The organism is Mesorhizobium sp. WSM3873 (assembly GCF_001672445.1).
Classification (GTDB): domain Bacteria; phylum Pseudomonadota; class Alphaproteobacteria; order Rhizobiales; family Rhizobiaceae; genus Mesorhizobium.
Genome location: NZ_LYTM01000027.1, coordinates 1 through 50,402, shown reverse-complemented (window position 1 = coordinate 50,402; position 50,402 = coordinate 1). Strand labels below are relative to the sequence as shown.

The following is a 50,402-nucleotide window of genomic DNA, read 5'->3' as shown; positions in this document are numbered from 1 at the left end:
GCCAAACGGACGGCCGAGACCGTCTGCCAGGCGATCGGCGAAATCCTCAACCGGACGACACCCGCCGAGTGCTCAAACTACTTCGCCAATGCAGGATACGACCGGAGATGACTTCATCCCGCTCTAGTGACAAACACCGTCACCAGCGGCTTCTTGCCCCAGGCTTCGTTGGCGGCGCCGCGGACGGCGCGGCGCACGGCCTCCTGCACAAGGTCGAGGTCTTTTCTGCGCTGGCGGGGGATCGAGTCCACCGCGCCGATTGCCGCATCGAGCATCAGGTCCTCTAGCGTCTCGCCGCTGGCATCGGCCTCGGCGACGCCGATCGCCACCAGATCGGGATCGCCGGCTAGCTCGTATTTCTCGTCGAGCACGACGTTGACCGCGACATGTCCGGCATAGGACAGCTTGCGCCGGTCGCGTATGCCCATCGCCTGATCGGTGCCGATCAAGTATCCATCCTTGTAGAGGCGGCCGAACGGCACCTGGTCGATGATCGTGGCCGGACCGGGCCAGAGCCTCAACATATCGCCGTCGCGCACCTGCGCCACCTGGCCGATGCCCGACATCGACATCAGCGAGCCCTGCGCCACCAGATGCGCCGCCTCGCCGTGCACCGGCACGCCGATCTGCGGCCGCACCCATTCATACATCTTGCGCAACTCGCTGCGGCGCGGATGGCCGGAGACATGCACCAGCGCGTCGCCGTCCTCGATGATCTTCATGCCGAGGTCGATCAGCCGGTTCTTGATTTCTAGGATCGCCTTCTCGTTGCCGGGAATGGTGCGCGACGAAAACACCACCGTGTCGCCGGCCGTCAGCGCCACCGACTTCATCTCGTCGCGCGAAAGCTTCGCAAGTGCGGCCAGCGGCTCGCCCTGGCTGCCGGTGCAGATGACCACCAGATTCTCGCGCGGGATATAGCCGTAATCCTCCTCGGCAATGAATTCCGGCAGGCCGTCCATGTAGCCGAGTTCGGTCGCGACATCGATCACGCGCTTCAGCGAGCGGCCGAGCACAAGGCACTGCCGGCCTGCATCCCGCGCAGCCTTGGCGATCGAAACGATGCGCCCGACATTGGAGGAAAAGGTGGTGACCGCGACGCGGCCCTTGGCGTTTTCGATGACGCCTTTCAGGCCCTCGCCGACCGCCACTTCCGACGGCGACTCCCCTTCCCTCAGCGCATTGGTGGAATCGCAGATCAGCGCCAGCACGCCCTTGTCGCCGTAAGCGCGGAAGCGCGCCTCGTCCGTCTTGGGGCCGATCGTCGGCGCCGGATCGATCTTCCAGTCGCCGGTGTGGATTACCGTGCCGGCGGGCGTGGAGATCGCCAGCGACATCGGCTCGGGAATGGAATGCGCAACCGGGATGGCTTCGATCTCGAACGGCCCGATGGTGAACGTGTCGCCGGCCCTGTAGATCATTGCCGGGATTTTTGGCGCGTTCTGCTCGCCCTGCCGTTTGGCCTCCAGCAGGCCGGCGGTGAACGGCGTCATCCAGACCGGCACTTTGAGCTTCGGCCAGATATCGAGCAGCGCGCCGTAATGGTCCTCATGCGCATGGGTTATGACCACGCCGCGCAAGCCGTCGAGGTTCTCCTCGATGAAGCGTGTGTCGGGCAGGATCAGATCGACGCCCGGATGCGCGCTGTCCGGAAATGTGACTCCGACATCGACGACGATCCATTCGCGCGCGTTCGCGGGCCCGTAGCCATAGAGGGCGAAGTTCATGCCGATCTCGCCGACGCCGCCGAGCGGCGCGAAGACGAGTTCGGCGTTCTCAGTATTCGCCATAAATCCTTTCCTTCCTGGCCAATCAGGCCAAGCCAATCAAATCAAGTCGTCAAAGACGGGCCGACGCGACCGCGCCGAAATGCACGTCGCCGGCCGCTATCGTCAAAGCAGTTCCGTCATCGTCGCGGATCACGAAACGGCAGTCCTCGTCAATGGTTTCGAAGACGCCGCGCACCACATTGCCGTCAATTCTGACAGCAACCTCGCCGCCGAGCCCCGCGGCGCGAGCCAACCAGCGTTTCCTAATCGCGCTAAGTCCCCGCCCGTCATCCCACAATCTGAAATTCTCGCTCCAGGCATCCGAGAGCGCCAGGAACAGCATCTCGGCATCGCAATTGGCGCCAAGTGCCTGCAGCGACGTCGCCGGATAAGGCAGATCCTCGGGGTATGCCACGACGTTGACGCCGATGCCGACGGCAACCGCGAAACGGCCGCCTTCGAGCAGGGTCGATTCCAGCAGGATGCCGGCAAGCTTGGCGCCGGTGGCGAGCACGTCGTTCGGCCATTTCAGCTCGAAGCGGTTGCGTCCTTCGCTGGCTCCGTCCAGGCCAACGGCGATCCGCCCTTGCGGGACGACGGCATCGAGCGCGTCAGCCAATGCAAGCCCGGCGACGAAGCCAAGCGTCGCGGCGAGCCGCAGCTCGCCATTCGAAACCAGAAGCAGCGTCGCCGCCAGATTGCCTTCAGGCGTCGCCCAGGCGCGGCCGCGCCGACCGCGTCCGCTTTCCTGCTTCTTCGAGACGATCCAGAGTTTTCCCGGATCGCCCGCGCGTGCATGCTCAAGCGCCAGCGCGTTGGTCGAGCCAACGCTGTCATGGGCCTCGAGCCGGAACCCCTCCGACGCCGCGGTTGGAGCCAGCCGAAATGCCATCCCGTCAGAAGAAGGTCTTGGCGGCGGCTTCGGCATAGCTGCCGATCGGCCCGCCGATCAGCACATAGAACAGCACGAAGGCGCCGCTGACGCCGAGCACGAGGCGCAATTCGCTGGCCATCGGCACGAAGCCGCCGACAGGCTCGTCGAACCACATGATCTTGATGATGCGCAGGTAATAGTAGGCACCCACCACCGAAGCCAGCACGCCGATGATCGCCAGGGCATAGAGATGCGCGTTGATGGCGGCGAGGAACACGTACCATTTCCCCCAGAAGCCGGCGAGCGGCGGAATGCCGGCCAGCGAGAACATCAGGATGGTGAGGATGGTGGCCATGATGGGATTGGTCGAGGCGAGGCCCGCCAGATCGCCGATCTGCTCGACATTGCCCTCCTTGCGCCGCATGGCGAGGATGAAGGCGAAGGTGCCGAGCGTCATCACCAGATAGATCAGCATGTAGATCGCCACGCCGCGCACGCCGGCCTGGCTGTTCGCGGCAAGGCCGACCAGCGCGTAGCCCATATGGCCGATCGAGGAATAGGCCATCAGCCGCTTGATGTTGGTCTGGCCGATCGCGGCGAAGGCGCCGAGCGCCATCGAGGCGATCGAGATGAAGACGACGATCTGCTGCCAGTCGGCGGCGATCGGCTTGAAGGCGCCCATGGTGACGCGCACGATCAGCGCCATCGCCGCCATCTTCGGGGCGGCGGCCAGGAAGGCGGTGATCGGCGTCGGTGCGCCCTCATAGACGTCCGGCGTCCACATGTGGAACGGCACCGCCGAGATCTTGAAGGCGAGGCCGGCGAGCACGAAGACAAGGCCGAAGACAAGGCCGAGCTGACGTTCGCCGCTGCCCAGCGCCGTCGCGATCTCGTGAAAGCCGGTGTTGCCGGTATAGCCGTAGACCAGCGAGATGCCGTAGAGCAGCATGCCCGACGACAGCGCGCCGAGAACGAAATATTTAAGGCCGGCCTCGGTCGAGCGGACATTGTCACGGTTGATCGCCGCCAGCACATAGATCGCCAGCGACTGCAGCTCGAGCCCGAGATAAAGGCCGATCATGCCGTTGGCCGAGATCATCAGCATCATGCCGAGCGTGCACAGCACGATCAGCACCGGATATTCGAACTTGTCGAAATGCTCCTGCCTGGCAAACCGCATCGACATGACGAGCGTGACGGCAGAGCCGATCAGCGCCAGCATCTTCATGAAGCGGCCGAAGGAGTCCTGGACGAAAGCGCTGCCATAGGCAGACCCCTCGCCGCCGGAGAAAGCCAGCCACAGGCCGGCGATCACAAGCACCGCGACCGCGAGCCCGGTCACCGTCATGGTGTTGTTGGAGCGCGAATACGCACCCACCATCAGAAGCGCCAGCGCGCCGATGGCGAGGATCAGTTCCGGCGTCGAGAGCGAAAGGCTGGAGAGAAGGTCCGGCGTCATGGTGTTTCCCCGGTCAGTTCGCCGCCGCGGTCTGCGCGGAATTGATGGAAGCGGTGACGTTGGTGACGAGCGCCTTGACCGACTGCGTGGTGGCGTCGAACACAGGCGCCGGATAGACGCCGAAGAAGATCACCAGCACCACAAGCGGGTAGATGATCGCCTTCTCGCGCGTCGACAGATCGAGCAGGTTCTTCAAGCTCTCCTTGGTCAGCGCGCCGAAGATCACGCGGCGGTAGAGCCAGAGCGCGTAGGCCGCCGACAGGATGACGCCGGTAGCGGCGAAGAACGCCACCCAGGTGTTGACCCGAAACACACCGAGCATGGTCAGGAACTCGCCGACGAAGCCGCTGGTGCCCGGCAGGCCGACATTGGCCATGGTGAAGATCATGAACGCGGTCGCGTATTTCGGCATGTTGTTGACCAGCCCGCCATAGGCGTCGATCTCGCGCGTATGCATGCGGTCGTAGATGACGCCGACGCACAGGAACAGCGCGCCGGAGACGAGCCCATGGCTGAGCATCTGGAACATCGCGCCCTGCACGCCCTCCTGGTTCATCGCGAAGATGCCCATGGTGACGAAACCCATATGGGCGACCGACGAATAGGCGATGAGCTTCTTCATGTCCTCCTGCATCAGCGCCACCAGCGAGGTGTAGATGATGGCGACGACCGAGAGCGTGAAGATCAGCGGCGCGAACATCTCCGACGCCAGCGGGAACATCGGCAGCGAGAAGCGCAGGAAGCCGTATCCGCCCATCTTCAACAGGATGCCGGCCAGGATGACCGAACCCGCCGTCGGCGCCTCGACATGCGCGTCGGGCAGCCAGGTGTGCACCGGCCACATCGGCATCTTCACCGCGAAGGAGGCAAAGAAGGCGAGCCACAGCCAGGTCTGCATGTTGGCCGGGAAGCTATGCGTCAGCAGCGTGGTGATGTCGGTCGTGCCGGACTGGAAGAACATCGCCATGATGGCGAGCAGCATCAGCACCGAGCCGGCAAGCGTATAAAGGAAGAACTTGAACGAGGCATAGACGCGCCGCTTGCCGCCCCAGACACCGATGATGATGAACATCGGGATCAGGCCGCCCTCGAAGAAGACGTAGAAGAGCACGATGTCGAGCGCGCAGAACACGCCGATCATCAGCGTCTCGAGGATCAGGAAGGCGATCATGTAGGCCTTGACGCGCTTCTCGATCGCATCCCACGAGGCCAGGATGCAGAGCGGCATCAGGAAGGTGGTCAGGATGACGAACAGCATCGAGATGCCGTCGACGCCCATATGATAGGAGATGCCCGAATCCAGCCAGGCGTGCTTCTCGACGAACTGGAAGCCGGCCTGCGAATTGTCGAAACCCTTCCAGATGAACAGCGACACCACGAAGGTGAACGCCGTCGTGATGAAGGCGATCGAGCGGATGTTACGGCGCGCGTTTTCGCTGTCGTCGCTGATCGGCAGAATGAGCAGAACACCAACCAGCGGCAGGAAGGTGACCAGCGAGAGGATTGGCCAGTCGGTCATCAGAGCATCATCCAGGTGACGAGAGCGGCCACGCCGATCAGCATGGTGAAGGCATAGTGGTAGAGGTAGCCGGTCTGCAATTTGACGACGCGGTTGGTGACGTCGACGACGCGCGCCGAGATGCCGTCCGGGCCGAGCCCGTCGATGATGGCGCCGTCACCAGTCTTCCATAGGAACCGGCCGAGGCGCTTCGCCGGCCGCACGAAAAGGAAGTCGTAGAGCTCGTCGAAATACCATTTGTTGAGCAGGAAGCCGTAGAGCAGGCGATGGTTGGCGGCGACGCTCCGGGGCAGTTCCGGCGAGCGGATGTAGAACTTCCACGCGACCGCAAAGCCGATGACCATGGCGATGAACGGAGCCAGTTCCACCCACAACGGCAATTCGTGGATCTCGTGCAGGATGTGGTTGTCCGGCAGCGTGAACAGCGAGGCCTTCCAGAACTCGGCATAGCCCTCGCCGATGAAGGCGCCGTGGAAAATGACACCGGCAAACAGCGCGCCGGCAGCCAGCACGTAGAGCGGCACCAGCATCACCGGCGGCGATTCATGCACGTGATGCATGACCTCGTGGCTGGCGCGCGGCTCGCCGTGGAAGGTCATGAAGATCAGTCGCCAGGAATAGAAGCTTGTGAAGGCGGCGGCGATCACGAGCAGCACGAAGGCAAAGCCCGCGACCGCGTTGTGGCTGGCAAAGGACGCTTCGATGATGGCGTCCTTGGAGAAGAAGCCGGCGGTGCCGATCACCGTCGCCGGGATGCCGACGCCGGTCAGCGCCAGCGTGCCGATCACCATCATCCAGTAGGTCTTGGGGATAAGCGTCCTCAACCCGCCCATCAGGCGCATGTCCTGCTCGTCGGAGACGGCATGGATGACCGAGCCAGAGCCGAGGAAGAGCAGCGCCTTGAAGAAGGCATGCGTGAACAGATGGAAGATCGCCGCGCCATAGGCGCCGACGCCGAGCGCCACGAACATGTAGCCGAGCTGCGAGCAGGTCGAATAGGCGATGACGCGCTTGATGTCGTTCTGGACAAGGCCGACGGTGGCCGCGAAGAAGGCGGTGAAGGCGCCGATGAAGGTGACGACGGTCAGCGCCGAATGCGACAACTCGAACAGCGGCGACAGCCTCGCCAGCATGAACACGCCGGCCGTCACCATGGTCGCGGCATGGATCAGCGCCGAGACGGGCGTCGGGCCTTCCATGGCATCGGGCAGCCAGGTGTGCAGCGGCACCTGCGCCGACTTGCCCATGGCGCCCATGAACAGCAGCAGGCAGACCACCGTCAGCGCCGTGTGCTTGTCGAGCGCATGGCCTAAGAAGGTGAGCACCGCGGCTCCCTCCGGCGCGCCTTCGGCCGGAAGGAAGGAGGCTGCGTTGGCGAAGACTGTGCCGAGATTGACCGAGCCGAACAGCACGAAGACGCCGAAGATGCCGAGCGCGAAGCCGAAGTCGCCGACGCGGTTGACGACGAAGGCCTTGATCGCCGCGGCGTTGGCGGAGGGCTTCTTGTACCAGAAGCCGATCAGCAGATAGGAGGCGAGGCCGACGCCTTCCCAGCCGAAGAACATCTGCACCAGATTGTCAGCCGTCACCAGCATCAGCATCGCGAAGGTGAACAGCGACAGATAGGCGAAGAAGCGCGGCCGGTTCGGATCGTGGTGCATGTAGCCGATCGAATAGATATGGACCAGCGCCGACACGGTGTTGACGACGACCAGCATCACCACCGTCAGTGTGTCGATCCTGAGCGCCCAGGCGACGTCGAGCCCGCCCGCCTGGATCCAGCGCAGCACCGGCATGGTGAACACTTCGCCATGGCCGAAGCCGACGGTGAAGAAGGCGATCCACGACAGCACCGCCGCGATCACCAGGAAGCCGGAAGTGATGTATTCGGATGCCTTGGCGCCGAGCGAATTGCCGAACAGGCCGACAATCAGGAAGCCGAGCAGCGGAAGGAAGACGATGGCCTGGTACATTGTTGTTCCCGTCAACCCTTCATCTGGTTCACGTCTTCGACCGCTATCGAGCCGCGGTTGCGGAAGAAGACGACAAGAATGGCAAGTCCGATCGCGGCCTCCGCCGCGGCGACCGTCAGCACGAACAGGGCGAATACCTGCCCTACGAGGTCATGCAGCGCCGCCGAGAAGGCGACGAAGTTGATGTTGACCGCGAGCAGGATCAGCTCGATCGACATCAGGATGACGATGATGTTGCGGCGGTTCAAAAAGATGCCGAACACGCCGAGCGTGAACAGGATAGCCGATACGGTCAGATAATGCGCGATGCCGACGACCATCTCAGATACCCTCGCCCGACTTGACCTTGCGGATTTCCATGCCCGTTGCCGGCGTGCGGCCGACCTGGGCGGCGATCGACTGCCGCTTGACGCCTTCCTTGTGGCGCAGCGTCAGCACGATGGCACCGATCATGGCGACCAGAAGCACGAGGCCGGCGATCTGGAAATAATAGAGATAGTCCGTGTAGAGGATGTCGCCGAGCGCCGCCGTGTTGGAGCGCGCGGCGAGGTCCGGCGTTGCCTTCGCCACCGTCGAGGCAAGCTGCGGCGCGAAGCTGTAGCCGCCGAGCACGACGATCAGTTCCGCCGCCAGGATCAGTCCGACCAGCGCGCCGATCGGCGCATATTGCAGCGCGCCCTGCTTCATCTCCGCGAAGTCGACGTCGAGCATCATGACGACGAAAAGGAACAGCACCATCACAGCGCCGACATAGACGACGAGCAGGATCATCGCCAGGAACTCGGCGCCGGTCAGCATGAACAGGCCAGCGGCATTGAAGAAGGTGAGGATCAGGAACAGCACCGAATGCACGGGGTTGCGCGACGAAATGACCATGAAGGCCGACGCCACGGCGATAAAGGCGAAGAGATAGAAAAAGACCGCCTCTAGTCCACTCAGCATGGGGTTCCCTCGGGTTCCTGTCCGAACACTGGCTCAGCGCCCCTGCTCGATGTCGCCGCCGCCTCCGGCTGGCAAAGTTGCGTGTTCCTATCGCATGTTCCGATCGGGTTGAAAGACCCGATCGAAAGAAACATGCGACACTCTTTTCATTCCGGAGGATGATCTGGTCCGAAAGTCTGCAACTTTTCGGGGACCATCCTTTGGACGAGGCCCTCGCCCCGTCCATGCGTCAAATGTCAGCGATAGGGCGCGTCCAACGCGATGTTGCGCGCCAGCTCACGCTCCCAGCGATCGCCGTTCGCGAGCAGCTTTTCCTTGTTGTAGTAAAGCTCCTCGCGCGTCTCGGTCGCGAATTCGAAATTCGGCCCCTCGACGATGGCGTCGACCGGGCAGGCTTCCTGGCAGAAGCCGCAATAGATGCACTTCACCATGTCGATATCGTAGCGCACGGTGCGCCGCGTACCGTCGTTGCGGCGCGGGCCGGCTTCGATGGTGATCGCCTGTGCCGGACAGATCGCCTCGCAAAGCTTGCAGGCGATGCAGCGCTCCTCCCCATTGGGATAGCGGCGCAGCGCGTGCTCGCCGCGGAAGCGCGGGCTGGTCGGTCCCTTCTCGTGCGGATAGTTGATCGTCTCCTTCGGCGCAACGAACTGGCGCATCGACAGGAAGAAGGCGCTGACGAAATCCTTCAGCAACAGGGCCTTTGCGGCTTGGGCAAGAGCGGACATCACGCAAACCCCGTGATCTTGAGGAAGGCCGCGGTGGCGACGACCATGAACAGCGAGATCGGCAGGAAGACCTTCCAGCCTAGCCGCATCAGCTGATCATAGCGGTAGCGCGGCACAAACGCCTTCACCATCGAGAACATGAAGAACACCAGGCAGACCTTGAGCACGAACCAGATCAGGCCCGGCACCCAGGTGAAGGGCGCGAAGTCGAACGGTGGCAGCCAGCCGCCGAGGAACAGGATGGTGGCCAGCGCGCACATCAGGACGACGGCGACGTACTCGCCCAGGAAGAAGAGCAGGAACGGCGTCGACGAATATTCGACCATGTGTCCGGCGACGAGTTCCGATTCCGCTTCCACCAGATCGAAGGGCGGACGGTTCGTCTCGGCCAGCGCCGAGATGAAGAACACGATGAACATCGGGAACAGCGACAGCCAGTGCCAGTCGAGGAAGGTGTTGGGCAGGCCAAGCTTGGTGCCGAGGCCATCCTGCTGCGAGAGCACGATGTCGGAGAGGTTGAGCGAGCCGACGCAAAGCAGCACGGTGACGATGACGAAGCCGATCGACACCTCGTAGGACACCATCTGCGCGGCTGAGCGCAGCGCGCCCAGGAACGGATATTTCGAGTTCGACGCCCAGCCGCCCATGATCACGCCATAGACCTCGAGCGAGGAGATGGCGAAAACATAAAGGATGCCGACATTGATGTTGGCGATAGCCCAGCCTTGATTGACCGGAATGACCGCCCAGGCCGAGATCGCGAGCACGGCTGAGACCAGTGGCGCCAGCAGGAAGACGCCCTTGTTGGCGCCCGACGGGATCACCGGCTCCTTGAAGACGAATTTCAAAAGGTCGGCGAAGGCCTGCAGCGTGCCCCAGGGACCGACCACGTTCGGGCCGCGGCGCAGCTGCACCGCCGCCCAGATCTTGCGGTCGGCATAAAGCACGTAAGCCACGAAGATCAAAAGAACGACGATCAGCACGACCGACTTCAACAGGATCAGCAGCGCCGGCAGCACGTAGAAGGAAAAGAAGGTGTCCATGCTTATTCCGCCGCCTGCTTGAAGCCGCTCTTGGCCAGCGCCGAGCACTCAGCCATCACGGCCGAGGCCCGCGCGATCGGGTTGGTGAGATAGAAGTCCTTCACCGGCGAGGTGAAGGTGCCCTTGTTCAAGCGCCCGCCGAGCTTCGCCGCCCTGGCAACGCCGTCGGCGCTGCCCGCCGCGACATGATCGACGCGGGCAAGATGCGGGTATTCGCCATAGAGCTTGGCGCGCAGCTGCGCGAGCGAATCGAACGGCAGCTTCTTGCCGAGCACATCCGACAGCGCCCGCAGGATCGCCCAGTCCTCGCGCGCTTCGCCCGGGGCGAAACCGGCGCGGTTGGTCTGCTGCACGCGCCCTTCCGTGTTGACATAGGTGCCGGATTTTTCGGTGTAGGCAGCAGCCGGCAGGATGACATTGGCGCGGTGCGCGCCCGCATCGCCATGCGTGCCGATATAGACGACGAAGGCGCCGCCGGTCTTGGCCATGTCGATCTCGTCGGCGCCAAGCAGGAACAGGAGATCCGTCGCGCCCAGCATGCCCGCGACATTCTTGCCGCCCTCGCCCGGCACGAAGCCGACGTCGAGCCCGCCGACTCTGGCCGCCGCGTTGTGCAGCATCGCGAAGCCGTTCCAGTCGGCCGTGACGGCATTGACGGCCGTCGCCAGCCTTGCCGCCTGGCCGAGCACTGCCGCGCCGTCCGAGCGCGCCAGGGCGCCCTGGCCGACGATGATCAGCGGATGCGCTGCATTCTTCAGCACCTCGAAGAACTTGCCGTTGCCGTCGGCCAAGTCCTTCAAGGACTCTGGGCCGGCGCCGATGAGCTCGTAGTCATAACGCGTGTCGCCGATCTCGCCGATGACGCCGATCGGCAGGTTGCCGACGCGCCAGCGCTTGCGGATGCGGGCGTTGAGCACCGAGGCCTCGAAGCGCGGATTGGCGCCGACGATCAGCACCGCGTCGGCCTGCTCGATGCCTTCGATGGTCGGATTGAAGATGTAGCTCGCGCGGCCGAGCGACGGATCGAGCGCAGCGCCGTCCTGGCGGCAGTCGATGTTCTTGGAGCCGAGCGCTGCCATCAAAAGCTTGAGCGCATAGATTTCCTCGACTGCGGCGAGGTCGCCGGCGATGGCGCCGATGCGCTCGGGCGCGGTCTTCGACACCTCGTTCTTGATCGCCGTGAAGGCTTCCGCCCAGCTTGCCGGAGCAAGCTTGCCGTTCTTGCGAACGTACGGACGATCGAGGCGCTGGGTGCGCAGGCCATCCCAGATGAAGCGCGTCTTGTCCGAGATCCACTCCTCGTTCACGGCCTCGTTGACGCGCGGCAGGATGCGCATCACCTCGCGGCCGCGGCTATCGACGCGGATCGCCGAGCCGACGGCGTCCATGACGTCGATCGACTCCGTCTTGGTCAGCTCCCACGGCCGCGCCTGGAAGGCGAACGGCTTGGAGGTCAGCGCGCCGACCGGGCAAAGGTCGATGACGTTGCCCTGGAGCTCCGAGGTCATCGCCTGTTCGAGATAGGTGGTGATCTCGGCATCCTCGCCGCGGCCGATCAGGCCGAGTTCGGAGATGCCGGCGACCTCGGTCGTGAAGCGGACGCAGCGCGTGCAGTGGATGCAGCGGTTCATCACCGTCTTGACCAGCGGACCGATATACTTGTCTTCGACCGCCCGCTTGTTCTCATGGTAGCGCGAGGAGTCGACGCCGAAGGCCATCGCCTGGTCCTGCAAGTCGCACTCGCCGCCCTGGTCGCAGATCGGGCAATCCAGCGGATGGTTGATCAGCAGGAACTCCATCACGCCTTCGCGGGCCTTCTTGACCATCGGCGTGTTGGTGAAGATTTCCGGCGCTTCGCCATTCGGGCCGGGGCGCAGGTCGCGCACGCCCATGGCGCAGGAGGCCTGCGGCTTGGGCGGGCCACCCTTCACCTCGATCAGGCACATGCGGCAATTGCCGGCGATGGACAACCGCTCATGGAAGCAGAAGCGCGGCACTTCCGCGCCGGCGTCCTCGGCCGCCTGCAGCAGCGTGTAATGGTCGGGTACCGTGATCTCTTTCCCGTCGACCTTGAGCTTTGCCATTCGCCTCAAACCCTCGCGGATTTCCCGCAATCTTTCGTTCCGGGGCGCGACTGCGCCCGGCATTTCATCTCACTATTTGGCGGCCAGCGCCGCCGCTTGGCCAGTCCAGTCGTCGCGGCCGACGCGGCCGGCGAGCGACAGGTAATCCTCGACCCAGGCGATCTCTTCCAAGGTCCAGGCAGCGATCTGGTCGTAGGACCAGATGCCAAGACCATTCAGCACCTTCTCCAGCTTCGGCCCGATGCCCGATATCGCCTTCAGGTCGGACGGCTTTGCCGGCTTGTCGATCGCCTTGGGCTGCCTGAAATCTTCCGGCATCAGACCGGTCGCGGCCGTTCCGGCTACCGTGTCGCCTCTCGCGTCGAGCGCCTTCTCAGCGCTGGCGTTCGCCGCGATGTCGGTCACATCCCTGGCGAAGGTCTGCGCCTCGGCGATCAGCGTCTCGGTCGCTTTGCGCGCTTTGGACGAATTGTTGGCGGCCTCGGTCCGCGCCTCGAGATCGTCGAGGAACGGCTGGAGCATTCGCTGCGAGGCTTCGACGGCGCCGGAGAGCGCGCCCATCCAGACACCCAGGGCATGGTTGGCGAAACCGATGCCTACCGCAGATAGCGCAGCCACGCCCGCGACAGGATGCGCCATCAGGTTGACGGCGCTGGCCATCTCCCGCGGCATCATCTTGGTCAGGTCCGGGTTCATCTTCTCGAGTTCGTCCAAATAAGGCATCAGCGGGTAGGCTATCGAATACGGCGCCATAGACATCTCCTGGTCGTTTCTTCGTACGCCCCGCCCCTGCTTTCCGTCCCGGGCAATGCCCGTCTTTACAAATCTATTCCGCCGCCGCCATCACCGGCTCGACCCGGTGCGCGTTGCGCGAAAACTCGTCGATGCGGCGCTCCACCTCGCCACGGAAATGCCGCATCAGGCCCTGGATCGGCCAGGCCGCGGCATCGCCCAGCGCGCAGATCGTGTGACCTTCCACCTGCTTGGTGACATCGAGCAGCATGTCGATCTCGCGCTTCTGCGCTTCGCCGCGCACCAGCCGTTCCATCACCCGCCACATCCAGCCGGTGCCTTCGCGGCACGGCGTGCACTGGCCGCAGCTCTCATGCTTGTAGAAGTAGGAAAGCCTGGCGATCGCCTTCACGATATCGGTCGACTTGTCCATGACGATGACAGCCGCAGTGCCGAGGCCGGATTTGAGGTCGCGCAATGCATCGAAATCCATCGGCGCGTCGATGATCTGCTCGGCCGGCACCAGCGGCACCGAAGCACCGCCCGGGATGACCGCGAGCAGATTGTCCCAGCCGCCGCGAATGCCGCCGCAATGCGTCTCGATCAGTTCGCGGAACGGGATCGACATCGCCTCTTCGAAGGTGCACGGATTGTTGACGTGCCCGGACACGCAGAAGAGCTTGGTGCCGGCATTGTTCGGCCGGCCGAAGGACGAGAACCAGGCAGCACCCCGGCGCAGGATCGTCGGCGCCACGGCGATGGATTCGACGTTGTTGACCGTGGTCGGGCAGCCATAAAGGCCGACATTGGCCGGGAATGGCGGCTTCAGTCGCGGCTGGCCCTTCTTGCCCTCGAGGCTTTCGAGCAGCGCCGTCTCCTCGCCGCAAATATAGGCGCCGGCGCCGTGGTGCATATAGACGTCGAAGTCGTAGCCGGAGGTGTTGTTCTTGCCGATGAGCTTGGCCGCATAAGCCTCGTCGATGGCGCGCTGCAGCGCCTCGCGCTCGCGGATGAACTCGCCGCGCACATAGATGTAAGCAGCGACCGCGCCCATGGCGAAACCGGCGACCAGCGCGCCCTCGACCAGCGTATGCGGATCGTTGCGCAGAATGTCACGGTCCTTGCAGGTGCCGGGCTCGGATTCGTCGGCATTGATGACGAGATAGCTCGGCCGGCCATCGCTCTGCTTGGGCATGAACGACCATTTCAGGCCGGTCGGGAAGCCGGCGCCGCCACGGCCGCGCAGGCCGCTTGCCTTCATTTCGTTGATGATCCAGTCGCGTCCCTTGGCGATCAGGCCGGGTGTATCGTCCCACATGCCGCGCGCCTGCGCTCCGGCCAGCGACTTGTCGAAGAGGCCGTAGATGTTGGTGAAGATGCGGTCTTTGTCCTGAAGCATTGTTCGTCCCTCAGACCGGCTTCTTGCCGAAGACGCGGATGTACTCGGCGACGCCGCCCTTGGCGAGCGCCTTGGCCTGCTTCGCCCAGTCGTCGCGCTCGATACGGCCGCGGAAATTGAGATAGCCGTCGACCCATTCGCGCTCGGCCTTCCTCCACGCAGAGACCTGCGCGAAAGTATAAATGCCAAGCGAATGCAGGACGCCTTCGATCTTCGGACCGACACCGGAGATCAGCTTCAGATCGTCGACCGTTGCCGGACGCGCGATCCCGGCCGGGCGGTTCTTGTCCTCGAGCGAAGGCTTGGCCGTCTTGGTCGCAGGCTGCTTCGCTTCCGGCGACTTGAAGGCGGACGCCGGCTCGGCCTTGGCCTTCGGCCCGCTGCGCGGCTTCGAAACCGCCTCGACTTCCGGAGAAGCCTGGTTGGCATTGGCTGCGGAGTGGCGCGGCGCCCTGACGCTGGCCGCCTTCTCGGTGGCGGGCGAAACCTTGACCGGCGACGGTGTCCTTAGTGCCGGACTGGTTTCGGGCGCGTCGGTTTTCGGCTTGCCGGATTTCGATGGCCCGACAGGGGCTGAGGGCGGCGCGGCAGGCGCCTGCGAGACGACTGCGGCGGATGCAGCAGCGGGCGCTGCGGCAGCGGCTTGTCTGGCTGCCTTCGCGGCGGCCTTGGCTTCCTTGTCGCGGGTGGATTTCAGGATTGCCTTCTCGCTCTTCAGCGTCGTCAGGCCCGTGGCCGGCTCCGAACCGATGCGGCCGTTCTGCGGACCGGGCTTCACCTCGGCGCCTTTGCCGGCTTCATAGAGATCGATGATCTCGGCAAGGCGCTCCGGCGTCAGGTCTTCGAACGTGTCCTTGAAGATCATGACCATCGGCGCGTTGACGCAGGCGCCGAGGCATTCGACTTCCTCCCACGACAGCGTGCCCTTGTCGTTGGTATTGAACTGGTCGTGATGGATCTTAGACCGGCACACATCCATCAGCGCTTCCGAGCCGCGCAGCATGCAGGGCGTGGTGCCGCAGACCTGGATATGGGCGCGGGTGCCGATCGGATTGAGCTGGTATTGCGTGTAGAAGGTCGCGACCTCGAGGCCGCGGATGCGCGGCATGCCGAGCATATCCGAGATCGTCTCGATCGCCGCCTTCGTCACCCAGCCTTCCTGTTCCTGAGCGATCATGAGCAACGGGATGATGGCCGACTGCTCGCGTCCCTTTGGGTATTTGGCGATCCACTGCTGCGCCGCCGCGGCGTTCACCTCGTTGAAGGCGAAGGACGCTGGCTGGACGCTGGCATCTGCGAGACGGCGGACTGACATTTAGCGATCGACCTCACCAAACACGATGTCGAGGGAGCCAAGCACGGCGGTGACGTCGGCCAGCATGTGGCCGCGGCACAGGAAATCCATGGCCTGCAGATGCGCAAAACCCGGCGCGCGCAGCTTGCAGCGATAGGGCTTATTGGTGCCGTCGGAGACGAGATAGACGCCGAACTCGCCCTTCGGCGCCTCGACAGCCGCATAGACCTCGCCGGCCGGCACGCGATAGCCCTCGGTATAGAGCTTGAAATGATGGATGAGCGCTTCCATCGAGCGCTTCATCGCCGCGCGCTTCGGCGGCACCACCTTGCCGCCGAGGTTCGACACCGGTCCGGCGCTCTCCTTGCCGAGCAGAAGTTCGACGCACTGGAGCATGATCTTGGCCGATTGGCGCATCTCTTCCATGCGCACGAGATACCGGTCGTAGCAGTCGCCGTTCTTGCCGATCGGGATGTCGAAATCCATCTCGGAATAGCATTCATAGGGCTGCGCCTTGCGCAGGTCCCAGGCGGCACCCGAGCCGCGCACCATCACGCCCGAAAAACCCCAGGCCCAGGCGTCGGCGAGCGACACCGTGCCGATGTCGACATTGCGCTGCTTGAAGATGCGGTTGCCGGTGAGCAAGGCGTCAAGGTCGTCGACCGACTTCAGGAACGGATCGATCCACTTGCCGATATCCTCGATCAGCCTCTGCGGCAGGTCCTGATGCACGCCGCCTGGCCGGAAGTAGGCCGCATGCATGCGCGAGCCGGAGGCGCGCTCATAAAACACCATCAGCTTCTCGCGCTCGACGAAGCCCCACAGCGGCGGCGTCAGCGCGCCGACGTCCATCGCCTGCGTCGTCACATTGAGGATGTGCGACATGATGCGGCCCATTTCGGAATAGAGCACGCGGATCAGCTGGCCGCGCTTCGGCACCTCGATGCCGAGCAGGCGCTCGGCCGCGAGCGCGAAGGCATGCTCCTGGTTCATCGGCGCGCAATAGTCGAGCCGATCGAGATAGGGCACCGCCTGCAGATAGGTCTTGGCCTCGATCAGCTTCTCGGTACCGCGATGCAGCAGGCCGATATGCGGATCGACGCGATCGACCACCTCGCCGTCCAGCTCCAGCACGAGACGCAAAACGCCGTGCGCAGCAGGGTGTTGAGGCCCAAAGTTAATGTTAAAATTGCGGACGGAGGTTTCAGCCATTGTGGCGCCTCAATTTGGCTTCGCCTTTTCATCGCCCGGAAGGACGTAATCCGTTCCCTCCCATGGGCTCAAAAAGTCAAAGTTTCTAAATTCCTGCTTCAATTCCACCGGCTCATAGATGACTCGCTTGGCCTCGTCGTCGTAGCGAACCTCGACGAAGCCGGTCAGCGGGAAGTCCTTGCGCAGCGGATGCCCTTCAAAGCCGTAGTCGGTGAGGATGCGGCGCAGGTCCGGATGGCCGGAGAAGAGCACGCCGTAGAGATCATAGGTCTCGCGCTCGAACCAGTCGGCGCCGGGATAGACGCCGGTCAGCGACGGCACCAGCGTCTCCTCGTCGGCCTGGACCTTGAGGCGGATGCGGACGTTCTGCTTCGGCGACAACAGGTGGTAGACGACGTCGAAGCGCTTGGCACGCGACGGATAGTCGGCGCCGCAAATGTCGATGATCGAGACGAACTGGCAGCGCGGGTCGTCGCGCAGGAAGGTCGCGACCTCGGTCAAGTTGCCCGGCTCGACGCAAACCGTCAGTTCGCCATAAGCAAGCACCGTTTCGCCGATGCGGCCGGAGAGCTTCTCGCCGAGATAGGTGGAGAGTTCGTGCAACGCCAAGGCCATTGGTTCACCGTTCGATCGTGCCGGTGCGGCGGATCTTCTTCTGCAACAGGAGAATGCCGTAGAGCAGCGCTTCGGCGCTCGGCGGGCAGCCGGGGACATAGATGTCGACCGGCACGATGCGGTCGCAGCCGCGCACCACCGAATAGGAATAGTGATAATAGCCGCCGCCATTGGCGCACGAACCCATCGAGATGACGTAGCGCGGCTCCGGCATCTGGTCATAGACCTTGCGCAGCGCCGGCGCCATCTTGTTGGTCAGTGTGCCCGCGACGATCATGATATCGGACTGGCGCGGAGACGCGCGCGGCGCGACGCCGAACCTCTCTGAGTCATAGCGCGGCATCGAGGTGTGGATCATCTCGACCGCGCAGCAGGCGAGACCGAAGGTCATGAACATCAGCGAGCCGCTGCGCGCCCAAGTGATCAGCGCCTCGGTCGAGGTGACAAGGAAGCCCTTGTCGGCCAGCTCATTATTGATCTCGAGGAAGAAGGGATCGTCCTCCCCCACCGGCCTGCCGGTGTTGGGATCGATGATGCCCTTGGGCTTCGGCGCGACGAGGGTGCCTGAACTGTCGTTCAATCCCATTCTAGCGCTCCTTTTTTCCATTCATAGGCAAAGCCGATGGTCAGCACCACCAGGAACACCATCATCGACCAGAAGCCGAGCATGCCGAGCTTGGAGAAGGACACCGCCCACGGGAACAGGAAGGCGACCTCGAGATCGAAGATGATGAACAGGATCGACACCAGGTAGAAGCGGATGTCGAACTTCATGCGGGCGTCGTCGAATGAGTTGAACCCGCATTCATAGGCGGAAAGCTTTTCCGGATCGGGATTGCGGTAGGCAACCAGGAACGGCGCAACGATCAGCGCCAGGCCGACGACCATCGCCACTGCGATGAAGAGCACGATGGGCAGATACGAACTTAGGAGTGCGCTCATGCGGCGACTTTCCTTCGGCGGCCAGTTCACTTTGATTACAGCAACGGACTCTAAGGCGGAAGCGTGACAGTTTAACCCGCTGAACCGTTTTAGGTGGCCTATGCTGCGACGCGGCGAGGGTTAGCGCAGCGGTTTCGGCGACGCAAGTCAAACCTTGTTCAAAATCCGGCCCTGGACGCCATATCGGAAGAAACTGGTCCGATCCGCTCCTGTTTGATTTCCTTCATGTTTTACTCCACTTTTCTATCCTGACATATCTCCCGCCATTTGCCTGCTAGCATGGCCGGAATCACCGACTGGAAACCCCGGCAAAGGATCGGTAGGGATGAAGGAAAAGATCTCGCTCGCCGCAGCAAGGCGCATTGCGCTCGGCGCGCAGGGTTTCACCGATGCGCGGCCTGCCGGCACGCCCGATCGTCGCCATCTCGCCCGCGTGCTTTCCCGAACTGGCCTGCTGCAGATCGATTCCGTCAGCGCCGTGGTGCGCGCCCACTATATGCCGCTCTATTCGCGCCTCGGCCCCTACCCGCTTGCGCTGCTCGACAACGCGGCCGTCACCCGCAAGCGAACCGTCTTCGAATACTGGGCCCATGAGGCTTCCTTCCTGCCCGTCGAGACCTATCCGTTGATGCGCTGGCGCATGCAGCGGGCCGAGAAAGGCGAGGAAATGTATCTCGGCCTCGCCAAATGGGGCCGCGAGCGCAAGGCGATGATCGAGGAGATCTACGGGCAAGTCGCGGAACGCGGGCCGATCGCCGCCTCCGACATCGAAGGCCACAAGGGCAATGGCGGATGGTGGGGCTGGAGCGAGGCCAAGCACGCTTTCGAATGGCTGTTCTGGGCCGGGCGCATCACCACCGCCTACCGGCGAGGATTCGAGCGCTATTACGACCTGCCCGAGCGGGTTCTGCCGCAGGCCATCCTCGACCTGCCGGTGCCCTCGGTCGAGGACGCGCATCGCCAATTGCTGCGCATTTCCGCCCGCGCCCATGGCATCGCAACCTATGGCGATCTGCGTGACTATTTCCGCCTGGCGCCTGGCGATACGAGAGCCAGGATCGAGGAACTGGTCGAGATGGGCGAACTGCTGCCGGTGAAGGTCGAAGGCTGGGACAAGCCCGCCTATCTCCACAAGGACGCCCGCTTTCCGCGCCGAATCGAGGCCCGCGCCCTGCTCGCGCCCTTCGATCCGGTGGTATTCGAACGCATCCGGACGGAAAAACTCTTCGGCTTCCGCTACCGCATCGAGATCTACACGCCGGCCGAGAAGCGCCAGTACGGCTACTACGTGCTGCCTTTCCTGCTCGGCGACCGCATCGTTGCCCGGGTCGATCTGAGAGCCGACCGCCCGGCCGGCGTGCTGCGCGTTCATGCGGCTTTTGCCGAAGCCGGCGCTCCCGCCGAAACAGCCGCACAGCTCTTCGATGAGTTGAAACAGATGCAGGCATGGCTCGGCTTGGAAACCATCGAGGTTACGCCGGCCGGCGACCTTGGGCCGGCGTTGGCCGACATTTCGGTGTCGTAGCCGCGCGTTGACATGCCAGCACCTCTAAGCCTAAATCCGCCGCAGACGGTCTCCTCCCGGCAAGGGGAGGAGCCACGAGGGAATGCGGTGCGGGAAAACCCAAATCCGCGGCTGTCCCCGCAACTGTGAGCGACGAGCCTCAGCCGAAAACCACTGGGATGTTCCCGGGAAGGCGGCGCAAGGCGACGACCCGCGAGCCAGGAGACCTGCCGTCTGAGACATGAGAATCCGATCGCTCGGCGGGTTTTCCGGGCAAGGAGCCTGGTTTTGGATCGCAACGTCAGTTTTCCGGCTAGTACCGCGGACATTTCGTCCGAACCCCGCGACGCGCTATCGGAAGTGACCGTCATCGTCTGCTCCTCCTGCCGCGATGAGACCGGTTCGGACGCGCATCCGCGCGCCGGCGCCCTCCTTGCCGAAGACGCGCGCCGCGCCGCGCCGGACGAGAAAATCCGCATCCGCACCGTCGAGTGTCTCGGCAATTGCAAACGCCGCCTGAGCGCGGCGCTGCTGCGCGACGGCTGCTGGAGCTATGTCTTCGGTGACCTGGAAACGACCAGCGGCGCCGACCTCGTCACCGGCGCAAAGCTCTTTGCCACCTCGACCGACGGCCTCATCCCCTGGCGAGGCCGGCCCGATTCCCTCAAGCGCGGCCTGGTTGCCCGCATCCCTCCCCTCGACCTGCTGAAGGACTGACATGACCGCATCCCTCTCCCGTGTTCCCTGCACTGTCGTCACCGGCTTTCTCGGCGCCGGCAAGACCACGCTGATCCGCAACCTGCTCGAAAACGCCAAGGGCAAGCGGCTGGCGATCATCGTCAACGAATTCGGCGATGTCGGCATCGACGGCGAGATCCTGAAAGGCTGCGGCGTCGACACCTGTCCGGAGGAAAACATCGTCGAACTGGCCAATGGCTGCATCTGCTGCACCGTCGCCGACGATTTCGTGCCGGCGCTCGACCAGATCCTGTCGCGCACGCCGAAAGTCGACCACATCCTGATCGAAACCTCCGGCCTCGCTTTGCCGAAGCCGCTCGTCCAGGCCTTCCAGTGGCCGACGGTGAAGAGCCGCGTGACGGTCGATGGCGTCATCGCCGTGGTCGACGGTCCGGCGCTGGCCGACGGCGGCGTCGCCGCCGATATGGACGCCCTGCAGGCGCAGCGCGCCGCCGACGATTCCCTCGACCACGATGATCCGGTCGAAGAGGTGTTCGAGGACCAGATCGCTTGCGCCGACCTGATCATCCTGTCGAAGAGCGATCTGATGGACGCGGCCGGCTCGGAGCGCGCCAACGCCGTCATCGGCGAGCACGTGGCGCGCGCCGTCAAGGTCGTACCGACCGCACAGGGCAAGGTCGACCCGTCGGTGCTGCTCGGTCTTGGCCTCGCCGTCGAAGACGACATCGAGAACCGCAAGACCCATCACGATGACGAGCTCGACCATGAGCATGACGATTTCGACTCCTTCGTCCTCGATATCCCGTCCATCGCCAGTCCGGATGAGCTGGCAAAGCGCGTCGCTCTCGCCGCCGAGCAGGAAAACGTTCTGCGCGTCAAAGGCTTTGTCGAGGTGGGTGGCAAGCCGATGCGGCTGCTGCTCCAGGCCGTCGGCCCGCGCGTCAACCACTATTACGACCGCGCCTGGACGTCGAACGACGACCGCCGATCGCGGCTCGTCGTCATCGGCCTCAAAGGGCTGAACCGCCCGGCGATCGAGCGTATCCTCGCCGGCTGAGGCAAGACCGAACCGCGATGCACATCCTCACCACGACATCCGCCTCGCTCGACGATCTCGCCGAGCCGATCGACCTCAGGCAGACGCCTGCGGATGTCGTGGCCCTGTCCTTCACCGACAGCGATCTCGCCGGCCTCGCCGCTGCGTGGAAGGCCGACGCCGCGCGGCTGCCGTCGATGCGGCTGGCAGCACTTCGCGATCTCCGCCACCCGATGTCGGTGGATCTCTGGATCGACAGCGTCGCGCGCCATGCCAGGGTCGTCCTGGTCCGCATTCTCGGCGGCTACGACTGGTGGCGCTACGGCTGCGACCAGCTCGCAGCGGTTGCGCGCGAGCGAAATATCAAACTGGCGCTGCTGCCGGGCGAAAGCCACGACGAGGATCTGCGGCTGATCGAAGGCTCGACCCTGCCGCGCGCCGAACTCGACGCCCTGCTCGGCTATTTCCGCGAAGGCGGCCCGGCGAACATGAGCGCGCTGGTGCAAAGACTGGCAAGGCTCGCCGGGTCGGATACGGCCGTGGCCGAGCCGGTGAGCGTGCCGAAGGCGGGGTACTATCAACCAGGAATCGGAGTTGTCGCGAAATCAGTCTTCTTGAACGTCGGCGATCCGTCACACCCCCCTCTGTCCTGCCGGACAGAGGGGGGTGTGACGGAGCTCAACATCGACAGCGTCGGTGCCCCCGTCATCCCCATCCTCTTCTACCGTTCGATGCTGCTCGCCGCCGACGTCGCCCCAATCGATGCACTCGCAGATGCCTTTCGCTCGCAGGGCATGACGCCAATGCCGATCTTCGTTTCGAGCCTCAAGGACCCGGTATCGCTGGCTTTCGTCGAAACCGCCATCGCCTCGCTGAACCCGTCCGCCATCGTCACTGCAACCGCCTTCGCCTCCGGTGCCGAGCCGGGTGCCGAAACGCTCTTCGACCGCGCCGGCGTGCCCGTGTTCCAGGTCATCGTCGCCACGACGCGGCGCGAAGTCTGGGAGAAAAACCAGCGCGGCCTGGCGCCCGCCGACCTTGCCATGCATGTCGTGCTGCCCGAGCTCGATGGCCGTATCCTCGCCGGCGCGATCTCCTTCAAGGGCGAGATTGACACCGATCCGGCGCTGGCCTTCCGCGCCTTCGCCAACCGTCCCGAGGCGGATCGCGTCGCGCAGGTCGCCGCCCGCATCGCCGCCTTCCTCCGCCTTCAACGGACGCAGCGGGCGGAACGCAAGCTGGCGATCCTGATTCCGGATTATCCAAGCGCGCCCGGACGCACCGGCTATGCTGTCGGCCTGGATGTGCCGTCGAGCGTGCTCGCCATGCTGCACGACCTCAAGGAACAGGGCTATGCGGTTGATGGGATTCCGCAATCGCCGCGCAGATTGCTGGATGTGTTGGAGGTGGGTGGACTTGGTCTCACCTTACAGGAATATCTCGCCTTTTCGGCAGCGCTTCCCGAAGGTGCACGCGACACGGTTGAGGCAGCATGGGGAAGAGCCAACGGCAAAGCTCACGTCAATGCGCCCCCCTCTGTCCTGCCGGACATCTCCCCCTCTAGGGGGGAGATTGCGCCTGCATCGATGCTTTCGCCAATCATCAACGCTGGAGGAGAAGCGCCGTCAGCGAAACTGCCAATCTCCCCCCTTGAGGGGGAGATGTCCGGCAGGACAGAGGGGGGTGTTCAAGCGCCTCCTTCCGCAAGCTTCCCCTTCCGCGCCGCCACCTTCGGCAACGTTACCGTGGCGCTGGCCCCCGACCGTGGTCGCTCCGCAGACCGCCGCGCCGACTACCACGACCCGACCCTTCCCCCGCGCCACGAACTGATCGCCTTCGGCCTGTGGCTGCAAAAGTCGCTCGGCGTCCACGCCATCGTCCATGTCGGCGCGCATGGCACGCTCGAATGGCTTCCCGGCAAGACGGTCGCGCTCTCCGACAACTGCTTCCCTGAGATCGTCACCGGCTCTCTGCCCGTCATCTATCCTTTCATCGTCTCCAATCCCGGCGAGGCGGCGCAGGCCAAGCGCCGCATCTCGGCCGTCACGCTCGGTCACCTGCCGCCGCCGCTGACCGGCGCCGGGCTCGACGAGGCGCAACAGAGGCTTGAGCGGCTGGTCGACGAATACGCACAAGCCGACGGGCTCGACCGCCGCCGCCGTGACCGACTTGCAAGGCTGATCGTCGAAACGGCGCAGAAGACAGGCCTTGCTTCTGAAGCCGGAGTTGCCGGAACCGATGCGCCGGACGAGGCGCTGCGCCGCATCGACGCGTGGCTGTGCGACCTCAAGGATTTTGCCGTCAAGGACGGGCTGCATGTCTATGGCCGCGCGCCCGATGACGAAGCCGATCCGCTGCGCCGCCAAAGCGTCGAGACCGAAAAAAACGCCCTGCTCGCTGCGCTCGACGGCCGTCACATCAAGGCCGGACCGGCAGGCGCGCCGGCGCGCGGTCGTTCCGATGTCCTGCCCACCGGCCGCAACCTTTTCACCTCAGATCCGCGCACCATGCCGACGTCGACCGCCTGCGATCTCGGGCAGGCGGCGGCGGAAGAAGTCGTGCGCAGCTACATGCAGAGCCATGGCGATTGGCCGCGCTCGCTGGTCATCGACCTCTGGGGCTCGGCGTCGTTGCGCACCGGCGGCGAGGAGATCGCGCAAGGCCTCGCGCTGATGGGCTGCCGGCCGCAATGGGATGCCGCCACGGGTCGCGTCACCGGCATCGAGGTGCTGCCGCCGGCTTCGCTCGGCCGCCCGCGCGTCGACGTCACCTGGCGCATCTCCGGCCTGTTTCGCGATATGTTCCCGATCCAGATCGCGCTGATCGACGCCGCCGCCAGCGCCGTCGCCGGCCGCGACGAGGACGATTCGGAAAATCCGCTTGCCGCCGCGGCCCGTGCCCAAGGCAAGATCGGTCCGCGCATTTTCGGTACCTCGCCCGGCACTTACGGCGCCGGGATCGAGGAATTGCTGTCGCGCGGCGAATGGAGCGCGCGCGAAGAGATCGGCCGCGCCTATCTCGAAGCAACCTCGCATGCCTATGGCGGCGCCGACGGTGAGGCCATCTCCGCGCCCGGCGTGTTCGAGGGCCGCATCGCCGAGGCGGACCTGCTTGTCCACACCGGCGACGAACCGGGCCGCGACATCCTCGAAGGTTCGGCCGATGTCGCCTTCATCGGCGGGTTTTCGGCCGCACTGGCCGCGCTTGGCAGGAATGCCGATGTCATCGTGCTCGACACGACTGACCCTAAGAAGCCGAGGCCGCGATCGGTCGGCGAAGCCGTGTCGCGCGTGGTGCGGGCCCGCGCCGTCAATCCGCGCTTCATTGCCGGGCAGATGCGCCACGGCCCCCGCGGCGCCTCGGAATTCGCCGAGACGGTCGACCGCCTGGTTGGCTTCGCCGAGACCACGCATGCCATATCGGGCGCGCTGATCGAGGCGGTGCACGACGCCTATATCGGCGATGCGGAAGTCCGAGCCTTCCTGCTGCGCGAAAATCCCGCCGCCGCGAAGGTCATCGCTGAGCGATTCCTGGCTGCGCGACGGCGCGGTCTCTGGCATCCGCTCAGGAATTCCATCGACGACGATCTCACGGCCTTGATCGCCGAGGCGCAGGCAAGCGAGGTGGCGGCATGAACGCCTTCTCGCGCCGTGGCGCCTGCCCCGCGTTGAGCGCGCCGATGCAGACCGGCGATGGCCTGCTGGTGCGGCTCAATCCGGTTGCTGGAGGGCTTGCACCCAAGTCGCTGATCGGTCTTTGCGAATCCGCCTTGCGCCACGGCAACGGCATCATGGAAGTGACCGCTCGCGGTAGCCTGCAGATCCGGGGCCTGACCGCAGACAGCGCTGGGCTGCTGGCGGCGGAAGTGGATGCGCTGGGCATTGCGGTGCGGACGGGCGTGCCGGTGGAGACCGGGCCGCTCGCGGGTATCGACCCGCAGGAGATTGCAGATCCGCGCCCGCTGGCGGAACGGATCAGGGCGGCGGTTGAAGAGGCCGGGCTGACTCGACGGTTGGGGCCGAAGGTGTCCGTGGTCGTCGACGGCGGCGGGCAGTTGACGTTGGACGCAGTGACAGCTGATGTGCGGTTGAAGGCAGTGCACACTGCTGCTGGCGTGAAATGGGGCATGTCCGTTGCGGGCGACGCGCACGATGCAAGACCGCTCGCGACAGTCGATGCGGATGCCGCACGCGACATCGCCCTCGCAGCGCTCAGGATGGTCGCCGAGAAAGGTCGCGAGGCGCACACACGGGATTTGTCGGAGCGGCAATTGGCTTCTCTCGCAGGCTGGCATTCCTTCGCGCCCCCCTCTGTCCTGCCGGACATGTCCGGCAGGACAGAGGGGGGCGCCTTAGAGCGCCATCGCTCACCGATCGGCCTCTTTGACCTACGCGAAGGTCAAGCCCTCGGCATCGGCCTGCCCTTCGGAAGCATGCCGGCCCAGAACCTCATCGACCTCGCCGCCCGGGCCTCAGATCTGGACTCGACCGAAATCCGCCTGGCCCCAGGCCGCACCCTGCTTTTCCTCGGCCTCACCGCATCCGCCTGCCCTCCCCTCCAAGCCTCCGCCGCCGCCCTCGGCTTCGTCACCAAGGCCGCCGATCCGCGCACCCGCATTGCCGCCTGCCCCGGAGCGCCCGCCTGCGCTTCCGGCCGCATCGCCACCCGCGCCATCGCCGAAAAAATGGCAACGGAAAGCCCCGACCTCCTCGATGCCTCCCTCACCCTCCACATTTCCGGCTGCGCCAAGGGCTGCGCCCATCCCGGCCCAGCGGGCCTCACCCTGGTCGGCGACGAAAACGGAGCCGGACTTGTCGTGGACGGGACGGCAAAGGCCCTTCCTGCCGGATACAGGCCGGGCTATGACGCCGCGCGCGGGGTCGCCGGCATTGCGGCGGCGATCCGAAACGCACGGCATCCCGGCGAGACTGCCGCCGCTTGCCTCACAAGGCTCGGCGCGACTGAGATCGCCGAACTCTATCGACGGAACTGAAGAATGGCCGCCTACGACTATATCCATGACGGGATGGCGATCTACGAGCGCTCTTTCGCCATCATCCGCGCCGAGGCGGACTTGTCGCGCTTTTCCGAGACAGAGGCCGATGTCGCGATCCGCATGATCCACGCCTGCGGCCAGGTCGAGGCAGCCAGCCAGTTCGTGTTCTCCAGCGGTTTCGTTGAAGCGGCCCGTGCCGCCCTTGCCGCCGGGGCGCCGATCTTCTGCGATGCCGAGATGGTCGCCCACGGCATCACCCGTGCCCGCCTGCCGGCCGGAAACGAGGTGATCTGCACACTGCGCGACCCGCGCACCGTCGATATCGCCAAGGAAATCGGCAACACGCGCTCGGCCGCCGCTATCGACCTTTGGAGCGAGCGCATGGCAGGTTCGGTGGTCGCCATCGGCAACGCACCGACCGCGCTGTTCTATCTGCTCGAAAAACTGCGCGACGGCGCGCCGAAGCCGGCCGCCATCATCGGCATGCCGGTTGGTTTCGTCGGTGCTGCCGAATCCAAGGATGCACTGGCGGAAAACTCCTACGGCGTACCTTGCGCCATCGTGCGCGGCAGGCTGGGCGGCAGCGCCATGACGGCCGCAGCACTCAACGCATTGGCGAGGCCAGGCCTGTGAACGCTTTCCCCAAAGGCCGGCTCGTCGGCGTCGGCACCGGTCCCGGCGATCCGGAGCTGTTGACGCTGAAGGCGGCGCGCGCGCTGGCCGAGGCTGACGTTGTCGCCTATTTCGCCAAGCGCGGCAACAACAGCAACGCGCGCGCCATCGTCGAGGCGCGCTTCCGCCCGGATATGGTCGAGCTGCCGCTGCTCTATCCGGTGACGACCGAGATCGACAAGGATCACGACGACTATCGCTCGCAGATCACCGATTTCTACGAGCAGTCCGCCGAACAGGTCGCCGGGCATCTCGGCGCCGGCAAGATGGTGGCCGTGCTGTCGGAGGGCGATCCGCTTTTCTACGGCTCCTACATGCATCTCCATGTGCGCCTCTCGCACCGATTCCCGACCGAAGTCATTCCCGGTATCACCGCCATGTCCGGCTGTTGGTCGGCGACCGGCCTGCCGATCGTCCAGGGCGACGATGTGCTGACCGTGCTTCCCGGCACGATGAGCGAGTTCGAGCTGACGCGGCGGCTGGCCGATACCGACGCCGCCGTCATCATGAAGGTCGGCCGCAACCTGCCGAAGATCCGCCGCGCGCTGGAAGCGACCGGCAAGCTGGCGAAGGCCGTCTATGTCGAGCGCGGCACTATGCCGGGCAGCGTGTCGATGCGGCTCGCGGAAAAGCAAGACGACAAGGCGCCCTATTTCGCCATCGTGCTGGTCGCCGGCTGGTCGGCGCGTCCCGGAGTTCCCGGAGCAAAGCCATGAGCGGCTGCCTCACCGTGATCGGCCTCGGTCCCGGCAATGCCGATCAGGTCACGCCGGAGGCGATCCGCGCCGTGACAGAAGCTTCCTTCTTCTATGGCTACAAGCCCTATCTCGACCGGCTCGAACTGCGACAGGATCAGACCCGCATCGCCTCCGACAATCGCGAAGAGCTAGCCCGCTCGAACGAGGCGCTGGCCAAGGCAGCCGAAGGTCACAGCGTCGCTGTCGTGTCCGGCGGCGATCCCGGCGTATTCGCCATGGCGGCCGCCGTCTGCGAGGCGATCGAAGCCGGTCCGCCAGAATGGAGGTCGATCGACCTCGCGGTCGTTCCCGGCGTCACAGCCATGCTCGCGGTCGCCGCCCGCATCGGCGCGCCGCTTGGCCATGATTTCTGCGCCATCTCGCTCTCCGACAATCTAAAACCCTGGGAGCTGATCGAGCTGCGTCTGCTGGCGGCGGCCGGCGCCGGCTTCGTCATTGCGCTCTACAATCCGATCAGCAAGGCCCGCCCCTGGCAGCTCGGCCGCGCCTTCGAATGCCTGAAGGCCATTCTGCCGGGCACCACCCCGGTGATCTTCGGTCGCGCCGCCGGCCGGCCCGAAGAGCGCATCGAGGTGTTTCTGCTCGCCGACGCCGATGCGGCAAAGGCCGACATGTCGACCTGCGTCATCATCGGCTCGCGCGAGACCCGCATCATCAAGCGCGGCGACAAGCCCGCGCTGGTCTACACGCCGCGTTCGGCAACTGGGCCGAGAAAATGATCGACCATCGCAGCCAGCTGATCGACGGTCTCGGCCGACGCAATGTCAGGCAGCGGCGGCCTGCGCACCATGATCACCTCGATGCCGAGCGCGCGCGCCGCGGCGATCTTGCCGTAGGTCGCCTCGCCGCCGCTGTTCTTCGAAACGACGGTATCGATGGCGTATTTTTCAAGCAGCGCGCGCTCGTCCGCTTCGGGAAACGGCCCGCGCGCCAGAAGGTAAACTGCGTCAGGCACAGCCAGCTTCGGCTCGATTGGGTCGACGCTGCGAATGAGATAGCGATGCTGCGGAGCGGTCTCGAACGCGCCGGCTTCCTGCCGGCCGATCGCCAGCAAGACTCGTCGCGATGCCGTGCCAAGCGCCTTGGCCGCTTCAGCGACGCTCTCCACCAGCGTCCAGCGATCACCCGCGACAGGCTCCCAGCCGGCACGCCGCAGCGCAACGATCGGCACGCTGGTTTGCCTGGCCGCCTCAGCGGCATTGGCCGACATACGGGCCGCGTAAGGATGCGTGGCGTCGACCACCAGATCGACCTGTTCCCGATGGAGATAGGCGGCCAATCCCTGCATGCCGCCAAAGCCGCCGCTACGCATGGGCACGCCTTGCGCCATGGGGCTTTCGGTGCGGCCGGCGAGCGACAGCGTGATCGAGAAATCCTCCCGGCGAGCCAGCTTGCCCGCCAGCTGCCGGGCCTCCGTGGTTCCGCCGAGAATCAGAATACGGTGGGTCATCATGCCTGCTGAGGGTTCGCGCGCTGCCAAGCCGGTCGCAAGATGGCTGACCATCGTCGGCATCGGCGAGGACGGTGTAGCGGGTCTGGGCGACGAGGCCAAGCGCAGGATCGCCGAGGCCGAAGTCATCTTTGGCGGCAAGCGGCACCTCGCGCTCGTCTCAGACTTGGTCAAGGGCAGGGCGCGACCGTGGCCGACGCCGTTCGATGCCGAGATGCATGACGTGCTGGCGCTCGAAGGCAGAAGCGTCTGCGTGCTGGCTTCCGGCGACCCGTTCTTCCACGGCGTCGGCGTCACGCTGGCGCGCAAAGTGAAACCGGATGAGATGCTCGTCCTGCCGGCGCCGTCATCGCTGTCGCTGGCCGCCTCCCGCCTCGGCTGGGCGCTGCAGGATGTCGAGACCATCTCGTTGCATGGCCACCCGATCGACCTCCTCCGCCCCCTGCTCCACCCCGGCGCACATATCCTTGCGCTCACATCCGACAGCGACGCGCCGGCCGCCATCGCCGCGCTGCTCGACGAACTCGGCTTCGGTCCGTCGCGGTTGACGGTTCTCGAAGCGCTTGGCGGCCAGGACGAAACGCGCCGCGCTGTCCGAGCCGACGCCTTCGATCTCAAGAACATCAATCCGCTCAACGTGCTGGCGCTCGAAATAGAATCGACTCCGGATGCGCGCATCCTGCCTTTGACCGTCGGCCTTGCCGATCATCTGTTCGAGCATGACGGCCAGATCACCAAGCGCGAGATCCGCGCCATGACGCTGTCGGCGCTGGCGCCGCGGCGCGGTGAACTGCTCTGGGACATCGGTGCCGGCTCCGGCTCGATCGGCATCGAATGGATGCGGGCTCACCCTTCGATGCGGGCGATTGCCATCGAAGCCGACAGCGAGCGCGCCGCCCGCATCCATCGCAACGCCGCGCATTGCGGCGTGCCCGGTCTCGTCGTCATCGAAGGCTCGGCGCCGAAAGCGCTGGCAACACTGGCGACACCAGACGCCATCTTCATCGGCGGCGGCGGCAGCGATGCCGGCGTGCTGGAGACAGCGATCAAGTCGCTGCGCGCCGGCGGCCGGTTGATCGCCAATGCTGTGACGCTGGAAATGGAGGCGCTGCTGCTTGACCAGCATACCAGGCGCGGCGGCGACCTTCTGCGCATCGCCCTCTCGCGTGCGGCGCCGGTAGGATCCATGCAGGCCTGGCGTCCGGCCATGCCGGTCATGCAATGGAGCTGGGTAAAGCCATGATGGTCGCGGGTATCGGCTGCCGGAAGGGTGTGACGGCGCGCGACGTGCGGGCCGCGATCGAGACCGCGCTCGAAGCGCATGGGTTGGCAGTAACCGCGCTTTCAGCGCTGGCAACGGGCGAAATGAAACGCGACGAGCAAGCGATCTTTCTTGCCGGTCGCGACCTCGACCTGCCCGTGCTCGTCGTCTCCGACGACGCCTTGCAAACCGTCTCGTCCGGCACGATCAGCCAATCCGAATGGTCGCAGGCTCACGCCGGCACGCCGTCGGTTTCGGAAGCGTCGGCCCTGGCCGCGGCCGGCAAAGAGGCGAAACTGCTTGGACCGCGTACGGTACTTGGTCCTGTTACCTGCGCTATCGCCCTTGGTGGAGGCCCAAAATGACCGTCCATTTCATCGGCGCCGGCCCTGGTGCTGCCGACCTCATCACCTTGCGCGGCAGCCGCCTGCTGGCCTCATGCCCGGTCTGCCTCTATGCCGGCTCGATCGTCGCGCCGGAACTGCTCGAACACTGCGCGCCCGGCACAAAACTGATCGACACCGCGCCGATGTCGCTCGACGAGATCGAGGCCGAATATCTTGCCGCCGACAAAGCCGGCCAGGACGTCGCGCGCCTGCATTCCGGCGACCTTTCGGTGTGGAGCGCAGTGGCCGAGCAGATCCGGCGGCTCGAGAAGCGCGATATCCCCTACACGCTGACGCCGGGCGTGCCTTCCTTCGCGGCGGCGGCGGCGGCGCTACGGCGCGAGCTTACCATTCCCGAGCTCGCGCAGAGCCTCGTGCTGACCCGCGTCTCCGGCCGCGCCTCGAAAATGCCGCCCGGCGAGACGCTTGCCGGCTTCGGCCGCACCGGTGCAACTCTAGCCATCCATCTCGCCATCCATGCCATCGACCGCATCGTTGCCGAACTGACGCCGCTCTACGGCGTAGAATGCCCAGTGGCGGTCGTCTTCCGCGCTTCCTGGCCGGACGAGCGCATTCTGACCGGCACGCTGGGCACGATCGAGGCGCAGCTTGCGCAAAATCCGATGGAGCGCACGGCGATCATCTTCGTCGGCAGCGCATTGGCCACGCAGGATTTCGGCGAAAGCTCACTTTACGACGCCCACTACCAGCGGCGTTTTCGCGGACGGGACGGATTGTGAACGCCAGCACCAACAGAAACGGACGGGCAACAGTGGAGCAGGCGCTGGCGCGGCTGAACTTCAAGCCGCGCGCGCTGGAGCCCGGCCATGTCTGGCTGGCCGGCGCCGGCCCAGGCGATCCCGGCTGCCTGACGCTAGAAGTGCTGGCGGCACTCGGGCAGTGCGATGCGCTGGTCTACGACGCGCTGGTCTCGCCCGATGTCGTCGCGGTTGCTGCAGGCGCCGAGCTCTTCTACGCCGGTAAACGCGGCGGCCAGCCCTCGATGAAGCAGGACGACATCAACGCCCTGCTCGTGCGGCTGGCACGCGAGGGCCGCCGCGTCGTGCGGCTCAAGGGCGGCGATCCCTATATTTTCGGCCGCGGCGGCGAAGAGGCGTTGTCGCTGGCACGGGAAAACATACCATTTCGGGTGCTCTCCGGCCTCACCTCCGGTCTCAGCGCATTGGCCGCCACCGCCATCCCCGCCACCATGCGTGGCATCAACAAGGCGGTCATCCTTGCCACGGGCCATGCCGCGGGCACCGATGAGGACATCGACTGGGCCGCAATCGCGCGCACCGGCCAGCCGGTCGTCATCTATATGGGCATGGCCAATCTGCCGGTGATAGCGGCAAAGCTGCTCAGCGGCGGCCTCGCGCCGTCGACGCCGGCAGCGGTGATCGTTGCAGCGACCACGCCGCAGGAGCGCATCGTTGTCGCCACGCTCGCCACAATCGCCGAGGAGGCCGCTGCCGCCGGGCTCGCCTCCCCGGCGCTGATCGTCGTCGGCGGTGTCGTCGCCATGCGCGCGGCACTGGCGGGCGGGGCATGACGGCGCGCGCGATCATCATCGGCGCGCCGCGCTCCGGCTCGGGCAAGACCAGCGTCACCATAGGCCTGTTGCGCGCGCTTGCCCGGCGCGGGCTGAAGGTGCGCGGCGCGAAGTCCGGACCGGACTATATCGATCCCGGCTTCCATACCGCCGCCACCGGCCTCTCCGGCGTCAATCTCGACAGCTGGGCGATGCCGCCTTCCCTGCTCAACGCGCTGGCGAACCAGGCAGCGTGTGGTGCCGAGTACGTCATTCTCGAAAGCGCGATGGGCCTTTTCGACGGCATTCCCGCGCCGGAAGGCCGTTCGGGTTCGGCCGCCGATCTCGCCCGGCTCTATGGCCTACCGGTGCTTCTGGTGCTCGACGTTTCCGGCCAGTCGACCACGGCCGCCGCCGTCGCCAAGGGCTTTGCCACCTACGATCCGGATGTGCGCATGGCCGGCGTCGTGCTCAACCGCCTCGGCAGCGAGCGCCATCGCCGACTGGCGGGCGACGCGATCGAGGCGATCGGCCTGCCGGTGGTCGGCGCCATCATGCGCGATCCGACGCTCAACCTGCCGGAGCGGCATCTCGGCCTCGTCCAGGCAGGGGAGCACGAGAACCTCATGGCGCATCTCGACCGGCTGGCCGATATGGTCGAGAAGTCGCTCGATATCGACGCCATTCTCGCGCTGGCGTCTCCTCTTGAACCCGCGGCCGGCGACTTCGGCGAGGCATTGCAGCCGCCAGGCCAGCGCATTGCGCTGGCCGAGGACGCCGCCTTCACCTTCCTCTACCCGCACGTCGCCTCATACTGGCGAAACGCTGGCGCCGAGATCGTGCCCTTCTCACCGCTTGCCGACGAAGCGCCGAGCCAAGATTGCGATGTCTGCTGGCTGCCAGGCGGTTATCCAGAACTGCATGCCGGCAAGCTTGCGGCCGCTGGCAACTTCCGTGCGGGAATGGCGCGTTTCGCCGCGACCAAGCCAGTGCATGGCGAGTGCGGCGGCTTCATGGTGCTGGGCGAGGTGCTGGAGGATGCGGACGGCGAGAGCCATAAAATGCTTGGCCTGCTTGGCCATTCGACCAGCTTCGCCAGGCGCAAGATGAACCTCGGCTATCGCGAGGCGCGGCTGCGCGCCGGGTGTCCGCTTGGCAGCGAAGGCATGCTCATCCGCGGCCATGAGTTCCACTATGCGCAGATCGCCGCCACAGGCAATGACGAGCCGCTGGCGGACCTCGCCGACGGCCAGGGCAATCCGCTGGGCGCGTCGGGTTACCGGCGCGGCCATGTCAGCGGCACTTTCTTCCATGCCATTGCGAGGGGCGCATGAGCGGCGGCCTTTACGAGCCTCGGCGATTGCTCGACGACATAGGCCTCAGCCTTGTCTTCTTGACGCGGCTGAGGCTGCCGTCGAGCGATTTCGGCGGCCGCAGCCTAGCCGAAGCGATCTGGGCGGCACCCTTTGCCGGTCTCGCCGTCGCCGTCATCGGCGCGCTTGTCTACGCCATCGTTGGCGCCCTGGGCCTTGCCGCCGGTCCGGCTGCGGCGCTCGCGCTTGCAGCGACGATGCTTGTCACCGGCTGCCTGCACGAGGACGGGCTCTCCGATATCGCCGATGGATTCGGCGGCGGCAGGACGCGCGAGAAGAAGCTGGAGATCATGCGCGACAGCCGCATCGGCGCCTATGGCGCCGTGGCGCTCGGCATCTCGCTGCTCATCCGCTGGAGCGCGCTTTCGGAACTGGCCGGCCCTGGCCACATCTTCCTGGCGCTTTTGGCAGCGCACGCCGCCTCGCGCGGCCTGTTCGGCGCCTTCATGCATCTTCTGCCGCCGGCGCGCCCCGATGGGCTGTCGGCCGACGCGGGCTCGGTCACTGCCGAAACCGCCGTCGTTGGCGCCGCGCTCGGAGCCGTGGCGCTGTTGGCGCTCGGCCTCGGCGGCGCAATTGCCGCGGTCGTCCTGCTTGGCCTGGTGTTTGCCGCCTTTCGTGCGCTCTGCCTCAGCCAGATCGGCGGCCAGACCGGCGACACGATCGGCGCGCTGCAGCAGCTCGGCGAGATCGCCGTGCTGCTTGTCGCTTCCGTTTGCCTTTCCTGATTCTCTTTCGGAGACCTTGCCCTCATGTCCCCCCAAACAACTTCGTTCAAATCGCTCGAAGACCTTCGCGCCGCCTGCCTCGATCTGTCCGGCGGCAGCGATCCGGCCGCCGCCGCCGTTGCCCGTCGCCAGGACACGTTGACCAAGCCGCAGGGCAGTCTCGGCCGTCTGGAAACGATCGCCGCGTGGTTGGCCCGCTGGCAGGGCCGCGACATGCCGAAGCTCGATGCGGTCAAGGTCTTCGTGTTTGCCGGCAATCACGGCGTCACCGCGCAGGGCGTGTCGGCCTATCCTTCGGAAGTCACTGTGCAGATGGTGGCGAACTTCGCCGGCGGCGGCGCTGCGATCAACCAGCTCGCCCGCGTCGCCGGCGCCAGGCTCGACGTCATCCCGCTCGATCTCGACCACCCGACCGGCGATTTCACGCAAGCGCCGGCCATGGACGAGCAGACCTTCCTCGCCGCGGTCTCGGCCGGCTACGACGCCGTGACCAACGATCTCGACCTCGTCTGTTTCGGCGAGATGGGCATCGGCAACACCACGCCGGCAGCAGCGATCTCGGCCGCTCTTTTCGGCGGCGGCGCGGAAAAATGGACCGGCCGCGGCACCGGCGTCGATGATGCCGGATTGATCCGCAAGATCACCGCCATAGAGGCGGGCCTGAAGCGCCATGCCGATTCGCTTTCCGACCCGCTGAAGATCGCCGGAGCGCTTGGCGGACGCGAGCTTGCGGCGATCTTCGGCGCCACGCTCGCCGCGCGCAAGAACAACGTGCCGGTGCTGCTTGACGGCTTCGTCTGCACCGCCGCCGTGGCGCCGCTGGCAAGGCTGCACCCGACCGGGCTGGCGCACACCGTCGCCGCCCATGTCTCGGCCGAAGCCGGTCATCGCCGCCTGCTCGAAGCGCTGGGCCTGCCGCCGCTGCTCGACCTCGGCATGCGGCTCGGCGAAGGCTCCGGCGCCTGCCTTGCCGTCAACATCGTCCGCTCGGCGCTGGAGTGTCATACGAGAATGGCGAGTTTCGCGGAAGCCGGCGTTTCGGAAAAATAATCTTCCTTCAAAATTTCAACGCTGTTGAAATGACGAAATAACGTCGTCTTGATTGTTTCGTGCGACAGAGATGTTTCACGGGAGATCGAAACGATGTATTTGAAGGGCCTAATATTTGTTACGTTTCTTGCTGGGATGGCACTGCCGGTCCTTGCCCAAGATCAATATGTTCGCCCGCTTCGCCCCAGCGAAGACGGATCTGCCAGAATCCAATCGTCGATTTCGATGACCCTTCCGGTCAAGGACGACGAGGACGCAGCCGCCCAGCAGCAGGCCGCACTTCGCTCTTTCTACAAGGTCGCGGCCGTCAGTTGCGCCATGGTGGCCGAGACTGTCGCCGACACCTGCGAAATCACCGGCATGACAACTAACGTCAATGCCCGGGACCGCAATGTCGGCGGTTATGGCGGGCCGCAGGTTACGGTGACCGGCCAGATCACGATGAAGGTCAAGTTCAAGGCCAGCTTGAGCAAGACAGCGCAGTAGGACTGGTGCCCGTCTCGCTTGTTTGCCGGTTTTATGAGAAGAATTTGGTGGGTGTGCACAGGATCGAACTGTGGACCCGCTGATTAAGAGTCAGCTGCTCTACCAACTGAGCTACACACCCACACCGCCGGGAAATCCAGCGTCGGCGGCGCATATAGCCGCCGGTTTGAGCGATGTCCAGCCCTGCCGGATCATTTCCCGACAAATCGCCGAATTGCCGCAGGTGTCACACAAAAAGCTGGCCTTCTGCCACTTTGATCGCATGGCCTCCGATGCGCGCGGAGGCCAGTTTTCCGCCGTCGACATTGAGTTCGAGCCGGATGCGCGAGGGCCTCCCCATTTCCAGCCCCTGCTCGATCCAAAGCTGCGAGATCCCGTCCGTTGGACCATCGAAATGCATGATGGCGCCGGCAAAGGCCGCCGCCGCGGAGCCGGTCGCCGGATCTTCGTAGGAAGGATTGCCAGGCACGATCATGCGCACATGGAAGGCGCTGTCGTGATGCACCGTCTCGCGGCAATAGACGTACGGGCTGGCGAAGGCCCATTCGCTCTTGCGCGGCGCGAGTTCGGACCATGCCTGGTTGTCCAGCCTGACTTTTGCGGCCGCTTCGAGGCCGGCAACCGGAATGGTGACGTAGGGCACGCCGGCCGACCAGAAGGAGACGCGGTGATTCTCGAAGCCGAGCTCATGCGGGCCAAGGCCAAGCGCGGCGCCGATCATTTCCGGTTCGGCGGCGAGTTCCAGCCGCTCAGGCAGTTTCGCCAAGTCGAATTCGGCGAAGGTAGCGCCATCATGCCTGCTGACCGCGCAACGCACGGGGCCGATGTTCTCCTCCAGCACAAAGATGCCAGTCGCTTCGCCAGCCTGCTCCGCAAGCGCGATAGCCGACCCAACCGTCGGATGGCCCGCGAACGGCATCTCATAATCGGGCGTGAAGATGCGTATACGGTTGCGATGCTTGGGATTTTCGGGCCACAGCACGAACACCGTCTCGGACAGGTTGAATTCGCGCGCGATCGCTTGCATGGCGGCCGTATCCAGCCCCTCGCTGTCGAGCACCACCGCCAGCGGATTCCCGGCCAGCCGCTCGGTCGTAAACACGTCGTAAAGCAAGTAGTCGCGCATCATTTGGAAAACCTTCCGCCTCGTCCCGAATTTCTGCTCGATCCCAACATGAGGGAAATTTAATTTGAAATTCGAACCTCAAGGCATGATTTGTTCACGGATAGGGACATCAATTTGTCGTTATAGGGGTCCGTGGTGGACCAGCTTGTCAATCCGCCAAACGCAGAAACCGACACTTCCATCGAAACGGCCCTCGGGCTCGATCGCAAAGGCGTGAGCCGCAAGCGCCGCCGCTTCTGGCTCTACGCGCTGCTGGCGCTGGCTGTCGTGGCGGCCGCGATCGCCGGCTACCGCTGGAACGCCGTCTCGCCGCCCCGGATCGAATACACGACCGCGCCGGCGACGACTGCCGACCTGACCGTCAAGGTGTCGGCGACCGGCACGCTGCAGCCGCTGACACAGGTCGACATCTCCAGCGAGCTTTCCGGTATCGTGCGCGCCGTCGCCGTCAACGAGAACCAGCAGGTCAAGAAGGGCGACGTTCTGGCGACGCTCGACACCGCCAAGCTCGAAGTCCAGATCGAGCGCGCCACCGCCTCGGCAAAGGCGGCGGCGGCCGCCGTCGAGGATGCCAAGGTCACGCTGCAGGAAAACCAGAATGCGGTGGTCCGCGCGAGCGCCCTCACCAAGCGCGGCATGGCGACGGACCAGTCGCTTGAGGCAGCGACAGCGACGCGCGATCGCTCCAAGGCAGCGCTCGACAGCGCCGAGGCCAATCTCGCCATCGCCGAAGCCGATCTGAAGGCCCAGCAGACCGACCTTGCCAAGAGCACCATCTACGCGCCGATCGACGGCATCGTGCTCACGCGCTCCGTCGATCCGGGGCAGACGGTCGCTTCTTCGCTGCAGGCGCCGGTGCTGTTCGTCATCGCTGCCGACTTGCGGAACATGGAGCTGCAGGCGGCGGTGGACGAGGCCGATATCGGTCAGGTCAAGCCCGGCCAGCATGCCCGCTTCACGGTCGATGCTTTCCCGGACCGTCCCTTCGACGCCGAGATCCGCGACATCTCCTATGCCTCCGTCACCACCGACGGCGTCGTCACTTACAATGCACGGCTGGAAGTCGACAACGGCGAGCTTCTGCTCAGGCCAGGCATGACCGCCACGGTCGCGGTGGTGACCCGGCAGGCCAAGGGCGTGCTCACCGTGCCGGCCACAGCCTTCCGTTACCGCCCGGCGCAACAGGCGGCCCGCGGCTGGAGCCTGCGCGACCTCTTTACCGGCCGCATGGGGCGCTCCAACCGGCAGCGCGAGGCGACGAAAGCGCCGATCGACGGCTCGCGCACGCTCTATGTGTTGGACAACGGACGGCCGCATGCGCTCAACGTCAGGATCGGCTCGACCGACGGTGAACTGACCGAGATCACGTCCGGCCTCGAGGAAGGCGCAGAGGTCATCACCGGCTCGCAGCAACGGAGCTGACCCGTGTCCGCTCCCCTGCTCATCACCTTCGACAGTGTATGGAAGAGCTATGGCGAGGGCGAAGCGTGCGTGCACGCGCTTGCCGGCGTCGATCTTGCCATCCGCAGAAGTGAGTTCGTCGCCATCATGGGACCGTCCGGCTCGGGCAAGTCGACGGCGATGAACATCATCGGCTGTCTCGACACGCCGACGGCCGGAACCTACCGCTTCAAGGGCGTCGATGCCGGCCGGCTCGACCGCAACCGCCGCGCCCTGTTGCGCAACCTTTATGTCGGCTTCGTCTTCCAGGGCTACAATCTCCTGCCCCGCACCACGGCGGCGGAGAACGTCGAGCTGCCGCTGATCTATCGCGGCGTTTCCGCCCGCGAGCGCCGGGAGCTGGCCATGCAGGCGCTCGCCCAAGTCGGACTTGTCGGGCGCGAGCATCACACGCCGGCCGAGCTCTCGGGCGGCCAGCAACAGCGCGTGGCGATCGCGCGTGCCATCGTCACCAAACCGACTCTGCTCGTCGCCGACGAGCCCACCGGAAATCTCGACACCGCGCGCACGCACGAAATCATGGAATTGCTGACCAGGCTGAACGCCGAACTCGGCCTCACCATCGTCATGGTCACGCACGAAGCCGACGTCGCGGCATATGCCGGGCGCACGGTGCGCTTCCTCGACGGCCACGTCGCTTCAGATACAGCGAAAGCCGAGGCAGCATGATCTGGGAAACCGTCCGCCTTTCGCTGATTTCCATCCGCCGGAACGTGCTGCGCTCGTTCCTGACCCTGCTCGGCATCGTCATCGGCGTCGCCGCAGTCATCGCCATGCTCACCATCGGCTCCGGCACCACCGAGAAGGTCAAGACCGACATCTCGAAACTCGGCAGCAACCTGCTCGTCGTCCGCTCGGGCCGTCCGGCAGGGCCTGGCGGCCCGGGCGGGCTCGACCAGGTCACCCGACCGCTGGCCGCCAAGGACCTCGAAGCACTGGCTGCCCATCTCAGCAGCGCACGCGCCATCGCACCGGCGTCGCAAAAACAGGTGCGGGTCATCTTCGGGACGGAGAGCCTGACGTCGGGCGTTACCGGCACCGACAGCGCCTATCTCGACGCGCGCGACTGGAAGCTGGTGTCGGGCCGTCCCTTCAGCGATTCCGAGACGCGCGCCGGCGCCGGCGTCTGCCTGATCGGCGAGACGGTGCGGCAGCAGTTCTTCGGCGCCGGCGATCCGGAGGGCGAGACGATCCGCGTCAACCGCACCTCCTGCCGGATCATCGGCTTGCTCGAGCCCAAGGGTTACACCGGCTTCGGCCAGGATCAGGACAATGTCGTGCTGATGCCGCTGGCCGCCTACCAGCGGCGCATCGCCGGCAACCGCGACATCGACTCGATCTACATCGCCGCCGACGACAGGACGCCGACCACCGAACTGCAGCCGCGCGTCGAGGACATCCTGCGCGACACGCGCCGCATCACGCCGGACCGCGATGCCGATTTCTCGATCCGCGACATGACCCAGATCGCCGACGCCATGACAAGCGCCACCACCACCATGACCGGCATGCTGGGTGCCGTCGCCGGCGTCAGCCTTCTGGTCGGCGGCATCGGCATCATGAATATCATGCTGGTATCGGTCACTGAGCGCACGCGCGAGATCGGCATCAGGCTGGCGATCGGCGCGCACGAAAAACACATCCTGATCCAGTTCCTGGTCGAGGCGACGGTGTTGTCGCTGCTTGGCGGCATCATCGGCATCCTGATCGGACTGGCGCTCGCAGGCCTGGCCTCGGCGACGTTGACGATACCCTTCGCGCCGAGCCCGGCGGTCATCCTGCTCGCCGTCGGTTTTTCGGCGCTGATCGGCATGGTGTTCGGCTTCTTCCCGGCACTGCGCGGCGCGAGGCTCGATCCGATCGAGGCGCTAAGGCACGAGTGAACCGCCGCGTCGTCGGCCCGTGACCGAGTCAGACCAGCTCGTTGGCGAAATGCCACTCGATCAGCGGCTTCATGTGCCCCATCAGCCCGACCGGCAAGTCGGTTGCGTTGCGGATGATGACCGGACTTTCGATCTCGGGCTCCGCTTCGGTTGCAACGAAGGCGCTGATGCGCCGCGCAAGCTCTTCCGCCGGCTCGGGAACGTGATAGCGGCGGAAGATCACCGTGCCGCTCGAAGTCGACAGCGTATAGTAGCGCTGTCCGCGGGCGGCGCCCGACAGATCGATCCCGGTTTCCTCGCCAACCTCGCGGATCATGTTGAAATCTATATCGACGACGCCGTCGCGGAAATCGATCGGCTCGAAGGAGCCGGCGGCGAAATAGACGCGGCCGGCGTTCACCGTGTGCGAGCCCATCCGGATCGCCACCAGCGCATTGTCGCCGGCAACCAGCACGGCGTGCGCATAGGCATGTTCGGCGCCGCTCAGCTCCCGGTTTTTGCGCCACAGCATGAAAGTCGAGTACTTCACCGCATGGCAGCGGCCGATGAGCCGGCTGTCGCGATAGCTCAGCGCCGAAAGCAGCACCACGGTGCCGTCATATAGCGCCGGCTTCATCTCCATTTCGCGCCGCCAGTTTTCCGCGATCGCTGTCTGATTGTCGCGCTCGAACGGATGCGGGCTGGCAACGAGCCGTACGTCGACCGCGTCGACCGGCAAAATGACATTGCGCGGCAGGTCGAAGCTCACGGGCTCAGGCCATGTCCAGGTTGATCACCACCGGGCAATGGTCGGAGGCCTTCGGCCTGTCCCACCCGGCACGCGGAAAACGCTCTACTTCCTGGCCAGGCGGAAAGATGGTGCGCCAAGGCTGACCGTTGCGGATGATCTCCGGAACCGCGGTGGCGTTCTTCGCCGCCAAGGCCTTCGACAGCAGGATATAGTCCAATTGGCACAAATGCCGCTCTTGCGGGCCGCGCGTGTGATAGAAACTCCAGCGGTCCATCTCGGGCCGCCGCTCGACGACATTTTCGCAAAAGCCGCCGGCGGTCAGAACGTTGATCGAGGACTGGGCTTCGTCGACGACGTGGAAGCGATAGCCGTCGAAGCTGTCGCCTTCGATCTTCACGCGCTGCCGATAATCGTTCATGTCGCCGCAGATTGCCCAGCGCTTGTCGGCCGCATGGTCCTTGCCGAAGCGGTCCTCGATGATGCGGCGCACGGCCTGCGCCTCGGCGATGCGCAGTGGCATCGTCGCCTCGCGGCCATCGAGCCCGTTGCGCGGCGAGCCCATTGACTTGAAATGCACGAGATACAGCGTAAGCGGCACGCCGCCGACCGTCATGTCGATTTCCAGGCAGTCGCGCCGGAAGACGCGTTCGGTGGCCAGGTGCCCGAACGCCGCCAGCTCCGGCGTGAACAGTCCGAACTGCTCGAACGTGACATAGGCATGGCTGGTCATGCGCACGAATTCGATCGGCTGCCCCTGCGCGGTCTCGTTGCGCATCATCACGGCGACGTCGATGCCGCGGGAGTCGTTGCCGGCGGTGGTGTATTTCTGACGATAGCCCTGCCCGATCATCTTGAAGAGATAGCCATATTCGAAGGCCTTCAGCCCCTCGATGTTATCCACCTCCTGCATGCAGATGACGTCGGCGCGTGTCGCGGCTATGGCGAGCGCGGTAAGCTGGCGGGTGTCGTCGGACTGGGCGATCGCGCGCGCCTGTTCGAGCAGCCTGTATTCTGCTTCGCTCTGGATGTCGAACAGCGCCAGTGTTCGGTCCTCGTTGAGCTGGTTGCGATAGCCGGAGAAGTCGAACCTGTTCATCAGGTTCTCGACATTGAAGGTGGCGAGGCGCAGCGACATGGCCGAGACCTTTGCCCGCAAGCAATGGCGAACACAAGAGCAGACGCACGCCCGTTATGGTTGACGGAACCTTTCTGTTCATCTTCCGTTCAGATGGAAAGTTCCATCAATAGGCCTATTCCCGAGCGTTTTGGGCGTGGGGCCTTACTCGTGGAGAGTGAAATGAAACCGCTCTTGTCTTCCCTTGGATCCGGGCTTCTGGCCTTGGGTCTCTCCGCTGGGCTGACGGTGCCGTCGATTGCCGGCCCGGTCCTGCAGCCCGATATGTCGACCGTGACCAGCACGGCCGCATCCACCATCATCCCCGTTCGCGACAGCTGGGCCGGCGGCAACGACCGGCGGCAGATGTATGACTGGCGCTGGCGGCGCGGCGGTGACTGGCGCGGCCGCGATTCCAGATGGCGTGGCGGCGACTTCCGCGCACGTCATTTCTCCCGCAACTGGGATGGAGATCGCAATTGGCGCTGGCGGCATCATCGCCATCATCGCCATCGCCACTTCGACAGTGGGGGCGCGGCCATCCTTGGGCTCGGCCTAGGCCTCGGCCTCGGCAGCCTCGCCTACAACAATTTCTACAATCCCTATTATTACGATCCCTATCCGCGCTACTATCAGCCGCGGCGCATTTACCGGACCGAGCGGCTTTCCAGGGCCCATGTCCAATGGTGCTACGACCGCTACCGGTCCTATCGGGCCTGGGACAACACATTCCAGCCCTATAACGGCCCGCGCCGGCAGTGCATTTCGCCCTTTATCTGAGCCCCTCGGCACGAAGCTCAACGGCGCCCGGCGGGCGCCGTTTCTTTTTGTCAGGGCGCGCCCGACGGCGACGCGATAACCTTAAATTTAGCAGATGCGTCTATCCGTAATGCGGTGCCCCATATGACGATCGCCAGGCTGCGATCCGCTAGGACGACTCCGCCATGACCGAGAACGAGTTGAGAGGCAAGCGCCGGCAACGCGTGCTGAAGGGCGCGGCGATCCTGACCGGCATCAACAATTCCGGGGTCATGTGCACGGTGCGCAACATGCATCCTGGCGGCGCCGAACTGAAGCTGCCGATCGAGGCGCATGTGCCCGACGAATTCCTGCTTTACGTGACGAAGGACCGGATCGGCTACAAGGCGATCGTCCGCTGGCGCCGCGACGACCGCATCGGCGTGGAATTCGCGGGCACCGAGCCCATTGGCATTACGGCTGAGCGTGAGAGAAGCCGGCGGATCGCTCCGCCGGCTTTCACGAAGCATGAATAGACCAAATTAATTTTTCGCCTTGTCGACCAGCTTGTTCTTGGCGATCCACGGCATCATCGCGCGCAGCTTCGCGCCAACCTCTTCGATCTGATGACTGTCGTTGTTGCGGCGGATGCCCTTGAAGCGCGACAGGCCGGCGCGATATTCCTGCATCCATTCCGAGGTGAATTTTCCGGTCTGGATATCCTTCAGGATGCGCTTCATCTCGGCCTTGGTGTCGGCCGTGATGATACGCGGACCGGAGACATATTCGCCCCATTCGGCGGTATTCGAGATCGAGTAGTTCATGTTGGCGATGCCGCCCTCATAGATGAGGTCGACGATCAGCTTCACCTCGTGCAGACACTCGAAGTAGGCCATCTCCGGCGCGTAGCCGGCTTCCACCAGCGTCTCGAAGCCGGCGCGGATCAGCTCGACCAAACCGCCGCACAGCACCACCTGCTCGCCGAACAGATCGGTCTCGCATTCCTCGCGGAAATTGGTCTCGATGATGCCGGAACGGCCGCCGCCGACGCCGCAGGCATAGGAGAGCGCGAGGTCGAGCGCATTGCCCGAGGCGTCCTGGTTGACGGCAACCAGGCACGGCACGCCGCCGCCCTTCTGATATTCGCCGCGCACGGTATGGCCGGGGCCCTTCGGCGCGATCATGACCACGTCGACCGAAGCCTTCGGCTCGATCAGGCCGAAATGCACATTGAGGCCGTGCGCGAAGGCGATGGCGGCGCCGTCGCGGATGTTCGGCGCGATCTCTGATCTGTAGATGTCGGCCTGCAATTCGTCGGGCGTTGCCATCATCATCAGGTCTGCCCACTTGGCGGCTTCCGACACGCTCATCACTTTCAGCCCGTCGGCCTCGACCTTGTTGGCGGTCGCCGAGCCGGCCTTCAGGCCGATGGCGATCTCCTTGACGCCGGAATCCTTGAGGTTGAGCGCATGCGCCCGGCCCTGGCTGCCATAGCCGATGATAGCGACCTTCTTGCCCTTGATCAGATTGAGATCGGCGTCACGATCGTAATAGACACGCATTTCGTCTTCCTTCCCGTTTTGAAGATCAGAGCATGATGCCGAAAAGTGTGAAGCGGTTTTCGGACGACATCATGCTCTATCTCTTGGATTTGGAGCCGGATTCAGATTTCAGGTCGACTTGACCTGAAATCATCCGGCTCCGGGACCTTGCGGCCGGTTGTTTGCTCTCCCGGTCCTTGAGCCGTAAAGAGCGAGAAACTGCTGCGTCGCGCGGGCGGCATCGCCGCCGATCGTCGCCTCGGTCAATTGCAGCCGGTCGCCGAGCAGAAGCCGCATCTGCACATCGCGGCCGACCAGACCGAAAAACGTCCGGAACGCCGTCTCAGCGTCCTCTAAGTCGAGCAGCCCGGCCTCGCGTCCCGCTTCGAGCACGGGCTTCAGACGCCTGGCCAGCGCGAAACGCCCATTCTGCAGCACGATTGCGCCAAGGTCATCCTTCCCGGAGCCGGCATGGCCGACCGCGACACGGTTGAGCGCGATAGACGTATCGCTGGAGATGACCCTCAGCCAGTCGGAAGCGAAGCGTTCGAGGCTTGCGGTCAGCCAAGCGAGGTCGAGCCCTTTGCGGTCGACCGGCGCCACGCGCACTTTCGAGGCCTGCCATTGCACCGTCGCCGTCAGCAGCCCGTCGCGGTCGCCGAACCATTTGTAGAGTGTTTCCTTGGAGCAGCTTGCCCGCCGCGCCACGGCGGTCATGGTCAGGTTGTCGCCGTCTTCGACCAGTAGGCGAAGTGCTGCGTCCAGAACGGCCTGCTGCCGCTCGGTAAGCGTTTCGCTGCTGTCGGTGTCGGCGGCGGCTTGCAACACGTTTTCACCCGTTCCCGGTCGCTCAATAATGCGTACCGTACGTTACGGTTCGGCTTATTGCGCATTCGGGTTTCCAACGCAAGGGGCTGGGGCGAAAAAATCTGACGGTACCCACAAAGACTCGTGAGCTAATCGCCGGCCAGTGGCTCGCGCAGCCGCCCGAGCAGCGCAGCCAGCGTTTCCAGCTCCTTGGCGGAAAGCTTGTCGCCCATCAGCTCGGCTATGGAGGCGCCATAGACGGCCCAGATGCGGCGGCGCATCTCCCGGCCGCTTGGCGTGATGCGCACTGTCTGGCCACGGCCGTCATCCGAGACAGGCAGCTTTTCCAGCAGGCCATCCGCTTCCAGCCGGGCCAGCAGTCGCGACACGTTGTACTGCGCCAACAGAACGCGATCGATCAGCTCGAACGGCCGCAAGCCGCCCTCGCCCGCCTCGGCAAGCTCGTGCAACACGTCGTACCAGGCGAGCGGCGGCAAGCCGCCGGCTTTCAGGGCATACTCGGTCTTTTCGACCAGCTGGCGCGAAACGCGCATCAGGCGGCCCCAGGCTTTGACGGCCTCGGGCGCAGGAGATTTTCTCGTCATCGAGAAACTTTATTCGATAGATGCATTTGCATCAAGCTTGACGGTCGATGCAAATGCATTCATATAGATGCAATTGCATCGATAAGGAGTTCCCGATGAAACATGAGATCTGTAAAGTGGCCGACATCCCGCAGACCGGCAGCCTGATCGCGCCTTTCTTCGGCCGCGAGGTCCACGTCTGGCGCAGCGGCGAGCGTGTCCGTGCCGCGGCCAATGCCTGCGTGCATTTCGGCGGGCCACTCGACTGCAAGGACGGCGCCTTCATCTGCCAGTGGCACGGCGCCCGCTTCGACATGCAAAGCGGCGAGCGCCTCGTAGGCCCGGCGCCGAAGGGCTCGCGGCTGATGTTCCTGTCGACCCGCGTCGAGGACGGCGCGCTGAACTATGTCTGGGGAGAATAAGATGACGGCCAACCTCACCCTCGTCAGCCATCACCTTTGCCCCTACGTCCAGCGTGCGGCAATCGCCCTCGCCGAGAAAGGCGTGCCGTTCGAGCGGGTCAATGTCGACCTTGCCAGCAAGCCCGACTGGTTCAAGGCTATCTCGCCGCTCGGCAAGGTACCGCTGCTCTGCGTTCGAAACGGTAGCAAGGAGGAGATCATTTTCGAATCCGCCGTCATCCTCGAATTCCTCGAGGAGACGCAGGCCAATCCGTTGCACCCGGCCGATCCGCTCATGCGGGCCAGGCACCGCTCCTGGGTCGAATTCGGTTCGGCCATCCTCAACGCCATCGGGCGCTTCTATTCCGCCGCCGATGAGGCCGGCTTCCTCGAGGAAAGCAGCGACTTGTCGGAACTGTTTGAGCGTGTCGAGGCAGAACTGTCGGCAAGGCGGAGCGGTCCGTGGTTTGCTGGGAAGCGCTTCTCGCTGGTCGACGCCGTCTACGGGCCGATCTTCCGCTACTTCGACACGTTCGACGAGATCGGCGCTTGCGGCATCCTGGACGGTAAGCCTCTCGTCCAGGCCTGGCGCAAGGCGTTGAGCGACCGGCAATCGGTGAAGGAGGCTGTCAGTCCGGACTATCCGCTGCGGCTGCACGCCTTCCTTCGGGCAAAGGCATCCTATCTTTCGCGAATGATCCGGCTGCAGGCCATTGCGATTCCGCAAGCCCGATCGGCCTGAACGGGTCGATCACCGTTCCCGCGACCATGGCGGCGAGCAACTGCGGCACCGGCGCAAGCGGCGCTTTGACGCTTGTATCGGGGAAGGAAAGGCTCAGGCCTGCGCGGCATCGAAGGCGACGCGCGCCTCACGAACGGCATCGTGGTTGAGCTCGGCCCATTGGATCAGCATCTGCAATGGCGCAAACATCGAGCGGCCGAGATCGGTGAGGCTGTATTCGACGCTCGGCGGCTTGGTCGGAAAGACTTCGCGATGCACATAGCCGTCGCGCTGCAGATCGTAGAGCGTCTGCGTCAGCATACGCTGCGAAATGTCGGGCACCAGGCGGCGCAACTCCCCGAACCGGTACGGCTTCTCGGCCAAAGCCATGACCAGCAGCGAGCTCCATTTGCCGCTGATGCCCTGGATCACGTCGCGGACCGGGCAGTCGGCGAAATTGCCGCCGCCGGTCATGGCTTTGTAGACCTCGAGCTTCGATTTCAGACTGAAGATCTTGCTGTCCATCGCGACATCCATTGATCGAAACGGCCACCCGCCGGTGGTTTCCCCGCTGTGCCTACCTCCCGGAAAACTGCCTTCTTTACGGCCCCTGGTCAATTCTTATTTTAGTGCTGGTCTCTTTTTGAGACTATCGTTCAAATCCCTTCGACGCAATTTTCAGGAACCTCCCATGACCGAAACTCTCCTCGTCACCGGCGCTTCCGGCCATCTCGGCCGCGCCGTGATCAACCATCTGCTCGATGCGCAGAAAGTCGCGCCGGCAAATATCATCGCAACCACGCGCAATCCCGAAAATCTCGGCGACCTGGCAGCCCTCGGCATTGTCGTCAGGCCGGCCGATTTCGACGATCCGGCCTCGCTGGAGCGCGCGTTCAAAGGCGCCGACCGAGTGCTGATCGTCTCGACCGGTGAGCTCGACCTGAAGAGCGACCGGCGCCTCAAGCAGCATCAGGCCGCGGTTGCCGCAGCCAAGGCGGCAAGCGTCTCGCACCTCCTCTACACCTCGATGCCTAATCCCGAGCCGGTCTCGCCGGTGCTGTTTGCCGCCGACCACTACGGCACCGAGCAGGCCATCAAGGCGAGCGGCATTCCCTACACCATCTTCCGCAACGGCTGGTACCAGGAGAACCTTTTCATGGCGCTGCCGCACGCCATTTCGTCGGGCAAGTGGTACACGTCGGCCGGCGACGGGCGGATCGCGCACGCCGCGCGCGACGACATGGCCGCCGCGATCGCCGCGAGCCTCGCTTCCGGCTCGACGGAGAGCCGCGTCTACACGCTGACCGGCCCGCATGCCTACACGACGAACGAAATTGCCGCTCTGGTGAGCGAAGTCACCGGCAAGCCGCTGGAGGTTATCCAATTGCCTGACGAGGCCCTGACCGAGGGCGTCAAGGCGGCCGGCCTTCCCGAGGACTTTGCGCGCATTGTCGTTTCCTTCGACGCCAACACACGCTCCGGCCGTATCGGCATGGTGACCGACGCTATCGAGACGTTGTCGGGCCGCAAGCCGAAGACGCTGAAGCAGTTCCTGGAAGGGAACAAGGCCGCACTGCTTGGCTGAACCGTTGCGCCTGGGAGGTACCCTCCCGGGCGCGTCACCTCGACTTTTTGAGCAATCCGAGCCGGACCAAGCTTTCGCCGGTGGCGACGAGCGCTTCTTCGCGCGATCGCGGCGCCCAGCCAAGCATGCGCATGGCCTTGGCCCCGGTTGCGTTCCTGGCCTTGCCCAATTCCGTCACGATCTGAGCCGCTTGCCCGTCGAACAGTCCGACGGTCCGGACCAGCCAGTCCGGCAGCATTCTCGTCGTAACGCGCGACGCAACGCTGCCCAGCCGCGATTTCAACGTTTGTGCGATCGCCAGCGTCGTCATGAAATCGCCGCTGATGGCGAGGAACCGCTCCCCCTTGGCGGCGGGACTGGTCATGGCGCGCAGATGCAGATCCGCCACGTCCCGCACATCGACCACACCGAACACCATGCGCGGCAGACCCGGCATCTCGCCGTCCAGCAAGCGCTTGATGAAGTCCGTCGAGGTCGAATGATCCGGCCCCAGAACCGGTCCAAATATCCCGACCGGATTGACGACCGTCAGTTCCAGCGCTCCGCCCTGGCTGGCAAGGAAATCCCAGGCCGCACGTTCCGCCAGCGTTTTCGACTTCACATAGGCGCTCACCTTGGCCGCCAGGTTGGTCCAGTTCTCTTCCGTGAACGGACTGCCCGGAATTGGCGTCTGGCCATAGCCGATGGCCGCAAAGGACGAAGTGAGCACCACTCGTTTGACGCCGGCATCGCGCGCGGCCCGCAGCACACGCAACGCACCCTCGCGCGCAGGAACGATCAGATCGTCCTCGTGTTTCGGCACGCCCGGCGGGAACGGCGAGGCGACATGAAGAACGTACTGGCATCCCGCGACCGCTTCCGGCCAGCCGGCGTCTGTCGTCAAATCGGCGTAGGCGAAGGAAAGCGCATCGCCCGGCTCGGCACCGCCGACCCTCAGCATGGCGAGAACATCGGCTTCGCGCTTGGCGGATCGCACTGTTGTGCGGACGCGGTAGCCTGCCTGCAACAGGGCTAGGACCAATCGACATTCAGGATTCAAAATCGCGTTGATGCATGATTCATAGGCTTCCAGATTCGATCTGGAGAGCGGTGGATGGCACGTCGATATGAACTGAGCAGCGCGCAATGGCAGCGTATCGAAGGACTGTTGCCGGGAAAGGCAGGTGATCCTGGCCGCAGCGGCGAAGACAATCGCC

Annotated in this window: 50 protein-coding genes, 1 tRNA gene, 1 pseudogene and 1 riboswitch; of the genes and pseudogenes, 25 read left to right on the top strand and 27 right to left on the bottom strand. The window is 64.7% G+C overall.

The window, feature by feature from the left end; genetic code table 11:
- Positions 1-113: 113 nt before the first annotated feature.
- The 17 genes from A9K71_RS18375 to A9K71_RS18295 all read right to left on the bottom strand — a co-directional run bounded on the left by A9K71_RS18375 (position 114) and on the right by A9K71_RS18295 (position 18,585).
- Positions 114-1,790: a ribonuclease J gene (locus tag A9K71_RS18375; RefSeq protein ID WP_066998805.1), complete on the bottom strand. Its 1,677-nt coding sequence runs from the start codon at positions 1,788-1,790 to the stop codon at positions 114-116.
- A 49-nt stretch (positions 1,791-1,839) separates the two neighbouring features.
- Positions 1,840-2,661, bottom strand: a complete 822-nt coding sequence (locus A9K71_RS18370) for a biotin--[acetyl-CoA-carboxylase] ligase (RefSeq protein ID WP_066998802.1) — start codon at positions 2,659-2,661, stop codon at positions 1,840-1,842.
- Positions 2,662-2,665: 4 nt separating this feature from the next.
- The gene (nuoN, locus tag A9K71_RS18365) at positions 2,666-4,102 is read right to left on the bottom strand and encodes an NADH-quinone oxidoreductase subunit NuoN (protein ID WP_066998799.1); all 1,437 of its coding nucleotides are present in this window, start codon (positions 4,100-4,102) and stop codon (positions 2,666-2,668) included.
- A 13-nt stretch (positions 4,103-4,115) separates the two neighbouring features.
- Positions 4,116-5,621, bottom strand: a complete 1,506-nt coding sequence (locus A9K71_RS18360) for an NADH-quinone oxidoreductase subunit M (RefSeq protein WP_066998796.1) — start codon at positions 5,619-5,621, stop codon at positions 4,116-4,118.
- Entirely contained in the window at positions 5,621-7,594 is a 1,974-nt protein-coding gene (gene nuoL, locus A9K71_RS18355) for an NADH-quinone oxidoreductase subunit L (RefSeq protein WP_066998793.1), read from the bottom strand. The genes A9K71_RS18360 and nuoL overlap by 1 nt, the downstream gene beginning before the upstream one ends.
- Positions 7,595-7,605: 11 nt before the next feature.
- Positions 7,606-7,914: an NADH-quinone oxidoreductase subunit NuoK gene (nuoK, locus tag A9K71_RS18350; protein ID WP_066998791.1), complete on the bottom strand. Its 309-nt coding sequence runs from the start codon at positions 7,912-7,914 to the stop codon at positions 7,606-7,608.
- Position 7,915: 1 nt separating this feature from the next.
- Positions 7,916-8,536, bottom strand: a complete 621-nt coding sequence (locus A9K71_RS18345) for an NADH-quinone oxidoreductase subunit J (protein ID WP_066998787.1) — start codon at positions 8,534-8,536, stop codon at positions 7,916-7,918.
- 236 nt (positions 8,537-8,772) lie between these two features.
- Positions 8,773-9,264 carry an NADH-quinone oxidoreductase subunit NuoI gene (nuoI, locus tag A9K71_RS18340; protein ID WP_066998784.1) on the bottom strand — a complete coding sequence of 164 codons (492 nt, stop codon included), beginning with the start codon at positions 9,262-9,264 and terminating at the stop codon, positions 8,773-8,775.
- Positions 9,264-10,307 (bottom strand): NADH-quinone oxidoreductase subunit NuoH, encoded by a 1,044-nt coding sequence (nuoH, locus tag A9K71_RS18335; protein ID WP_066998780.1) that lies wholly within the window; start codon positions 10,305-10,307, stop codon positions 9,264-9,266. Before nuoH ends, nuoI begins: the two co-directional genes overlap by 1 nt.
- Positions 10,308-10,309: 2 nt before the next feature.
- On the bottom strand, positions 10,310-12,391 hold the full coding sequence (gene nuoG, locus A9K71_RS18330; protein WP_066998777.1) for an NADH-quinone oxidoreductase subunit NuoG: 2,082 nt from the start codon (positions 12,389-12,391) through the stop codon (positions 10,310-10,312).
- A gap of 72 nt (positions 12,392-12,463) precedes the next feature.
- Positions 12,464-13,144, bottom strand: coding sequence for an NADH-ubiquinone dehydrogenase (locus A9K71_RS18325; RefSeq protein WP_066998774.1), 681 nt, complete (start codon positions 13,142-13,144; stop codon positions 12,464-12,466).
- Between the two features lie 73 nt (positions 13,145-13,217).
- Positions 13,218-14,522, bottom strand: coding sequence for an NADH-quinone oxidoreductase subunit NuoF (gene nuoF / locus A9K71_RS18320; RefSeq protein ID WP_066998771.1), 1,305 nt, complete (start codon positions 14,520-14,522; stop codon positions 13,218-13,220).
- A gap of 10 nt (positions 14,523-14,532) precedes the next feature.
- Positions 14,533-15,837 carry an NADH-quinone oxidoreductase subunit E gene (locus A9K71_RS18315; protein ID WP_066998768.1) on the bottom strand — a complete coding sequence of 435 codons (1,305 nt, stop codon included), beginning with the start codon at positions 15,835-15,837 and terminating at the stop codon, positions 14,533-14,535.
- On the bottom strand, positions 15,838-17,028 hold the full coding sequence (locus tag A9K71_RS18310; RefSeq protein WP_066998765.1) for an NADH-quinone oxidoreductase subunit D: 1,191 nt from the start codon (positions 17,026-17,028) through the stop codon (positions 15,838-15,840).
- Between the two features lie 9 nt (positions 17,029-17,037).
- Positions 17,038-17,643 (bottom strand): NADH-quinone oxidoreductase subunit C, encoded by a 606-nt coding sequence (locus A9K71_RS18305; protein WP_066998762.1) that lies wholly within the window; start codon positions 17,641-17,643, stop codon positions 17,038-17,040.
- A 4-nt stretch (positions 17,644-17,647) separates the two neighbouring features.
- On the bottom strand, positions 17,648-18,229 hold the full coding sequence (locus tag A9K71_RS18300) for an NADH-quinone oxidoreductase subunit B (protein ID WP_013531090.1): 582 nt from the start codon (positions 18,227-18,229) through the stop codon (positions 17,648-17,650).
- Entirely contained in the window at positions 18,220-18,585 is a 366-nt protein-coding gene (locus A9K71_RS18295) for an NADH-quinone oxidoreductase subunit A (protein WP_066998760.1), read from the bottom strand. Before A9K71_RS18295 ends, A9K71_RS18300 begins: the two co-directional genes overlap by 10 nt.
- Positions 18,586-18,910: 325 nt before the next feature.
- On the opposite strand from A9K71_RS18295, the gene A9K71_RS18290 reads away from it, so the two are divergent.
- The 8 genes from A9K71_RS18290 (at position 18,911) to A9K71_RS18255 (ending at position 28,969) form a co-directional block, all read left to right on the top strand.
- Complete coding sequence (locus A9K71_RS18290; RefSeq protein ID WP_066998758.1) at positions 18,911-20,110, top strand: winged helix-turn-helix domain-containing protein; 1,200 nt, start codon at positions 18,911-18,913, stop codon at positions 20,108-20,110.
- A 29-nt stretch (positions 20,111-20,139) separates the two neighbouring features.
- Positions 20,140-20,339: riboswitch (cobalamin riboswitch) on the top strand.
- A gap of 38 nt (positions 20,340-20,377) precedes the next feature.
- On the top strand, positions 20,378-20,806 hold the full coding sequence (locus tag A9K71_RS18285; RefSeq protein ID WP_066998755.1) for a DUF1636 family protein: 429 nt from the start codon (positions 20,378-20,380) through the stop codon (positions 20,804-20,806).
- Position 20,807: 1 nt separating this feature from the next.
- A complete protein-coding gene (cobW, locus tag A9K71_RS18280) occupies positions 20,808-21,845 on the top strand; it encodes a cobalamin biosynthesis protein CobW (protein ID WP_066998752.1) in 1,038 nt (345 codons plus the stop codon).
- 17 nt (positions 21,846-21,862) lie between these two features.
- Positions 21,863-25,459 carry a cobaltochelatase subunit CobN gene (cobN, locus tag A9K71_RS18275; protein WP_066998749.1) on the top strand — a complete coding sequence of 1,199 codons (3,597 nt, stop codon included), beginning with the start codon at positions 21,863-21,865 and terminating at the stop codon, positions 25,457-25,459.
- On the top strand, positions 25,456-26,817 hold the full coding sequence (gene cobG, locus A9K71_RS18270) for a precorrin-3B synthase (RefSeq protein ID WP_066998745.1): 1,362 nt from the start codon (positions 25,456-25,458) through the stop codon (positions 26,815-26,817). The genes cobN and cobG overlap by 4 nt, the downstream gene beginning before the upstream one ends.
- 3 nt (positions 26,818-26,820) lie before the next feature.
- Positions 26,821-27,453 carry a precorrin-8X methylmutase gene (locus A9K71_RS18265; RefSeq protein WP_066998742.1) on the top strand — a complete coding sequence of 211 codons (633 nt, stop codon included), beginning with the start codon at positions 26,821-26,823 and terminating at the stop codon, positions 27,451-27,453.
- On the top strand, positions 27,450-28,208 hold the full coding sequence (locus A9K71_RS18260) for a precorrin-2 C(20)-methyltransferase (protein WP_066998739.1): 759 nt from the start codon (positions 27,450-27,452) through the stop codon (positions 28,206-28,208). The genes A9K71_RS18265 and A9K71_RS18260 overlap by 4 nt, the downstream gene beginning before the upstream one ends.
- Positions 28,205-28,969: a precorrin-3B C(17)-methyltransferase gene (locus tag A9K71_RS18255; protein WP_066998736.1), complete on the top strand. Its 765-nt coding sequence runs from the start codon at positions 28,205-28,207 to the stop codon at positions 28,967-28,969. Before A9K71_RS18260 ends, A9K71_RS18255 begins: the two co-directional genes overlap by 4 nt.
- On the opposite strand, the gene A9K71_RS18250 is transcribed toward A9K71_RS18255, so the two are convergent.
- Positions 28,933-29,700, bottom strand: coding sequence for a cobalt-precorrin-6A reductase (locus tag A9K71_RS18250; protein ID WP_066998817.1), 768 nt, complete (start codon positions 29,698-29,700; stop codon positions 28,933-28,935). The genes A9K71_RS18255 and A9K71_RS18250 overlap by 37 nt on opposite strands.
- 1 nt (position 29,701) lies before the next feature.
- Here A9K71_RS18250 and A9K71_RS18245 point away from each other — a divergent pair, with 1 nt between their 5' ends.
- From A9K71_RS18245 to A9K71_RS18210, 8 genes are all read left to right on the top strand, one after another.
- Entirely contained in the window at positions 29,702-30,943 is a 1,242-nt protein-coding gene (locus tag A9K71_RS18245; protein WP_066998733.1) for a bifunctional cobalt-precorrin-7 (C(5))-methyltransferase/cobalt-precorrin-6B (C(15))-methyltransferase, read from the top strand.
- Positions 30,940-31,326, top strand: coding sequence for a cobalamin biosynthesis protein (locus A9K71_RS18240; protein ID WP_066998731.1), 387 nt, complete (start codon positions 30,940-30,942; stop codon positions 31,324-31,326). Before A9K71_RS18245 ends, A9K71_RS18240 begins: the two co-directional genes overlap by 4 nt.
- Positions 31,323-32,087, top strand: coding sequence for a precorrin-4 C(11)-methyltransferase (gene cobM, locus A9K71_RS18235; protein ID WP_066998728.1), 765 nt, complete (start codon positions 31,323-31,325; stop codon positions 32,085-32,087). Before A9K71_RS18240 ends, cobM begins: the two co-directional genes overlap by 4 nt.
- Positions 32,084-32,899, top strand: a complete 816-nt coding sequence (cobA, locus tag A9K71_RS18230; RefSeq protein ID WP_066998724.1) for a uroporphyrinogen-III C-methyltransferase — start codon at positions 32,084-32,086, stop codon at positions 32,897-32,899. Before cobM ends, cobA begins: the two co-directional genes overlap by 4 nt.
- Positions 32,896-34,212, top strand: a complete 1,317-nt coding sequence (locus tag A9K71_RS18225; protein WP_066998722.1) for a cobyrinate a,c-diamide synthase — start codon at positions 32,896-32,898, stop codon at positions 34,210-34,212. The genes cobA and A9K71_RS18225 overlap by 4 nt, the downstream gene beginning before the upstream one ends.
- Positions 34,209-34,979: an adenosylcobinamide-GDP ribazoletransferase gene (gene cobS / locus A9K71_RS18220; RefSeq protein WP_066998720.1), complete on the top strand. Its 771-nt coding sequence runs from the start codon at positions 34,209-34,211 to the stop codon at positions 34,977-34,979. Before A9K71_RS18225 ends, cobS begins: the two co-directional genes overlap by 4 nt.
- A 24-nt stretch (positions 34,980-35,003) precedes the next feature.
- Complete coding sequence (gene cobT, locus A9K71_RS18215) at positions 35,004-36,029, top strand: nicotinate-nucleotide--dimethylbenzimidazole phosphoribosyltransferase (protein WP_066998717.1); 1,026 nt, start codon at positions 35,004-35,006, stop codon at positions 36,027-36,029.
- Positions 36,030-36,122: 93 nt separating this feature from the next.
- On the top strand, positions 36,123-36,515 hold the full coding sequence (locus tag A9K71_RS18210) for a hypothetical protein (protein ID WP_066998714.1): 393 nt from the start codon (positions 36,123-36,125) through the stop codon (positions 36,513-36,515).
- A gap of 45 nt (positions 36,516-36,560) precedes the next feature.
- On the opposite strand, the gene A9K71_RS18205 is transcribed toward A9K71_RS18210, so the two are convergent.
- Together A9K71_RS18205 and A9K71_RS18200 are read right to left on the bottom strand one after the other, a co-directional pair.
- Positions 36,561-36,636 (bottom strand) — tRNA-Lys (locus A9K71_RS18205).
- 105 nt (positions 36,637-36,741) lie between these two features.
- Positions 36,742-37,644 (bottom strand): PhzF family phenazine biosynthesis protein, encoded by a 903-nt coding sequence (locus A9K71_RS18200; protein WP_066998711.1) that lies wholly within the window; start codon positions 37,642-37,644, stop codon positions 36,742-36,744.
- Positions 37,645-37,776: 132 nt separating this feature from the next.
- Here A9K71_RS18200 and A9K71_RS18195 point away from each other — a divergent pair, with 132 nt between their 5' ends.
- Genes A9K71_RS18195 through A9K71_RS18185 form a run of 3 tightly spaced genes read left to right on the top strand, consistent with a single transcriptional unit; the run spans position 37,777 to position 40,985 of the window.
- Positions 37,777-39,063 (top strand): efflux RND transporter periplasmic adaptor subunit, encoded by a 1,287-nt coding sequence (locus A9K71_RS18195; protein ID WP_066998814.1) that lies wholly within the window; start codon positions 37,777-37,779, stop codon positions 39,061-39,063.
- A 3-nt stretch (positions 39,064-39,066) separates the two neighbouring features.
- Entirely contained in the window at positions 39,067-39,771 is a 705-nt protein-coding gene (locus A9K71_RS18190) for an ABC transporter ATP-binding protein (protein WP_066998708.1), read from the top strand.
- A complete protein-coding gene (locus tag A9K71_RS18185; RefSeq protein WP_066998705.1) occupies positions 39,768-40,985 on the top strand; it encodes an ABC transporter permease in 1,218 nt (405 codons plus the stop codon). Before A9K71_RS18190 ends, A9K71_RS18185 begins: the two co-directional genes overlap by 4 nt.
- A 28-nt stretch (positions 40,986-41,013) precedes the next feature.
- Here the strand turns inward: A9K71_RS18185 and A9K71_RS18180 are convergent, their stop codons facing one another.
- Positions 41,014-41,733 carry a hypothetical protein gene (locus A9K71_RS18180; RefSeq protein WP_066998703.1) on the bottom strand — a complete coding sequence of 240 codons (720 nt, stop codon included), beginning with the start codon at positions 41,731-41,733 and terminating at the stop codon, positions 41,014-41,016.
- A 4-nt stretch (positions 41,734-41,737) separates the two neighbouring features.
- Complete coding sequence (locus tag A9K71_RS18175; protein WP_066998700.1) at positions 41,738-42,850, bottom strand: endonuclease/exonuclease/phosphatase family protein; 1,113 nt, start codon at positions 42,848-42,850, stop codon at positions 41,738-41,740.
- Positions 42,851-43,012: 162 nt separating this feature from the next.
- On the opposite strand from A9K71_RS18175, the gene A9K71_RS18170 reads away from it, so the two are divergent.
- Both A9K71_RS18170 and A9K71_RS18165 read left to right on the top strand, forming a co-directional pair.
- Complete coding sequence (locus A9K71_RS18170; protein WP_066998698.1) at positions 43,013-43,609, top strand: BA14K family protein; 597 nt, start codon at positions 43,013-43,015, stop codon at positions 43,607-43,609.
- Between the two features lie 164 nt (positions 43,610-43,773).
- Positions 43,774-44,103 carry a PilZ domain-containing protein gene (locus tag A9K71_RS18165; RefSeq protein ID WP_348626998.1) on the top strand — a complete coding sequence of 110 codons (330 nt, stop codon included), beginning with the start codon at positions 43,774-43,776 and terminating at the stop codon, positions 44,101-44,103.
- Positions 44,104-44,109: 6 nt separating this feature from the next.
- Here A9K71_RS18165 and ilvC read toward each other — a convergent pair whose 3' ends face one another.
- The 3 genes from ilvC to A9K71_RS18150 form a co-directional block, all read right to left on the bottom strand.
- Positions 44,110-45,129 carry a ketol-acid reductoisomerase gene (ilvC, locus tag A9K71_RS18160; RefSeq protein WP_066998695.1) on the bottom strand — a complete coding sequence of 340 codons (1,020 nt, stop codon included), beginning with the start codon at positions 45,127-45,129 and terminating at the stop codon, positions 44,110-44,112.
- A gap of 129 nt (positions 45,130-45,258) precedes the next feature.
- On the bottom strand, positions 45,259-45,936 hold the full coding sequence (locus A9K71_RS18155; RefSeq protein WP_066998692.1) for a TetR/AcrR family transcriptional regulator: 678 nt from the start codon (positions 45,934-45,936) through the stop codon (positions 45,259-45,261).
- A gap of 128 nt (positions 45,937-46,064) precedes the next feature.
- Positions 46,065-46,520, bottom strand: coding sequence for a MarR family winged helix-turn-helix transcriptional regulator (locus A9K71_RS18150; protein ID WP_066998689.1), 456 nt, complete (start codon positions 46,518-46,520; stop codon positions 46,065-46,067).
- Between the two features lie 95 nt (positions 46,521-46,615).
- Between A9K71_RS18150 and A9K71_RS18145 the strand changes: the two genes are divergently transcribed.
- Together A9K71_RS18145 and A9K71_RS18140 are read left to right on the top strand one after the other, a co-directional pair.
- Positions 46,616-46,921 (top strand): Rieske (2Fe-2S) protein, encoded by a 306-nt coding sequence (locus tag A9K71_RS18145; RefSeq protein ID WP_066998687.1) that lies wholly within the window; start codon positions 46,616-46,618, stop codon positions 46,919-46,921.
- Between the two features lies 1 nt (position 46,922).
- Positions 46,923-47,642: a glutathione S-transferase family protein gene (locus tag A9K71_RS18140; RefSeq protein WP_066998685.1), complete on the top strand. Its 720-nt coding sequence runs from the start codon at positions 46,923-46,925 to the stop codon at positions 47,640-47,642.
- A 93-nt stretch (positions 47,643-47,735) separates the two neighbouring features.
- Here the strand turns inward: A9K71_RS18140 and A9K71_RS18135 are convergent, their stop codons facing one another.
- Entirely contained in the window at positions 47,736-48,146 is a 411-nt protein-coding gene (locus tag A9K71_RS18135) for a helix-turn-helix domain-containing protein (RefSeq protein ID WP_066998811.1), read from the bottom strand.
- A gap of 166 nt (positions 48,147-48,312) precedes the next feature.
- On the opposite strand from A9K71_RS18135, the gene A9K71_RS18130 reads away from it, so the two are divergent.
- Positions 48,313-49,206 (top strand): SDR family oxidoreductase, encoded by an 894-nt coding sequence (locus A9K71_RS18130; RefSeq protein ID WP_066998682.1) that lies wholly within the window; start codon positions 48,313-48,315, stop codon positions 49,204-49,206.
- A gap of 34 nt (positions 49,207-49,240) precedes the next feature.
- Here A9K71_RS18130 and A9K71_RS18125 read toward each other — a convergent pair whose 3' ends face one another.
- Positions 49,241-50,227 (bottom strand): aldehyde reductase, encoded by a 987-nt coding sequence (locus A9K71_RS18125; RefSeq protein WP_245299674.1) that lies wholly within the window; start codon positions 50,225-50,227, stop codon positions 49,241-49,243.
- A 72-nt stretch (positions 50,228-50,299) separates the two neighbouring features.
- Between A9K71_RS18125 and A9K71_RS32650 the strand changes: the two are divergent.
- Positions 50,300-50,402: pseudogene (locus A9K71_RS32650) on the top strand (IS5/IS1182 family transposase); the annotation flags it as partial.

Excerpts from the sequence above, each read along its gene's own strand:
- A9K71_RS18375 (WP_066998805.1), bottom strand. The coding sequence starts at position 1,790 with ATGGCGAATACTGAGAACGCCGAACTCGTCTTCGCGCCGCTCGGCGGC.
- A9K71_RS18370 (WP_066998802.1), bottom strand. The coding sequence starts at position 2,661 with ATGGCATTTCGGCTGGCTCCAACCGCGGCGTCGGAGGGGTTCCGGCTC.
- nuoN (WP_066998799.1), bottom strand. The coding sequence starts at position 4,102 with ATGACGCCGGACCTTCTCTCCAGCCTTTCGCTCTCGACGCCGGAACTG.
- A9K71_RS18360 (WP_066998796.1), bottom strand. The coding sequence starts at position 5,621 with ATGACCGACTGGCCAATCCTCTCGCTGGTCACCTTCCTGCCGCTGGTT.
- nuoL (WP_066998793.1), bottom strand. The coding sequence starts at position 7,594 with ATGTACCAGGCCATCGTCTTCCTTCCGCTGCTCGGCTTCCTGATTGTC.
- nuoK (WP_066998791.1), bottom strand. The coding sequence starts at position 7,914 with ATGGTCGTCGGCATCGCGCATTATCTGACCGTATCGGCTATCCTGTTC.
- A9K71_RS18345 (WP_066998787.1), bottom strand. The coding sequence starts at position 8,536 with ATGCTGAGTGGACTAGAGGCGGTCTTTTTCTATCTCTTCGCCTTTATC.
- nuoI (WP_066998784.1), bottom strand. The coding sequence starts at position 9,264 with ATGTCCGCTCTTGCCCAAGCCGCAAAGGCCCTGTTGCTGAAGGATTTC.
- nuoH (WP_066998780.1), bottom strand. The coding sequence starts at position 10,307 with ATGGACACCTTCTTTTCCTTCTACGTGCTGCCGGCGCTGCTGATCCTG.
- nuoG (WP_066998777.1), bottom strand. The coding sequence starts at position 12,391 with ATGGCAAAGCTCAAGGTCGACGGGAAAGAGATCACGGTACCCGACCAT.
- A9K71_RS18325 (WP_066998774.1), bottom strand. The coding sequence starts at position 13,144 with ATGGCGCCGTATTCGATAGCCTACCCGCTGATGCCTTATTTGGACGAA.
- nuoF (WP_066998771.1), bottom strand. The coding sequence starts at position 14,522 with ATGCTTCAGGACAAAGACCGCATCTTCACCAACATCTACGGCCTCTTC.
- A9K71_RS18315 (WP_066998768.1), bottom strand. The coding sequence starts at position 15,837 with ATGTCAGTCCGCCGTCTCGCAGATGCCAGCGTCCAGCCAGCGTCCTTC.
- A9K71_RS18310 (WP_066998765.1), bottom strand. The coding sequence starts at position 17,028 with ATGGCTGAAACCTCCGTCCGCAATTTTAACATTAACTTTGGGCCTCAA.
- A9K71_RS18305 (WP_066998762.1), bottom strand. The coding sequence starts at position 17,643 with ATGGCCTTGGCGTTGCACGAACTCTCCACCTATCTCGGCGAGAAGCTC.
- A9K71_RS18300 (WP_013531090.1), bottom strand. The coding sequence starts at position 18,229 with ATGGGATTGAACGACAGTTCAGGCACCCTCGTCGCGCCGAAGCCCAAG.
- A9K71_RS18295 (WP_066998760.1), bottom strand. The coding sequence starts at position 18,585 with ATGAGCGCACTCCTAAGTTCGTATCTGCCCATCGTGCTCTTCATCGCA.
- A9K71_RS18290 (WP_066998758.1), top strand. The coding sequence starts at position 18,911 with ATGAAGGAAAAGATCTCGCTCGCCGCAGCAAGGCGCATTGCGCTCGGC.
- cobW (WP_066998752.1), top strand. The coding sequence starts at position 20,808 with ATGACCGCATCCCTCTCCCGTGTTCCCTGCACTGTCGTCACCGGCTTT.
- cobN (WP_066998749.1), top strand. The coding sequence starts at position 21,863 with ATGCACATCCTCACCACGACATCCGCCTCGCTCGACGATCTCGCCGAG.
- cobG (WP_066998745.1), top strand. The coding sequence starts at position 25,456 with ATGAACGCCTTCTCGCGCCGTGGCGCCTGCCCCGCGTTGAGCGCGCCG.
- A9K71_RS18265 (WP_066998742.1), top strand. The coding sequence starts at position 26,821 with ATGGCCGCCTACGACTATATCCATGACGGGATGGCGATCTACGAGCGC.
- A9K71_RS18255 (WP_066998736.1), top strand. The coding sequence starts at position 28,205 with ATGAGCGGCTGCCTCACCGTGATCGGCCTCGGTCCCGGCAATGCCGAT.
- A9K71_RS18250 (WP_066998817.1), bottom strand. The coding sequence starts at position 29,700 with ATGACCCACCGTATTCTGATTCTCGGCGGAACCACGGAGGCCCGGCAG.
- A9K71_RS18245 (WP_066998733.1), top strand. The coding sequence starts at position 29,702 with ATGCCTGCTGAGGGTTCGCGCGCTGCCAAGCCGGTCGCAAGATGGCTG.
- A9K71_RS18240 (WP_066998731.1), top strand. The coding sequence starts at position 30,940 with ATGATGGTCGCGGGTATCGGCTGCCGGAAGGGTGTGACGGCGCGCGAC.
- cobM (WP_066998728.1), top strand. The coding sequence starts at position 31,323 with ATGACCGTCCATTTCATCGGCGCCGGCCCTGGTGCTGCCGACCTCATC.
- A9K71_RS18225 (WP_066998722.1), top strand. The coding sequence starts at position 32,896 with ATGACGGCGCGCGCGATCATCATCGGCGCGCCGCGCTCCGGCTCGGGC.
- cobS (WP_066998720.1), top strand. The coding sequence starts at position 34,209 with ATGAGCGGCGGCCTTTACGAGCCTCGGCGATTGCTCGACGACATAGGC.
- cobT (WP_066998717.1), top strand. The coding sequence starts at position 35,004 with ATGTCCCCCCAAACAACTTCGTTCAAATCGCTCGAAGACCTTCGCGCC.
- A9K71_RS18210 (WP_066998714.1), top strand. The coding sequence starts at position 36,123 with ATGTATTTGAAGGGCCTAATATTTGTTACGTTTCTTGCTGGGATGGCA.
- A9K71_RS18200 (WP_066998711.1), bottom strand. The coding sequence starts at position 37,644 with ATGATGCGCGACTACTTGCTTTACGACGTGTTTACGACCGAGCGGCTG.
- A9K71_RS18185 (WP_066998705.1), top strand. The coding sequence starts at position 39,768 with ATGATCTGGGAAACCGTCCGCCTTTCGCTGATTTCCATCCGCCGGAAC.
- A9K71_RS18175 (WP_066998700.1), bottom strand. The coding sequence starts at position 42,850 with ATGTCGCTGCGCCTCGCCACCTTCAATGTCGAGAACCTGATGAACAGG.
- A9K71_RS18170 (WP_066998698.1), top strand. The coding sequence starts at position 43,013 with ATGAAACCGCTCTTGTCTTCCCTTGGATCCGGGCTTCTGGCCTTGGGT.
- A9K71_RS18165 (WP_348626998.1), top strand. The coding sequence starts at position 43,774 with ATGACCGAGAACGAGTTGAGAGGCAAGCGCCGGCAACGCGTGCTGAAG.
- ilvC (WP_066998695.1), bottom strand. The coding sequence starts at position 45,129 with ATGCGTGTCTATTACGATCGTGACGCCGATCTCAATCTGATCAAGGGC.
- A9K71_RS18150 (WP_066998689.1), bottom strand. The coding sequence starts at position 46,520 with ATGACGAGAAAATCTCCTGCGCCCGAGGCCGTCAAAGCCTGGGGCCGC.
- A9K71_RS18145 (WP_066998687.1), top strand. The coding sequence starts at position 46,616 with ATGAAACATGAGATCTGTAAAGTGGCCGACATCCCGCAGACCGGCAGC.
- A9K71_RS18140 (WP_066998685.1), top strand. The coding sequence starts at position 46,923 with ATGACGGCCAACCTCACCCTCGTCAGCCATCACCTTTGCCCCTACGTC.
- A9K71_RS18135 (WP_066998811.1), bottom strand. The coding sequence starts at position 48,146 with ATGGACAGCAAGATCTTCAGTCTGAAATCGAAGCTCGAGGTCTACAAA.
- A9K71_RS18130 (WP_066998682.1), top strand. The coding sequence starts at position 48,313 with ATGACCGAAACTCTCCTCGTCACCGGCGCTTCCGGCCATCTCGGCCGC.